Source organism: Tessaracoccus terricola, assembly GCF_054776555.1.
In genome coordinates, this window is the sequence record NZ_BAAHBS010000002.1 from 1 (window position 1) to 56703 (window position 56703).

At 69.6% G+C, this 56703-nt stretch carries 55 protein-coding genes and 2 tRNA genes; 52 read left to right on the top strand and 5 right to left on the bottom strand.

The window, feature by feature from the left end; all coding sequences use genetic code 11:
* The first annotated feature begins 119 nt into the window (after positions 1-119).
* Genes ACYU7G_RS04330 through ACYU7G_RS04365 form a run of 8 tightly spaced genes read left to right on the top strand, consistent with a single transcriptional unit; the run spans position 120 to position 7891 of the window.
* Positions 120-1508, top strand: coding sequence for a hypothetical protein (locus tag ACYU7G_RS04330; RefSeq protein WP_461105163.1), 1389 nt, complete (start codon positions 120-122; stop codon positions 1506-1508).
* On the top strand, positions 1505-2494 hold the full coding sequence (locus tag ACYU7G_RS04335; RefSeq protein ID WP_461105165.1) for an HAD-IIA family hydrolase: 990 nt from the start codon (positions 1505-1507) through the stop codon (positions 2492-2494). Before ACYU7G_RS04330 ends, ACYU7G_RS04335 begins: the two co-directional genes overlap by 4 nt.
* Positions 2495-2511: 17 nt before the next feature.
* Positions 2512-2724 (top strand): hypothetical protein, encoded by a 213-nt coding sequence (locus ACYU7G_RS04340; RefSeq protein WP_461105167.1) that lies wholly within the window; start codon positions 2512-2514, stop codon positions 2722-2724.
* On the top strand, positions 2721-3437 hold the full coding sequence (locus ACYU7G_RS04345) for a TlyA family RNA methyltransferase (RefSeq protein ID WP_461105169.1): 717 nt from the start codon (positions 2721-2723) through the stop codon (positions 3435-3437). The genes ACYU7G_RS04340 and ACYU7G_RS04345 overlap by 4 nt, the downstream gene beginning before the upstream one ends.
* Before the next feature lie 9 nt (positions 3438-3446).
* Positions 3447-4346, top strand: coding sequence for an NAD kinase (locus tag ACYU7G_RS04350; protein WP_461105171.1), 900 nt, complete (start codon positions 3447-3449; stop codon positions 4344-4346).
* Positions 4346-6022 carry a DNA repair protein RecN gene (gene recN / locus ACYU7G_RS04355; protein WP_461105173.1) on the top strand — a complete coding sequence of 559 codons (1677 nt, stop codon included), beginning with the start codon at positions 4346-4348 and terminating at the stop codon, positions 6020-6022. Before ACYU7G_RS04350 ends, recN begins: the two co-directional genes overlap by 1 nt.
* 46 nt (positions 6023-6068) lie before the next feature.
* Positions 6069-6635 carry an isochorismatase family protein gene (locus ACYU7G_RS04360; protein WP_461105175.1) on the top strand — a complete coding sequence of 189 codons (567 nt, stop codon included), beginning with the start codon at positions 6069-6071 and terminating at the stop codon, positions 6633-6635.
* A complete protein-coding gene (locus ACYU7G_RS04365) occupies positions 6635-7891 on the top strand; it encodes a D-arabinono-1,4-lactone oxidase (protein WP_461105177.1) in 1257 nt (418 codons plus the stop codon). Before ACYU7G_RS04360 ends, ACYU7G_RS04365 begins: the two co-directional genes overlap by 1 nt.
* Positions 7892-7898: 7 nt before the next feature.
* Here ACYU7G_RS04365 and ACYU7G_RS04370 read toward each other — a convergent pair whose 3' ends face one another.
* Positions 7899-8927: an ATP-dependent DNA ligase gene (locus ACYU7G_RS04370; protein ID WP_461105179.1), complete on the bottom strand. Its 1029-nt coding sequence runs from the start codon at positions 8925-8927 to the stop codon at positions 7899-7901.
* A 93-nt stretch (positions 8928-9020) separates the two neighbouring features.
* On the opposite strand from ACYU7G_RS04370, the gene ACYU7G_RS04375 reads away from it, so the two are divergent.
* From ACYU7G_RS04375 to ACYU7G_RS04425, 11 genes are all read left to right on the top strand, one after another.
* On the top strand, positions 9021-10661 hold the full coding sequence (locus ACYU7G_RS04375; protein WP_461105181.1) for a CTP synthase: 1641 nt from the start codon (positions 9021-9023) through the stop codon (positions 10659-10661).
* On the top strand, positions 10658-11287 hold the full coding sequence (locus ACYU7G_RS04380; RefSeq protein ID WP_461105183.1) for an NUDIX domain-containing protein: 630 nt from the start codon (positions 10658-10660) through the stop codon (positions 11285-11287). Before ACYU7G_RS04375 ends, ACYU7G_RS04380 begins: the two co-directional genes overlap by 4 nt.
* Positions 11284-12033 carry an alpha/beta hydrolase gene (locus ACYU7G_RS04385; RefSeq protein ID WP_461105185.1) on the top strand — a complete coding sequence of 250 codons (750 nt, stop codon included), beginning with the start codon at positions 11284-11286 and terminating at the stop codon, positions 12031-12033. Before ACYU7G_RS04380 ends, ACYU7G_RS04385 begins: the two co-directional genes overlap by 4 nt.
* A gap of 23 nt (positions 12034-12056) precedes the next feature.
* Positions 12057-12971 (top strand): site-specific tyrosine recombinase XerD, encoded by a 915-nt coding sequence (gene xerD / locus ACYU7G_RS04390; protein ID WP_461105187.1) that lies wholly within the window; start codon positions 12057-12059, stop codon positions 12969-12971.
* Between the two features lie 231 nt (positions 12972-13202).
* The gene (locus tag ACYU7G_RS04395; RefSeq protein ID WP_461105189.1) at positions 13203-14120 is read left to right on the top strand and encodes a hypothetical protein; all 918 of its coding nucleotides are present in this window, start codon (positions 13203-13205) and stop codon (positions 14118-14120) included.
* Between the two features lie 211 nt (positions 14121-14331).
* The gene (locus ACYU7G_RS04400) at positions 14332-15249 is read left to right on the top strand and encodes a ParA family protein (protein ID WP_461105296.1); all 918 of its coding nucleotides are present in this window, start codon (positions 14332-14334) and stop codon (positions 15247-15249) included.
* Positions 15234-15641, top strand: coding sequence for a hypothetical protein (locus tag ACYU7G_RS04405; RefSeq protein WP_461105191.1), 408 nt, complete (start codon positions 15234-15236; stop codon positions 15639-15641). Before ACYU7G_RS04400 ends, ACYU7G_RS04405 begins: the two co-directional genes overlap by 16 nt.
* Positions 15641-16480 carry a segregation and condensation protein A gene (locus tag ACYU7G_RS04410; RefSeq protein WP_461105193.1) on the top strand — a complete coding sequence of 280 codons (840 nt, stop codon included), beginning with the start codon at positions 15641-15643 and terminating at the stop codon, positions 16478-16480. The genes ACYU7G_RS04405 and ACYU7G_RS04410 overlap by 1 nt, the downstream gene beginning before the upstream one ends.
* Complete coding sequence (gene scpB, locus ACYU7G_RS04415; protein ID WP_461105195.1) at positions 16477-17061, top strand: SMC-Scp complex subunit ScpB; 585 nt, start codon at positions 16477-16479, stop codon at positions 17059-17061. Before ACYU7G_RS04410 ends, scpB begins: the two co-directional genes overlap by 4 nt.
* Positions 17058-17798 carry a pseudouridine synthase gene (locus ACYU7G_RS04420; RefSeq protein WP_461105197.1) on the top strand — a complete coding sequence of 247 codons (741 nt, stop codon included), beginning with the start codon at positions 17058-17060 and terminating at the stop codon, positions 17796-17798. Before scpB ends, ACYU7G_RS04420 begins: the two co-directional genes overlap by 4 nt.
* 56 nt (positions 17799-17854) lie before the next feature.
* A complete protein-coding gene (locus ACYU7G_RS04425) occupies positions 17855-18877 on the top strand; it encodes an FKBP-type peptidyl-prolyl cis-trans isomerase (RefSeq protein ID WP_461105199.1) in 1023 nt (340 codons plus the stop codon).
* A 12-nt stretch (positions 18878-18889) separates the two neighbouring features.
* Here ACYU7G_RS04425 and gluQRS read toward each other — a convergent pair whose 3' ends face one another.
* Entirely contained in the window at positions 18890-19831 is a 942-nt protein-coding gene (gluQRS, locus tag ACYU7G_RS04430; protein ID WP_461105201.1) for a tRNA glutamyl-Q(34) synthetase GluQRS, read from the bottom strand.
* A 56-nt stretch (positions 19832-19887) separates the two neighbouring features.
* Here gluQRS and ACYU7G_RS04435 point away from each other — a divergent pair, with 56 nt between their 5' ends.
* The 17 genes from ACYU7G_RS04435 (at position 19888) to ACYU7G_RS04515 (ending at position 37207) form a co-directional block, all read left to right on the top strand.
* On the top strand, positions 19888-20835 hold the full coding sequence (locus ACYU7G_RS04435) for a helix-turn-helix transcriptional regulator (RefSeq protein ID WP_461105203.1): 948 nt from the start codon (positions 19888-19890) through the stop codon (positions 20833-20835).
* Positions 20835-21803 (top strand): helix-turn-helix transcriptional regulator, encoded by a 969-nt coding sequence (locus ACYU7G_RS04440; RefSeq protein ID WP_461105205.1) that lies wholly within the window; start codon positions 20835-20837, stop codon positions 21801-21803. Before ACYU7G_RS04435 ends, ACYU7G_RS04440 begins: the two co-directional genes overlap by 1 nt.
* Positions 21804-21813: 10 nt before the next feature.
* Positions 21814-22008, top strand: coding sequence for a hypothetical protein (locus ACYU7G_RS04445; RefSeq protein WP_461105207.1), 195 nt, complete (start codon positions 21814-21816; stop codon positions 22006-22008).
* A 45-nt stretch (positions 22009-22053) separates the two neighbouring features.
* Positions 22054-22368: a twin-arginine translocase TatA/TatE family subunit gene (gene tatA / locus ACYU7G_RS04450; RefSeq protein WP_461105209.1), complete on the top strand. Its 315-nt coding sequence runs from the start codon at positions 22054-22056 to the stop codon at positions 22366-22368.
* Positions 22369-22370: 2 nt separating this feature from the next.
* Positions 22371-23243 (top strand): twin-arginine translocase subunit TatC, encoded by an 873-nt coding sequence (gene tatC / locus ACYU7G_RS04455; RefSeq protein ID WP_461105211.1) that lies wholly within the window; start codon positions 22371-22373, stop codon positions 23241-23243.
* Positions 23240-24157, top strand: coding sequence for a diacylglycerol/lipid kinase family protein (locus tag ACYU7G_RS04460; protein ID WP_461105213.1), 918 nt, complete (start codon positions 23240-23242; stop codon positions 24155-24157). Before tatC ends, ACYU7G_RS04460 begins: the two co-directional genes overlap by 4 nt.
* A 43-nt stretch (positions 24158-24200) precedes the next feature.
* A complete protein-coding gene (locus ACYU7G_RS04465; RefSeq protein ID WP_461105298.1) occupies positions 24201-26936 on the top strand; it encodes a DEAD/DEAH box helicase in 2736 nt (911 codons plus the stop codon).
* 22 nt (positions 26937-26958) lie between these two features.
* Positions 26959-27735, top strand: a complete 777-nt coding sequence (hisF, locus tag ACYU7G_RS04470; RefSeq protein WP_461105215.1) for an imidazole glycerol phosphate synthase subunit HisF — start codon at positions 26959-26961, stop codon at positions 27733-27735.
* On the top strand, positions 27732-28142 hold the full coding sequence (locus ACYU7G_RS04475; RefSeq protein WP_461105217.1) for an HIT family protein: 411 nt from the start codon (positions 27732-27734) through the stop codon (positions 28140-28142). The genes hisF and ACYU7G_RS04475 overlap by 4 nt, the downstream gene beginning before the upstream one ends.
* Before the next feature lie 102 nt (positions 28143-28244).
* Positions 28245-28760: an aromatic ring-opening dioxygenase LigA gene (locus ACYU7G_RS04480; RefSeq protein ID WP_461105219.1), complete on the top strand. Its 516-nt coding sequence runs from the start codon at positions 28245-28247 to the stop codon at positions 28758-28760.
* Positions 28761-29013: 253 nt separating this feature from the next.
* On the top strand, positions 29014-30756 hold the full coding sequence (locus ACYU7G_RS04485) for an acetolactate synthase large subunit (RefSeq protein WP_461105221.1): 1743 nt from the start codon (positions 29014-29016) through the stop codon (positions 30754-30756).
* Positions 30753-31259, top strand: a complete 507-nt coding sequence (gene ilvN, locus ACYU7G_RS04490; protein WP_461105223.1) for an acetolactate synthase small subunit — start codon at positions 30753-30755, stop codon at positions 31257-31259. Before ACYU7G_RS04485 ends, ilvN begins: the two co-directional genes overlap by 4 nt.
* A gap of 42 nt (positions 31260-31301) precedes the next feature.
* Positions 31302-32333, top strand: a complete 1032-nt coding sequence (gene ilvC / locus ACYU7G_RS04495) for a ketol-acid reductoisomerase (protein WP_461105225.1) — start codon at positions 31302-31304, stop codon at positions 32331-32333.
* Positions 32334-32457: 124 nt separating this feature from the next.
* Positions 32458-32976, top strand: coding sequence for a hypothetical protein (locus tag ACYU7G_RS04500; protein ID WP_461105227.1), 519 nt, complete (start codon positions 32458-32460; stop codon positions 32974-32976).
* A gap of 43 nt (positions 32977-33019) precedes the next feature.
* Entirely contained in the window at positions 33020-34537 is a 1518-nt protein-coding gene (locus tag ACYU7G_RS04505; protein ID WP_461105229.1) for a flotillin family protein, read from the top strand.
* 113 nt (positions 34538-34650) lie between these two features.
* Entirely contained in the window at positions 34651-35298 is a 648-nt protein-coding gene (locus tag ACYU7G_RS04510) for a hypothetical protein (protein ID WP_461105231.1), read from the top strand.
* 1 nt (position 35299) lies between these two features.
* Positions 35300-37207: a hypothetical protein gene (locus tag ACYU7G_RS04515; RefSeq protein WP_461105233.1), complete on the top strand. Its 1908-nt coding sequence runs from the start codon at positions 35300-35302 to the stop codon at positions 37205-37207.
* A 99-nt stretch (positions 37208-37306) separates the two neighbouring features.
* Here ACYU7G_RS04515 and ACYU7G_RS04520 read toward each other — a convergent pair whose 3' ends face one another.
* Positions 37307-38365 (bottom strand): 3-isopropylmalate dehydrogenase, encoded by a 1059-nt coding sequence (locus ACYU7G_RS04520; RefSeq protein WP_461105234.1) that lies wholly within the window; start codon positions 38363-38365, stop codon positions 37307-37309.
* A gap of 123 nt (positions 38366-38488) precedes the next feature.
* Between ACYU7G_RS04520 and cimA the strand changes: the two genes are divergently transcribed.
* From cimA to ACYU7G_RS04545, 5 genes are all read left to right on the top strand, one after another.
* Positions 38489-40093: a citramalate synthase gene (gene cimA / locus ACYU7G_RS04525; RefSeq protein ID WP_461105236.1), complete on the top strand. Its 1605-nt coding sequence runs from the start codon at positions 38489-38491 to the stop codon at positions 40091-40093.
* A gap of 57 nt (positions 40094-40150) precedes the next feature.
* Entirely contained in the window at positions 40151-40957 is an 807-nt protein-coding gene (locus ACYU7G_RS04530; RefSeq protein ID WP_461105238.1) for a fumarylacetoacetate hydrolase family protein, read from the top strand.
* Positions 40954-41871, top strand: coding sequence for a lysostaphin resistance A-like protein (locus ACYU7G_RS04535; protein WP_461105240.1), 918 nt, complete (start codon positions 40954-40956; stop codon positions 41869-41871). The genes ACYU7G_RS04530 and ACYU7G_RS04535 overlap by 4 nt, the downstream gene beginning before the upstream one ends.
* A gap of 81 nt (positions 41872-41952) precedes the next feature.
* A tRNA-Gln gene (locus ACYU7G_RS04540) sits at positions 41953-42024 on the top strand.
* Between the two features lie 46 nt (positions 42025-42070).
* Positions 42071-42146: transfer RNA gene (locus ACYU7G_RS04545), tRNA-Glu, on the top strand.
* A gap of 69 nt (positions 42147-42215) precedes the next feature.
* On the opposite strand, the gene ACYU7G_RS04550 is transcribed toward ACYU7G_RS04545, so the two are convergent.
* Positions 42216-42941, bottom strand: a complete 726-nt coding sequence (locus tag ACYU7G_RS04550) for an IclR family transcriptional regulator (RefSeq protein ID WP_461105242.1) — start codon at positions 42939-42941, stop codon at positions 42216-42218.
* Between the two features lie 111 nt (positions 42942-43052).
* Here ACYU7G_RS04550 and leuC point away from each other — a divergent pair, with 111 nt between their 5' ends.
* The 11 genes from leuC to ACYU7G_RS04605 all read left to right on the top strand — a co-directional run bounded on the left by leuC (position 43053) and on the right by ACYU7G_RS04605 (position 55810).
* Positions 43053-44459 carry a 3-isopropylmalate dehydratase large subunit gene (gene leuC, locus ACYU7G_RS04555; RefSeq protein WP_461105244.1) on the top strand — a complete coding sequence of 469 codons (1407 nt, stop codon included), beginning with the start codon at positions 43053-43055 and terminating at the stop codon, positions 44457-44459.
* Between the two features lie 2 nt (positions 44460-44461).
* Positions 44462-45076: a 3-isopropylmalate dehydratase small subunit gene (gene leuD / locus ACYU7G_RS04560; RefSeq protein WP_461105246.1), complete on the top strand. Its 615-nt coding sequence runs from the start codon at positions 44462-44464 to the stop codon at positions 45074-45076.
* A gap of 230 nt (positions 45077-45306) precedes the next feature.
* A complete protein-coding gene (locus ACYU7G_RS04565; RefSeq protein ID WP_461105248.1) occupies positions 45307-47349 on the top strand; it encodes a prolyl oligopeptidase family serine peptidase in 2043 nt (680 codons plus the stop codon).
* Between the two features lie 56 nt (positions 47350-47405).
* On the top strand, positions 47406-48188 hold the full coding sequence (locus tag ACYU7G_RS04570) for a lysophospholipid acyltransferase family protein (protein WP_461105250.1): 783 nt from the start codon (positions 47406-47408) through the stop codon (positions 48186-48188).
* A 47-nt stretch (positions 48189-48235) separates the two neighbouring features.
* Positions 48236-49351, top strand: coding sequence for a D-alanine--D-alanine ligase family protein (locus ACYU7G_RS04575; protein ID WP_461105252.1), 1116 nt, complete (start codon positions 48236-48238; stop codon positions 49349-49351).
* Positions 49351-50277: a thiamine-phosphate kinase gene (locus ACYU7G_RS04580; RefSeq protein ID WP_461105254.1), complete on the top strand. Its 927-nt coding sequence runs from the start codon at positions 49351-49353 to the stop codon at positions 50275-50277. The genes ACYU7G_RS04575 and ACYU7G_RS04580 overlap by 1 nt, the downstream gene beginning before the upstream one ends.
* 60 nt (positions 50278-50337) lie before the next feature.
* Entirely contained in the window at positions 50338-52839 is a 2502-nt protein-coding gene (locus ACYU7G_RS04585) for an FtsK/SpoIIIE family DNA translocase (protein ID WP_461105256.1), read from the top strand.
* 33 nt (positions 52840-52872) lie between these two features.
* Entirely contained in the window at positions 52873-54303 is a 1431-nt protein-coding gene (gene rimO / locus ACYU7G_RS04590; protein WP_461105258.1) for a 30S ribosomal protein S12 methylthiotransferase RimO, read from the top strand.
* Positions 54300-54908, top strand: coding sequence for a CDP-diacylglycerol--glycerol-3-phosphate 3-phosphatidyltransferase (gene pgsA / locus ACYU7G_RS04595; RefSeq protein WP_461105260.1), 609 nt, complete (start codon positions 54300-54302; stop codon positions 54906-54908). The genes rimO and pgsA overlap by 4 nt, the downstream gene beginning before the upstream one ends.
* 51 nt (positions 54909-54959) lie before the next feature.
* On the top strand, positions 54960-55445 hold the full coding sequence (locus tag ACYU7G_RS04600) for a CinA family protein (RefSeq protein ID WP_461105262.1): 486 nt from the start codon (positions 54960-54962) through the stop codon (positions 55443-55445).
* An 89-nt stretch (positions 55446-55534) separates the two neighbouring features.
* Positions 55535-55810, top strand: a complete 276-nt coding sequence (locus ACYU7G_RS04605) for a helix-turn-helix domain-containing protein (RefSeq protein WP_461105264.1) — start codon at positions 55535-55537, stop codon at positions 55808-55810.
* Between the two features lie 24 nt (positions 55811-55834).
* Here the strand turns inward: ACYU7G_RS04605 and ACYU7G_RS04610 are convergent, their stop codons facing one another.
* Entirely contained in the window at positions 55835-56605 is a 771-nt protein-coding gene (locus ACYU7G_RS04610; RefSeq protein WP_461105300.1) for a DeoR/GlpR family DNA-binding transcription regulator, read from the bottom strand.
* Positions 56606-56703 lie beyond the last annotated feature (98 nt).

Consider the following 56703-nt stretch of genomic DNA (forward strand, 5'->3'; position numbering starts at 1 on the left):
AATCACCCCCTGGTTCACGCCAGGGGGTGATTTTTTGTTGGTGGAGATTTCCATGTTGGACCAGCCGTCGGGTAACGTCGGCACGCTCGATGTCAGCAGCCCTGTGGGAGAATGAACGCATGTCTGAGAACTCAACACCGGAACCCGAGGACCGCCCACGCGGCGGACGCCCGGACCGTCGCTCCGACGGCCCCCGCAGTGGTGGCCGCCCGCAGTCCGGAGGACGCGCCCCCGGCTCGCGTCCCAGCCGGGATGGGTCGGGCCCGCGCGGTGGGTCCAGGGACGGCGGACCCCATAGGCCGCGCCGCGATGGTGACTCGCGCTCCGGTGACTCGCGCGGTCCGCGCCGCGATGGCGGCTCCCGCTCCGGCAGTTCCCGGGGTCCGCGCCGCGACGGTGACTCGCGTTCCGGTGGTTTCGGGGGTCCGCGCCGTGATGACGAGTCGCGCGGTGGTTCGCGGGGACCGCGACGCGAGGGTGACTCCCGCCCCAGTGGTTTCCGGGGCCCGCGCCGTGACGAAGATTCGCGTGGTGCCTCGCGGGGACCGCGCCGCGACGGCGATTCTCGCTCCGGTGGCTTCCGCGGCCCACGCCGCGACGACGACTTCCGCGCCGACTCACGGGGACCGCGCCGGGACGAAGGCTTCAGGGACAGGGACGACCGCCGCCCACCCAGGGAGGAGGAGTACGTCCCACGTCCCGGTACCGCCCGGGCCGCTGACGAGCCGGACACCCCCACGGACTTCGACTCGTCGTTGCTGCCGGCCGGCGTCCGTGCGGAGCTGAAGGGACTTCCGAAGGAACTCGCGGACATCGTCGGTGCCCACATCCTGGCAGCCGGGGAGCTGGTGGACAGTGACCCGGAACTCGCGTTCAAGCACGCCGAGGCCGCCCGTCGCCGCGCCGGGCGAATCCCGATCGTTCGTGAGGCGGCAGCGGAGACCGCATATGCAGCTGGCCATTACGACGTGGCCCTGCGCGAGTACCGGGCCATCCGCCGGATGAACGGCGGGGACGAGTTCCTGCCGGTCATGGCGGACTGCGAGCGTGCGCTCGGTCGCCCCCGGGACGCGCTGGAACTACTCGCGAGCCTCGATCCTCGGACCAAGAACATCGGCCTGCAGATCGAGTGCCTGCTCGTGGAAGCGGGCGTGCGCGACGACCTCGGGCAGCGCGGGGAGGCCATGCGCCTGCTCAAGACGGCGATCTCCCACAAGGTGGGCCCGAGGCTGGCCCAAGCGCGCCTGCGCTACGCCTACGCCGAGTTCCTCCTCGAGGAGGGGCACTCGCAGGAGGCGCGGCGTTGGTTCGAGGCCGCCGAGAAGCTGGACGGGGAGGGCGCGCTCGACGTGACGGACCGGGTCGCTGGCATCGACGGCATCGTGCTCCCCGACGACTTCGAGATCGAGCAGGACGAGCACGAGCAGCCGCAGCCACCGGCGGACGCGGTACCGGAGCCCGTGAAGCCGGACGCGGACCAGCCCGTCGACGAGGAGCCCCAGAAGTGACGGCACTCATCAAGGCCTACGACGCGGCCCTGTTCGACCTCGACGGGGTCATCTACCTGGGGCCGCACGCGATCGACGGCGTCCCCGAGGCCCTGCAGGAACTGAGGGAGTCGGGCGCACACATCGGGTTCGTCACGAACAACGCGGCCCGCACGCCGGCGGCAGTGGCCGAACACCTGGTGGAGTTGGGGATCGAGGCCGTCGAGTCTGACGTGGTCAACAGCACACAGGCGACGCTGAGGATGCTCGCCGCAGACCTGCCGGAAGGTGCCCGGATCCTGGTGGTGGGCACCGAGGCCCTGGCCTCGCAGCTCGCGGGTGCGGGATTCACCCCGGTGCACACCCTGGCCGACGAGCCCGTGGCCGTCGTCCAGGGCTACCACCCCGAGGTCGACTGGAAACTGCTGGAACTGGGGGCGATCGCCATCCAGGGCGGCGCCGCCTGGTACGCCACCAACCCCGACATGACACGGCCCACCGAACGCGGCATCCTGCCGGGCTGCGGAGCCCAGGTGGCCGTGGTCCGCGCCTGCGTCGACGTCGATCCAAAGGTGGCCGGCAAGCCGTTCCGGCCGTTGCTGGACGAGACAGTCTTGCGGCTGCGTGCGCAGCACCCGGTGTTCGTCGGCGATCGGCTGGACACCGACATTCTCGGCGCCAACACCGTGGGGATGGAGTCCCTGTTCGTGTTCACCGGTGCCCACGGCAAGACGGACCTCGCGGCCGCCGCGCCCGAGTACCGCCCCACCCACATCTCCTGGGACGTCTCCGGCCTGCTGGCCCCGGCCCGCACCGTCGAGCTGACGGAATCCGGCGCCCGGTGCGGTGACCAGCAGCTGGAGCTCGCCGACGGCAGTGCCCGCCTGGCCACGCCCGTCGGCGACCGCGAGGAACAACTCGACGCACTCTGGGCGGCACTCCAGCTCCGCTGGCAGCAGGGAACCGACATCGCCGCCGTGCTGTCCGTCCTGGACCAGCTGCGCTGAGGATAGGCTCGGGTGCCATGACTTCACCGACGCCGAGGGACGCCACACCCGCGCTCGAGCAGCGCAAGCAACTGGTTGCGGACGCGATGGACTCGCTGGACGGGGTGGCTGAGTTGACGACGCCCGAACAGCTCGCGCGCCTCGACGAGGTCCAGGGCATCCTCGCCGCGGTGCTGAACAACCAGGACGTCAACCAGTTGGGCATCCCGGGCGTCCACGGGCAGCCGTGAGGCTCGACGTCGCGCTGGTCGCCCGCGGTCTGGTGCGCTCACGCACCCAGGCCGCCCGACTGATCGGGGACGGGCAGGTGGTGGTGGACGGCCGGGTGGCGTCGAAGCCGTCCCAGCCCGTCACGGACGGGAGCGCGATCAGCGCGGAGATCGACCCCTGGGTCTCCAGGGCTGCCCACAAGCTGCTGGGGGCGCTCGAGGACTCCGGCACTCAGGTGCACGGACGGGTGATCGACGCCGGCGCCAGCACCGGAGGCTTCACCCAGGTCTCCCTCGAGCGGGGCGCCGAGCTGGTCTACGCGTTCGACGTCGGCCACGACCAACTAGCGCCCGAGCTGGGCCAAGACCCCAGGATCGTGCGACGCGACGGCTTCAACCTGCGCGATCTCACCCTCGCAGACGTCGCGGACGAACCCGTGGACCTGGTTGTGGGGGACGTGTCGTTCATCTCACTCACCCTGCTCCTCGAACCCCTGTTCGCCGTGCTCGCGCCCCACGGGAAGGCGCTGCTGCTCGTGAAGCCGCAGTTCGAGGTGGGCCGGGCAAGGCTGGGCAGCGGCGGCGTGGTCCGCGACGAGCGGCTCCGGCAGCGGGCGGTCAGCGACGTCGTGGCCGCGGCGGAGGCCCTCGGCCTACGCTGTGACTGGCGGGGGACCAGTCGACTGCCCGGCGCGGACGGCAACGTTGAGTACTTCGTCAGGTTCACTCGATAGGCTGGGGGCGTGGAGACCCGAACCGTTGCCGTACTGCAGCACCCCGAGAGGGCGGAAGCCATCTCGGCTGCCGTCGAGTTCATCGGGCAGATGCACGACGCCGGCTTCGAGGTGCTCGTGTTCCCCGAGGAGCTGGAACGGATGCGGGAACTCGTGCCCGCGGCCAGTCTCGCCCCGCTGGGTGAGGAGCCCGCGGAGCTCGCAGTCGTCTTCGGCGGCGACGGGACGATCCTGCGTGCCGCCGAGTGGGCCCATCCCCTGCGGGTCCCGCTGCTCGGGGTCAACCTCGGACACGTGGGCTTCCTCGCGGAACTGGAGACCTCAGACATCCACGTCCTGCACGAAGCGGTGATCAACCGCGACTACGAGGTGGAGGACCGCCTCGTGCTCGAGGTCACGGTCGAGAACTCCGCCGGTGAGCGGGTCTGGGACACGTTCGCCATCAATGAGGTCTCCCTGGAGAAGCGGGCCCGCGAGAAGATGCTCAACGTCATGGTCAGCATCGACGAGCGGCCGCTCTCGCGCTGGGGATGCGACGGAGTTCTCGTGTCCACGCCCACCGGTTCCACCGCGTACGGATTCTCCGCAGGGGGGCCGGTGGTGTGGCCGGACGTGCGGGCGCTGCTCGTCATCCCGATCTCCGCGCACGCCCTGTTCAACAGCCCCATGGTGCTCAGCCCGTCGTCGAAGGTCCGGATGGACCTGCCCGCAACCGACACCCCGGGCGTCCTGTGGTGCGACGGCCGCCGCAGCGCCGACGTCGAGAGTGGCGACGTCATCCAGGTCTGGGCCGACGACACGCCACTGCACCTCGCTCGGCTCGCCCAGCAACCCTTCACCACCCGACTCGTCAAGAAGTTTGCGCTGCCCGTCAACGGTTGGCGCCGCCCCCACGAGCCAGAGGCCTGATGCTCACAGAACTGCACCTGAACGGACTCGGGGTGGTCGAGGACGCCACCGTCCCGCTCGGCCCCGGACTGACTGCCCTGACCGGTGAAACCGGTGCCGGCAAGACCATGATCGTGGCCGGCCTGGGCCTGCTGCTCGGGGCCAAGGCCGACTCCGGGGTCGTGCGCCACGGCAACGAGCGCGCCGTCGTCGAGGGCCGCTGGATCGTCGGTCCCGAACTGGCCGAACAGGTGGCCGAGCTCGGCGGGGACGTCGACGACGGGGAGGAACTGGTCTGCCGTCGACAGGTCGGCGCCAACGGTCGCTCCCGGGCCGTCGTCGGTGGGGCACAGGTGCCGGTCTCGACCCTCGCGGGCACGCTCACCGAACTCGCCACCATCCACGGGCAGTCCGAACAGATCAGGCTCTCCAGCAGCGAGCGCCAACGCGAGATTCTCGATGAGTACGCCAAGCCCGTCGGGCTGGTCCAGTACCGCGCGGACCTGGCCGAGCGCAAGCAAGTGGCTGCCGAGCTGGCCCGTCTGGTGGAGGAGGAGAGCACCCGCACCCGCGAGATCGAGCTGCTGCGTTTCGGGCTGGAGGAGATCAACGCGGTGGAGCCCGTCGACGGCGAGGACCACGCCCTGGCCACCGAGGCGTTGCGCCTGCAGGACGCGGACCACCTCAAGGAACTGGCGGCCACGGCCCAGCGCGCGCTCAGCGGCGACGAGGACGATTTCGACGCGCCCAGCGCCGTGGGCCTCCTCGACGAGGCCCGCAAGTCCGCGGAGCAACTCGCGGAACGCGACGAGACCGCAGCCGAGCTCGCCGACCGGATCCGTGAGGCCAGCTACACCCTGCACGACATCGCCTCCGAGGTGGCCAGCTATGCCACCGACCTCGTCACCGATCCCATCCGGCTCGAGGCGGTGGCCGAGCGCAGGGCCCAATTGGTGGCGCTCACCCGCAAGTACGGGCCCGAGCTCAGCGACGTCATCGACTGGGCGCGGAAGGCCGTCGAGCGGCTCGGAGAGCTGGAGGGAGCGGACGAGAGCATCGGCCGGCTCACCGAACGCGTGGCCGAACTCGACGAGCGGCTCGCCCGGGCGGCGGCGGGCATCTCGGAGGACCGGCAGCGTGCCGCCGACCAACTCAGTGAGGCAGTCAGGGCCGAACTCGCAGCGCTCGCGATGCCGCACGCCCGCCTCGAGTTCCAGCTCACCCGCACAGACCTCGGGCCGCACGGCTGGGACAAGGTGGAACTGATGTTCACCGCCAACCCCGGCTCGGCACCGGCCCCCCTGGGCAAGGTCGCCTCCGGCGGTGAGCTCTCCCGGGTCCGGCTCGCGCTCGAGGTGATCCTCGCCTCGCAGACGGGCAGCCACACCTACGTGTTCGACGAGGTCGACGCCGGTGTCGGCGGGGCCGTCGGCCTCGAGATCGGCAAGCGCCTCAAGCGGCTCGCAGCGAAGTCCCAGGTGATCGTGGTCACGCACTTGGCGCAGGTGGCCGCCTACGCCGACGCCCACTTCGTGATCGCCAAGTCCAGCGACGGCCAGGTCACCACCTCAGACATCCGTCGACTGGACGACGACGAGCGCGGCGCGGAACTGGCCCGCATGATGGGCGGCTCCGGCGAGTCCGAGGTCGGCGTCGAGCACGCCACCGAACTCCTGGGCCGCGCCCGGGGCGAGTGAACCCGGGGCGATAGGGTGGGCCCATCGCCAACACAGGGGAGCTGCAATGACGAGAGCACTCATCGTCGTCGACGTCCAGAACGACTTCTGCGAGGGCGGTTCCCTTGCCGTCGCCGGGGGAGCGGACGTGGCCGCGCGGATCAGCACGCTGCTCGCGGGGGACCACGGCTACGAGGTGGTGGTGGCAACCCGGGACCACCACATCGATCCCGGGCGCCACTTCAGCGACGAACCCGACTTCATCGATTCCTGGCCGCCGCACTGCGTCGTCGGCACCCCCGGCGTCGAGTTCCACGAGAACCTCACCTTCCGCGACTTCGACGGCGTCTTCGACAAGGGTGAGTACTCCGCCGCCTACTCCGGTTTCGAGGGCGTGGACCATTCCGCCGCGGACGTCGGCCTGGCGGAGTTCCTCCGGTCCAAGGAGGTCACCGACGTCGACATCGTCGGCATCGCCACGGACCACTGCGTGCGCGCCACCGCGGAGGACGCGCTCAGCGAGGGGTTCGACACCTCCGTCCTGCTGGACCTGACCGCAGCGGTCACCCCGGACAACGTGCCCGCCCTCGTGGATTACTGGGAAGAGGCCGGCATCTGGGTGGGAGGCCGCTGATGCCGGCAGTGGGCACCAACTGGGCCGGCAACGTCGCCTACGGTGCGAAGGAACTCCTCCTGCCCACCCACCTGGGCGAGCTGCCCGGGCTGATCACCACGGCGGACCGGCTGCGCGTGCTCGGGTCCCGGCACTCCTTCAACGACCTCGCGGACTCGCCCCACGGCCTCATTAGTTTGCAGGGAATCCCCGTGGACCTCGAGCGCGACGTGGAACTGGACGCCTCGGCACGCACCGTCCGGGTCCCCGGCTGGCTGCGCTACGGCGACATCGCGGCGCTGCTCGCAGACCGGGGCTGGGCCCTGCCCAACCTGGCATCGCTGCCGCACATCTCCATCGCCGGGGCCGTGGCCACCGGCACCCACGGCTCCGGCAACCGGATCGGTTCCCTCGCCACGCAGGTGGTGGCGCTGGATCTGGTCGACGGCACCGGGACCCACCGCCACATCGCACGCGGCGACGAGCGCTTCGAGGGTGCCGTCGTGTCCTTGGGTGCGCTGGGCGTGGTGACGCACGTCACCCTCGCCGTCGAGCCGGACTACCAGGTGGCCCAGACCGTCTATGAAGGAGCGGACTGGGACGCCGTCCTGGAGAACTTCGACGAGATCACCGGCGCCGGGGACAGCGTCAGCCTGTTCACCACCTGGCGCAGCGCGGACCTGGTGGACCAGCTCTGGGTGAAGTCCCGCTCCGGCACCGCCCCGTGGGAACCACTTTCCGGACTCGTCGCCGCCACCGGGGCCCGGCACCCGATCCCCGGCATCGACCCGCAACCCGCCACCGAGCAGCTGGGGCTCGCGGGGGCATGGTTCGACAGGCTCCCGCACTTCCGGCTGGAGTTCACGCCGTCGGCGGGGGAGGAGATCCAGAGCGAGTACCTGGTGCCCCGTGCCGAGTTCCCGGCCGCCATCGACGCCGTCCGTGCCCTGTCACCGCGGCTGTCGCCGCTGGTTCAGGTCTGCGAGGTCCGCACCGTCGCAGGGGACGACCTCTGGTTGAGCGAGGCCCACGGCGGCGACGTCGTCGGCATCCACTTCACGTGGGTGCGCGACACCGGGGCGGTCGCGGCGGTGCTGCCGGCCGTCGAGGAGGCCCTCCCGCAGACGGCCCGTCCGCACTGGGGCAAGGTGTTCGCCCGCCACGAGCGGCTCGCCGCCCTCTACCCGCGCTGGGAGGACTTCCGGGCGCTGCGAAGAAGCCTCGACCCGGAGGACCGCTTCGTCAACGCCTTCATCGAGCGGGTCGGACTGGTCTGAGGTCGGCTCAGGTGGCCAGCACCTCGGCCAGGTCGTAGGCGATCGCCCGGTCCACCTGGTCGATCCGGCAGGACTCCGGGTCCCGGTCCGGCCGGAACCTCAGGAACGTGGCCGCGTGCCGGAACCGGTTGCCCTCGAGCTGGTCGAACGCCACCTCCACCACGATCTCCGGCGACAGCGGCACCCAGGACTGGTCGCGCCCGGCGGAGAACCGGGAGGCCGGCGCCTCGAGCCCGGGGTCGGCCTCCTCCAGCACCAGCGGCTGCAACTCCTCCAGCAGCTCGCGCCGCATCTTCATGGGGAAGCCGACGATGCCGCCCATGCGGTGGAGTTCGCCGTCGTCGCCGTACATCGCCAGCAGCAGCGAGCCGACCCCCTCGCCGCTCTTGTGCACCCGGTAGCCCACCACCACAGCCTCGGCGGTCCGCTTGTGCTTGATCTTCAGCATCGAACGCTTGCCCTGCTCGTAGGTGCCGTCCAGGCGCTTGGCCACCACGCCGTCGAGCCCGGCGCCCTCGAACCGCGCGAACCAGTCCTTCGCTACGGCGGGGTCACGGGTGACGGCGCTCAGGTGGAGGCTGGGGTGGAGTTCGGCTTCGAACAACTCCTCGAGCCTCGCCCGTCGCTCGGTCCAGGGGCGGCCGGTCCAGTCGTCGTCGCCGAGGGCGAGCAGGTCGAAGCAGACCAGCTCGGCCGGGAACTGCTCGGACAGCATCCGCACCCGGCTCTCGGCGGGGTGGATGCGTTGGCTCAGGACGTCCCATGAGAGGCGCTCGGCCCCCGGATCCCCGACCCGTTCGATCACCTCCGCGTCCAGGATGCAACGCTCGGGCAGCGAGGCGACGGCGGGCAGGAGTTCGGGGAAGTACCTCGTCAGCGGCTTCTTGCCGCGGCTCCCCAACTCAAGGGTGTCACCGTCGCGGATGATGATGCAGCGGTAACCGTCCCACTTCGGCTCGTAGGCGAAGTCCCCGACGGGCACCTCGTCGACGCCCTTGGCGAGCATCGGGTCGATGGGCAACTCCAGTGGCAGCATCCCCCCATCCTGTCACCCCGGGACGTAACGATGGTGTTAAAAGGTTCCCCTCGATGATGGCGATCGCGGGGCCGAGCCGTAGGCTGGAGGTCCGTGGAGCACACCAAGAACACCAAGCACGTATTCGTCACCGGGGGCGTCGTCTCGTCGCTCGGCAAGGGGCTCACGGCCTCCAGCCTCGGCAACCTGCTCGTGGCGCGCGGCCTGCGCGTGACCATGCAGAAGCTCGATCCCTACCTCAACGTGGACCCGGGGACCATGAACCCGTTCCAGCACGGGGAGGTCTTCGTCACCGAGGACGGGGCCGAGACTGACCTGGACATCGGGCACTACGAACGCTTCCTGGACGTGAACCTGTCCGCCGAGGCCAACATCACCACCGGCAAGGTCTACTCGTCGGTGATCGCCAAGGAACGCCGCGGCGACTACCTGGGCGACACCGTCCAGGTCATCCCGCACGTCACCAACGAGATCCGGGACTCGATGCTGGCGATGGCCGGCCCCGACATCGACGTCGTGATCCACGAGATCGGCGGTACCGTCGGCGACATCGAGTCCCAGCCGTTCCTCGAGGCCGCCCGCCAGGTGCGCCACGTCGTCGGCAGGGACCACGTGTTCTTCCTCCACGTCTCGCTGGTTCCCTACATCAAGCCCTCCGGCGAGATGAAGACCAAGCCCACCCAGCACTCCGTCGCGGCGCTGCGGCAGGTGGGCATCCAGCCCGACGCCATCGTGTGCCGCTCCGCCTACGAGGTGGAGGCCGGCCTCAAGCGCAAGATCGCCCTGATGTGCGACGTCGAGGAGGAGGCCGTGATCTCCTGCGCCGACGCGCCGTCGATCTACGCCATCCCCAAGGTGCTGCACGCCGAGGGGCTCGACGCCTACCTGGTGCGCCGCCTCAACCTCAGCTTCCGGGACGTGGACTGGGACACCTGGGGCAACCTGCTGGAGCGGGTCGAGTCGCCCCGCGCCGAGGTCACCGTCGCGTTGGTCGGCAAGTACGTGGACCTGCCCGACGCGTACCTCTCGGTCACCGAGGCCCTGCGGGCCGGTGGCTTCGCCAACTGGGCGAAGGTCAACATCAGGTGGGTGGCCTCCGACGACTGCGACACCCCCGAGGGGGCGGCGGCCCAGCTCGGCGACGTCGACGCGATCTGCGTCCCCGGAGGTTTCGGGATCCGCGGCGTCGAGGGGAAGCTCGGAGCCCTCACCCACGCACGCGAGCACGGCATCCCCACCCTCGGTCTGTGCCTGGGCCTGCAGTGCATGGTGATCGAGGCCGCGCGCAACCTGGCCGACATCGACGGTGCCGCGTCGTCCGAGTTCGAGCCCGAGGCCGCCCACCCCGTGATCGCCACCATGGCGGAGCAGGTGGCCATCGTCGACGGCGGGGGAGACCTGGGCGGTTCGATGCGGCTCGGCTCCTATCCGGCGCAGCTGGCGGAGGGGTCGCTCGTGCGCTCCCTCTACGGCAGCGCCGAGGTCACCGAACGCCACCGCCACCGCTACGAGGTCAACAATGCCTACCGCGCCCAGCTGGAGGCCGCCGGGCTGGTCGTCTCCGGCGTCTCCCCGGACTCCTCGCTGGTGGAGTTCGTCGAGCTCCCCACCGACGTGCACCCCTTCTACGTCGCCACCCAGGCCCACCCGGAGCTGAAGTCGCGGCCCAACCGTGCCCACCCCCTGTTCGCGGGGCTGGTGAGGGCGGCGCTGGACCGTAAGCTGTCGGCATGATCGCTGACAAGCCCACCGACTGGCAGGTTCGTGACCGCGACGTCCTCGGGAGGGGCTGGGTCTCCAACTTCGTGAACGAGACCGTGATCACCCCCTCCGGCGACGCCGTGCAGCGCCAGTACCTGACCCATCCGGGGGCCGTCGCGGTGGTGGCCTGGGACGAGGACCGCGACGCCGTGGTGGTGCTGCGCCAGTACCGCCACCCCGTCCGCATGGAACTGGTGGAGATCCCGGCCGGGCTGATCGACGCCGACGACGCCCACTGGGTGGACGCCGCCCGTCGCGAACTCGCGGAGGAGGTCGAACTCGGCGCCGACGACTGGCGCGTGCTCGTCGACTTCTGCACCACGCCCGGATCCTCCCAGGAGTCGCTGCGCGTCTACCTGGCCAGGGGGGTCTCCGCCGCCGCGCGCCCGGACGGCTTCGTCCTCGAAGGGGAGGAGGCCCACATGACGTGGGACTGGGTGGACCGGGCGGAGCTCACCAGGGCCGTGTTCGAGGGCCGGTGCCAGAACCCGAGCCTCGTCGCCGGCGTCCTGGCGCTGGAGGCCGCCATCCTCGGCGGCCGGCTGGACTCGCTCCGCCCCGCGGACGCGCCCTGGCCGATTCGCGACCAGCGCCCATGACCGCCCGGCGTCGGGCCGGCCGAATCCTGACCGGGGTCCTTGGCTCGCTCGGGGCGCTGCTGGCGCTGCTCGTGATCGGGATGCTCGTGTGGAGCCAGGTGGGCGTCCTCGCGGCCGAGCCCGAGCCGCTGGCCGCGGTCCAGGGCGACCCCGCCGTGGAGGTCAGCGACGTGGGCGGTGCACTGGTCCTCGCCCTGGCCGGGGAGACTGCCGGCGCCGGTCTGGTGTTCATCCCCGGTGGGAAGGTGGAGGCCGAGGCCTACGTCGCCCGGCTGGCCGGGGTGGTGGCCGAGGAGGGCGTCACCGTCGTCATCACCCGGCCCTGGCTGAACCTGGCCTTCTTCGACCTGCGCGGACTCGACTCGTTCACCCGACTGGCGCCCGACGTCGACACCTGGCTCGTCGGCGGCCACTCCCTGGGCGGGGTCCGGGCCTGCTCACTCGCCGAGGACGCCGAGGCTCTGGTCCTGTTCGCCTCCTACTGCGCCACCGACCTGTCCGCATCCGGCATCCCGGTGCTCAGCATCTCCGGCTCGGAAGACGGCCTGTCCACCCCCGCCAAGATCTCCGACGCCGCCCACCTGCTGCCCGAGGACGCCGAGTTCGTCGAGATCGCGGGGGCGAGCCACGCCTCCTTCGGCGACTACGGGCCGCAGTCCGGCGACGGCACTCCCACGATCGGTGACGACGAGATGTCGGCCGAGGTCACCCGGCTATTGGCCGAGCTGGTGGCGTCGCTGCGCTGAGGGCGCCGATACGATCTGTTGCCATGGCCAACCTGGACGACGTCGTCGCCGACTACCTCGGGCACGTGCGCGTCGAGCGCGGGCTCGCCGCCAACACCGTCGCCGCCTACCGGCGCGACCTCGCCCGGTACGTGCTGTTCCTGCGGGAACGGGGGATCGAGGACCTCTCGGGGGTGACGCTCGTGGAACTGTCGGAGTTCGTGCGGGAACTGTCCCCCCAGGTGGCGCGCGCATCCGTGGCCCGCGTCGTCGTGTCCGTGCGCAACCTCCACGCGTTCGCGCACGAGGAGGGCCTCACCCCGGCCAACCCGGCCCTCGAACTGCACCCGCCCAAGCTGGAGCAGCGGCTGCCGAAGGCACTCACCGTCGCCGAGGTGCAGGACCTGCTCGACGCACCCGACCGCGACGACGTCGTCGGCCTGCGCGACGCCGTCCTGCTGGAGTTGCTGTACGGGACCGGCGCGCGCATCTCCGAGGTCTGCGCCCTCGACGTCGACGACCTCACCGCCGTCCTCGACGACAACGACGCCGGGCTGCGGCTGCTGGGCAAGGGCGGCAAGGAGCGCATCGTGCCTCTGGGCAGCTACGCCCGCGCCGCCGTCGACGCCTACCTGGTGCGCGGCCGCCCCGTCCTGGCCGAGCGTGCCCGTCGCGCCCAGCCCGCCCTGCTGCTGAACCAGCGCGGCGGGCGCCTCTCGCGGCAGTCCGCGTGGGCCGTGATCGGCGCCACCGCCGAGCGCGCCGGCATCAGCACCGAGGTCTCGCCGCACTCCCTGCGCCACTCGTTCGCCACCCACCTCCTCGACGGCGGCGCCGACGTCCGCGTGGTGCAGGAGCTCCTGGGCCACGCCTCCGTCGCCACCACCCAGATCTACACACTGGTGACGATCGACAGCCTGCGTGAGGTCTACCTCGGTGCGCACCCCCGCGCCCGCTGACGTCGGCGCGGCGGACAAGGCGGCCGGGCGCGCGCCCACGCAGCCAGACGCTACCCCTGACGCTAGACGCTACCTGGAGCGTTATCCGCTACCGCCATGGCGGTAGCGTCTGAGTCCTGGGTAGCTTCCACGACCGAGCCGCGCGACGTCGTAGGGCCGCTCACGCTCGAATTTTCCACAGTCTCGCGATCATGGGTTGCGGAGGCCTGCGCGACGGGCTGGAATCGGACGATGAACGAGGACCGGCAGTTCACCCACGCACAGTTGCTGACGAACGGGCTACAGGAAGCCGACATCAGGGCCCGGCTGCGCACCGGCGCGCTAGTCCGGGTCCGACGAGGCGTCTATCGACTCCCCACTGAACTGGATCGGGTGGGTGAGCACCTGCACCTGGTGCGAGCCACAGCCGAGAAGGTGCACGATGGCAACGTCCTGAGCCACTGGTCCGCCGCGTGCGTCCATGGCCTGCCCGTCCCGTGGGCGAGTCTGGGACGCGTGAGCATGACCCGTCGGAGCAAGTCCCACGGCAGGGCCAGTGCCTACCTGCGAACGTTCGCGTTGCCGCTCGAGGACGATGAGGTGACCGTGGTGGACGGGCAGCGGGTTACCACCTGGGCACGCACCGTCGCAGATCTGGCACGGACGCTCCCATACGAGTGGGGCGTTGCAGCATGCGATGCAGGACTGCGGGCCGAAGTCAGCAGGGAGGAGTTGGAAGCCGCGTTGGGGCGTCATGGTCGGCTGCGAGGTCTGCCGGTGGCGCGACGTGCGCTCGCCTTCGCGGACGCCCGCGCCGAGTCGCCGGCTGAATCGTTGAGCCGGGTCCAGTTCGCGCGCTTCGGAGTCCCGATGCCGGACCTGCAGGTGAAGATCCGTGACGCCGCGGGGGAGTTGGTCGCCAGAGCCGACTTCCTGTGGGACGAGCACAAGTTGGTGGGGGAGGTCGACGGCAAGTGGAAGTACGGTCAGTTGCTCAAGCCGGGGGTCACTCCTGAGGACGCGATCATGGCTGAGAAGGAGCGTGAGGAAGCCCTCCGCGGTGAGGGGTACTGGCCCGTGAGATGGGGCTGGACCCTGGCCAACGACGGTCCCGGACTTGCGCGGCGCGTGCGGCGAGCGATGGACTGGCAGGGGCGGATGGCGGCCTGACGGGTGGTGTCGCGCCAGACGCTACCGCCAGCACCAACCGCCCACGCCCATGGCGGTAGCGTCTGCGCCATTGGTAGCGTCCGCGGGACGGGTAGCGTCGGGAGCACCCATCCAACCGCAATCGTTCGTCGACGCCGCGTGCCTAGGTGGGCCGAGGGGCACTAGGGTGGTCCAATAGTCGACAAGGAGGCATCCCGTGACCGAAGAGGGCCTGTTCAGCGATGGCACAGCGAAGTTCGAGGTCCCCGACGCACCGGGGACCTCCACGCTCGTGGACACCGGGGAGATCGGGCCCACCGGACGACCGCTGCCGACGTTCCCGCAGCCGGCGCCGCCGGATCCAGACCGGCGGATGCACGCCCAGGTCATCTCGATGTGCAACCAGAAGGGTGGCGTGGGCAAGACCACCACAACCATCAACTTGGGTGCTGCCATCGCGGAGTTGGGCTACAAGGTGCTGCTCGTGGACTTCGACCCGCAGGGCTCGCTGTCGGTGGGGCTGGGCGTCAACCCGCACACCCTCGACAAGAGCATCTACAACCTGCTGCTGAGCAAGCAGTACACCGCCGACGAGGTGATCCGCGAGTCGACGGTGCCGGACCTCGACATCCTGCCGAGCAACATCGACCTGTCGGCCGCCGAGGTGCAACTGGTCAGTGAGGTGGCCCGCGAGCAGACCCTCACCAGGGTGCTGCGGCACCTGCGCTCGCAGTACGACTTCATCCTCATCGACTGCGCACCCAGCCTCGGCCTGCTCACCATCAACGCGCTCACCGCCAGCGACTACGTCCTGATGCCCCTGGAGTGCGAGTTCTTCGCCCTGCGCGGCATCGCGCTGCTCACCGACACCATCTCCAAGGTCTCGGACCGGCTGAACCCGGACCTGGAGATCCTCGGCATCCTCGGCACCATGTACGACTCGCGCACCCTGCACGCCCGCGAAGTGCTGGAGCGCGTGGTGCAGGCGTTCGGCGACGACGTGTTCCACACCGTCATCCGCCGCACGGTGAAGTTCCCGGAGACGACGGTAGCCGGCGAGCCGATCACCACCTACGCCTCCGCATCCCCCGGCGCCGACGCCTACCGCCAGCTCGCGCGGGAGGTGCTGCAGCGATGCCAGGACCAGTGAGGAAGGGCCGGGCCACGCTGCCCGGGGCCAACGAACTGTTCCGCCCCACCCGGGCACAGAGAGCCGCCGCCGAGCGTGCCAGCACACCCCGGGAGGCCTCCGACAAGCCCGTCGACGGCGAGGAGCGCACGGCGAAGCGCACCAAGCAACCCGCCTCGCCGACCCCGACCCCCGCCGCCACCGGCCGCGTCCGCCACGACCAGAAGATCACCGTCTACTTCTCATCCGAGGAACTCTTCGCCCTCGAGGACGCGACGCTGAACCTGAAGCGGCACCACGGCCTCGCCCTGGACCGGGGCCGGCTGGTGCGCACGGCCGTCGCGCTCGCCCTGGCCGACGTCGCGGAGAACGGTGAGGAATCCGCCGTCGTGGAAGAACTGCGCCGGCAGTGATGAGCAAGCGGGGCAAGGCGCAGGCCCGCCCCGAGCACCAGGACCAGGTGGCCGGTTTCGACGTCCACCTGGACAACTTCGAGGGGCCCTTCGACCTGTTGCTGCAGCTCATCGGGCGTCGTGAACTCGACGTCACCACCGTCGCCCTGAGCCAGGTCACCGACGAGTTCATCGCCTACGTGAAGGCCGGCGGCGAGGTCTGGGACCTGGACAAGACCAGCTCCTTCCTGCTGGTGGCGGCCACCCTCCTGGACCTGAAGGCGGCCCGGCTGCTGCCCGGCGGTGAGGTGACCGAGCCGGAGGACCTGGCAGCGCTCGAGGCCCGCGACCTGCTGTTCGCCCGCCTCCTGCAGTACCGCGCCTTCAAGCAGCTCGCCGACTGGGTGGCCGGCAACATCGACGCCGCCAGCCTCACCCACTGGCGCCCCGGTGGCCTGGAGGAGCAGTTCCGCTCGGTCCTGCCGGAGGTGGAGCTGCCCATCGGGCCCGACGACGTCGCCCGCCTCGCAGCCACCGCCCTGACTCCGAAACCCGAACCCACCGTCGAACTGACCCACCTGCACGGCGCCAACGTCAGCGTCGTGGACCAGGTGGCGCAGGTCTCGCGCCGGCTCCGGGAATCCGGGTCGCTGACGTTCCGGGCCCTGGTCGACGGATGCGACCGGCTCACCACCGTCGTGCGCTTCTTGTCCATCCTCGAGCTGTTCCGCGCCCGCCAGGTGGCCTTCGAACAGGCCGGGGCGCTCACCGAGCTCCACATCCGTTGGGTGGGTGGCGAGGACGCCGAACTGCCCGACGTCGAAGAGTACGACCAACTGCCGCAACCGGAGGACCGATGAGCCTTTCCCGCGCACTCGAGGCCATGCTTCTGATGGCCACTGAACCCGTCACCTCGGCAGAACTCGCGGCCGCGCTCGAGGTTCCCGAGGCGGAGGTGGTCTCGGAACTGGAGGCGATCGCCCGGCACTACGTGGACACCGAGCGCGGCTTCGAGCTGCGACGTGTCGCGGGCGGGTGGCGGCTGGCCACGGCCGAGGACCTTTCCGAGGTGATCGAGGCCTGGGTGGTCTCCGACCAGCGGGCCCGCCTCAGCCAGGCGGCGCTAGAGACCCTGTCCGTGATCGCCTACCTGCAGCCCGTCACCCGGGGCCGGATCGCCGGCATCCGTGGCGTGAACGTCGACGGCGTGGTCAAGACCCTCCTCGTGCGCGGACTGATCGCCGAGGCGGGGGAGGACCCCACCAGCGGCGCCATGACCTTCACCACGACGGCGCTGTTCCTGCAGAAACTCGGGCTCGACTCCCTGCAGGAACTGCCCGACTTGGCCCCACTACTGCCCGACGCCGTAGCCTTGGAGGCTGAGCTCAGCAGGCTCGTAGGAGAACAACCGGTCGAGGACCATCCCCAGGAGGACGAATGAACGCCACCGAGCCCGAGGGCATCCGGCTGCAGAAGGTGCTGGCCGCCGCGGGGATCGCCTCCCGCAGGGCCAGCGAGATCCTTATCGACGAGGGCCGGGTGGAGGTCAACGGGAAGGTCGTCACCGAACAGGGCATGCGGGTGGACCCGGAGCGCGACACCATCCGCGTCGACGGCTCCCGCATCCCGCCGCCGCGCCGTCACCTCTACGTGTTGCTCAACAAGCCGCGCGGTGTCGTGTCCACGCTGGAGGACCCCGAGGGCCGCCCCACCCTCAGCGACTACCTGCCCCGCACCAAGGAGCGGCTGTTCCACGTCGGACGCCTGGACACCGACACCGAGGGCCTGATCATCCTCACCAACGACGGCGACTTCGCCCACAAGCTGGCCCACCCGTCGTACGAGATCCCCAAGACCTACCTCGCCGAGGTGGCCGGCAACGTCGAGAACCGCACCATCAAGCGGCTGGAGAAGGGCATCACCCTCGAGGACGGGCCCGTCCGCCCTGACCGTGTCTCCCTGAAGACCAGGGGCGACGGCCGCAGCCTGCTGACCGTCACCCTGCACGAGGGCCGCAACCGGATCGTGCGCCGCATGATGGACTCCGTCGGCCACCCCGTGGACAGGCTGGCGCGCGTTGCCATCGGCCCGGTGCGCCTCGGCTCCCTCAAGGTGGGCACCACCCGAGAGCTGACCCGCGAGGAGCTGGGCTCGCTGCTGGACCTGATCGACGGCTGACAAGGGGTTTGATCCTGGTTCTGGGGTGCTAGGGAGGTTCGGGTAGGATTCCCGGCGTGAGTTTCACCCGTGATCTGTTCCGTCCTCGCCGCGCGTTCGTGGCAATCGCCGCAATCGCCGGACTCGGGCTCAGCGCCTGTGGCCAGGCCAGCACCGACGGCACCCCCACCCCGGACCCGGAGACCACCAGCACGGCCAGTGCCGGCGAGTCGCCGAGTGCCAGCCCGTCCCCGAGCGTGACCATCACGCCGTCCGCGGACCTGGAGGCCATCACTGTCTCCGAGGGGGACGTGCCCGAGGTCACCGTTCCGGCTCCGTGGGCCATCGACGAGACCCGCACGAAGGTCCTGACACCCGCGGCCGACGGCGCCCAAGTGCTCACGGAGACCAGCACGGTGAGCCTGAACTACGCGGGCTACAACGGCCGCACCGGCGAGATGTTCGACAGCTCCTGGGAGCGCGGGGCCGCCACGTCCTTCTCGCTGCAGGAGGTCGTGCCCGGCTTCGCGAAGGGACTGGCCGGCCAGAGCGTAGGGTCCCGCGTCCTGATCGGGATGCCGTCTGAGGACGGCTACGCCCAGGGCAACCCCAATGCGGGCATTGAGGTGGGCGACTCGCTGGTGTTCGTCGTCGACATCATCAGCGCGAACTTCGAGGAGGCCACCGGCGCCCCGGTGGAGCCCGCCGCCGAACTGCCCGTCGTGGACATGACCAGCGGCACCCCCGAACTGGCCGCGCCGGCCGGGGAGGCACCCGCCGAACTCGTCGTCCAGCCCCTCATCGAGGGCGCCGGCACCGCGACCGTGGGGGAGGGCTCCACCATCCAGGTGAAGTACCGCTCCTGGGTGTGGGCCACCGGTGAACTGCTCGAGGACGCCTGGCGGCCGCAGCAGGGACCACTCGACTCGCTGATCGAGGGCTGGAAGCAGGGGCTCGACGGCCTGCCGACGGGCACCCGCGTCATGCTCGTGGTGCCGCCGGAGCTGGCCTACCCCGACGGTGACGCCCAGACCGGACTCGACGCCGGCCAGACCCTGGTCTACGTCATCGACATCCTGGACGCCACCACCGCGTCCTGAACCGGCGCGGGCTCACTGCCCGCGCAGCCGCCCCTCGGCGTCGTGCCACACGGCACCGCGCCAGAAGGGGCCACCCGCCTCCGGCAGGCCGCGCTCGGGCATTGCGCCCAGCGCGGCCTCCGTCGTCTCGTGCCTGCCCAGACCCAGCGACGACGTGAGCTCGGCCAGCACCCGGCGCGAATCCCAGCCCCGCTCGGCGAGGTCTCCGAGGGTGACGGAACCGTCGCGCTTGGCCAGGCGTGCACCGTCGGTGTTGGTGACCAGTCCGACGTGGGCATAGTCCGGGGGCGTGCCACCCAGCTGGCTGGCCAGCCACGCCTGCCTGGGGGCCGACGTGAGCAGGTCCGCGCCGCGGGTGACGCGCGTGACGCCCTGCGCGAGGTCGTCGACGGTGACGGCCAGGTTGTAGGAGTGGGCGCCGTCGCCGCGGACCAGGACGAAGTCGTCCACCAACCCGGTGACCTCACCGAGCTGGAGGTCGTGGACCGTGAAGGCTGCTCCCTCCGCCCGCACCCGGATGGCGGCGGGCCGCTCCTCGCGGCGCCGGGCAACCTCGGCGGCGCCGAGCCGGGCACACGTTCCCGGGTAGGGCCGGTAGCCGTCGTCGTGGGGTGCGGACGACGCCTCGGCGATCTCTCGCCGGGTGCAGAAGCACTCGTAGGTCCGATCCGCGAGCGAGCTGACGGCCTCGGCGTAGGCGTCGCGGCGCTGTGACTGCCACACCACCTCGCCGTCCCAGCCCAGCCCCAGCGCCGAGAGGTCGTCGAGTTGCTGCTGTGCCACCCCGCCTGCCGCCCGGACGCGGGCCTCGTCCAGGTCCTCCACCCGCATCAGCCACCGGCCACCGGCGCTGCGGGTCAGCAACCACCCGGCCAGGGCGGTGCGCAGGTTCCCGAGGTGCAGCCGGGACGTCGGGCTGGGGGCGTAGCGGTCGATGACTGACACGCCCCCCATTGTGGCCCGGGCCCCGACCACCGTGCGATAACCTTCGCGGCAGGAAGGGGTGTTCGGTGAGGAAGGCCAAGTCAGAGCGGTTGATCAACCTGCTCATCCTGTTGTTGCACTCGCGCAGCTACGTCACCCGCACGCAGATCCGGGAGGCCATCGAGGGCTACTCCGGCCAGAGCGACCAGGCCTTCGAGCGCATGTTCGAGCGCGACAAGGACGAACTGCGTGCCGCCGGGGTCCCGATCGTGACCGGTTCCAACCACGCAGACTCCGAGGAGCAGGACGGCTACCGCGTCCTCCGCTCCGAGTTCGAGCTGCCGCCGGTCTCGTTCACGCCGGAGGAACAGGCGGTGCTCGGGGCCGCGAACTCGGTGTGGCAGGAGAGCATCGCCGCACAGCGCACCACCGAGGCCATCGAGACGCTCCGGGCCGCCGGCGCGGACCCGGACCCGTACCGGCTGGACACGCTGCGCCCGCGGATCCCCGCCGAGCCCGGCTTCGACGAGCTGCTGCGGGCCCTGCACGAGCAGCGCGTCGTCACGTTCGGCTACCGCGGCGAGCAGCGCCGGGTGCAGCCCTGGCGGCTGCAGCAGCGCGGCGGCCGTTGGTTCCTGCTCGGCTTCGACCTGGACCGCGACGCCCCCAGGCACTTCAAGTTGGCCCGGTTCGCCGGTGCCGTGAAGCCCGTCGGGAAGCCGCACGCGTTCCAGCCGCCCGACGTCGAGACGCTGGAGCAGCTGCTGCAGGCCGACGTGCCGGACGAGACCGCCACCGCCATCGTGGCGCTGCGTGAAGGCAGCGGTGGGGACCTGCGACGCAGCGCCGAGCCGGTGGCCTGGGAGGGGCCGCTGCCGGAGGGCTTCCGCGCCTACGGCGTCACCCGGCCGCGCACCGGACTGATCGTCGATGAGGTGTGCGCCCTGGGCGCCGACGCCGTCCTGCTGGAGCCCCGGCAACTGCGCGAGCGTGTCGTCGCGCGGCTCACCGGGATCGTGGAGAGGTGGGGATGATGGCCAACCCCTCCCAGGTGGCACGACTGCTGAACCTGATCCCATACCTGCAGACCCGCGAGCACGCCGAGGTCTCCGAGGTGGCGCGCGACTTCGGTGTCACGGGCAAGCAGATCCTCGCCGACCTCGAGGTGCTGCAGTTCTGCGGCCTGCCCGAGGGCTACTACGACGACCTCTTCCACGTCGACCTCGAGGCTGCCCGCGAGGACGGCTTCATCTCCTTCCGCAACGCCGAGGTGCTGACCCGCCCCCGCCGGTTGCGGGTGGACGAGGCCACCAGCCTGCTGCTGGCCCTCGAGGCCCTCTTGGAGATTTCCGGGGGCGAGGACCCCCACGCCCGCAGCGCCATCGCGAAACTGCGCGGGGTGCTGGGAGACGTCGACACCTCGGTCTCGGTGGACGTGGCAGGAGGGCGCCCGGAACATCGGGAGGCGCTCCGCAGGGCGATCGACGAGCACCAAGTGGTGGAACTCACCTACACCCCCCAGCGCGGCGGCGAGACGTCCATCCTCGTGGAGCCTGTCCTGCTGCGCGTGGTCGACGGCGTCACCTACCTGGAGGGCTGGAGCCGGTTCCGCGACGACTGGCGTTCCTACCGGCTGGACCGGATCGACGACGTGGCCACCACGGGGGAGGAGTTCGAGCCCAGGCCGGACCCGCCGTCGGCCGACTCGCCCTGGTTCGAGGAGGCCGAGCAGCTCACCCTTGAACTGGACCCCCGCGCCGCTTGGGTCCTGGAGTACTTCCCGGTCACCAGCAGTGAGCGTTCCGAGGATCACATCTGGGTAACTTTCCCCGTCGGTTCCCGGGACTGGGCCACGGCGCTCCTGCTGCGTCTGGGAGCCCAGGTCAGGAACGTCTCCGACGGCGACGTGGCTGCCGCGGCGGCCCGGGAGGCGGCCGCGGCGCTCGAACTGTACGCCCCCGGCGGCGGGCCCGATGCGGGGGATCCGGCCTCGTCCGGGTAGCATTCGACGCGTGATCTGGGTCTACGTTTTCCTGGGCATCGGCCTGGCAGGACTGGTAACCGCGATCTCCTATGCCGTGTGGCTCGCCCACAAGGCCTCTGACCTGTACAGCGAGGTACGAATGCTGGGGCGCAGGGCCGAGGAGGCGAGCGAACTGCTGGCACGCATCCAGTTGCCCGCGGAACGCACGACTACACTCGACTGAGCAAGCTAGCCCGGGGGATTACGTCCCGGGGAAAGAAGGAATGAAATGCCTGGTGGATGGGAATGGATCATCATCCTGGCCATCGCGCTGCTGTTGTTCGGCGGTTCGCGTCTGGCCGGTCTCGGCAAGGGCGTCGGACGCTCTATCCGTGAGTTCAAAGAAGAGGTCAAGACCGACGCCGTCGAGGAGAAGAAGGACCCCGAGGTCGTCGACGCCGAGATCGTGCAGCAGCAGCCCGCACCGCGTCAGGACCCCGCGCAGATCGACAGCCGTGCCCAGGACCTCGAGGCCCGTGAGCGTGAGCTCGCAGCCCGCGAGGAGGAACTGCGTCGTCAGCGCGAAGCTGAGACCGGGATCTGACAATGGCCACCACCGCCGCTGAGCCCGACGCGGAGAAGCGTCGGCTCAGTTGGCTGCGCCCTCCCAAGATGGAGGAGGGCGGCACGATGGCGCTCATGGACCACCTGCGGGAGGTCCGCTACCGGGTGACCATCAGCGCGATCGCCATCGTGTTGACCTCGCTCGGTTCGATCTTCTTCTACCGCGAACTGGTCCAGTTCATCATGCAGCCGTACTACACGGCTCAGGCGCAGGTGCTCGAGGCGAATCCGGCGGCGGAGTTGATGATCACCAACGACGGCGTGATCGCCCCCTTCACGCTCGCGGTTATCGCCTGTGTGATGGCTGGTCTGGTGCTTGCGTGCCCGGTCTGGATGTACCAGATCTGGGCGTTCGTCGCGCCGGGGCTCGTGACCCAGGAGAAGAAGTACATCCTCGGGTTCCTGGGGGCAGCCGTGCCCCTGTTCGTGCTCGGGTGCGCAGTCGGGTACTGGGTCTGGCCCAAGGGCATCGCCGTGATGCTGGGATTCACTCCCAAGGACATGGAAATCGTCAACCTCCTCGAGATGACGGCGTTCCTGTCCATGGAGATCAAGATCATCCTCGTGTTCGGCATCTCGTTCCTGCTGCCGGTCATCCTCGTGGCGCTCAACATCGCCGGGATCGTCAAGGGGTACCAGTTGGGCAGGGCCCGCCGGTTCGTGATCTTCGGGACGTTCGTCTTCGCCGCTGTGGCGACGCCGTCCACCGATCCCTTCTCGATGTTGGCCCTGTCGCTGCCGATGACAGTCCTGTACTTCGTGGCCGAGATCGTCTGTCGGATGCTCGACAAGAAGAAGGGCATCACCGAGGAGAGCGCCTCGGAGTTCGCCGTCGACGTCGAGGACGGTAAGTGACGCACCAGCTGGCGAAGCCGCGGCTGTACACGGTCATCGTCAACGAGCGCTCCGGCGGGGGCAGGGCCGGGCGGCAACTCCCGAAGGTGGTGCGCTACCTGCACGACCACCTGCCCACGGCCGAACTGCACATCGTGCGCTCGGAGTCCTTCGAGGACGCGGAGAAGTCCTGCCGGGCCGCGGCCAACGCCTGCCGTGAGGGCGACGCTGTGATCGTCATGGGTGGCGACGGCATGGCCCACCTGGGGTTCAACGCCTGCGCCAACACCGAGGCCACCCTCGGCATAATCCCCGCGGGAACCGGCAATGACTTCGCCCGCGGCGTCGGCCTGCCGAAGTCCGTCGAGCAGTGCGTCGCGGTGATCGCGGCCGGCCGGACCCGCCGCGTCGACCTGTCCCGGGTCGCCAACGACACCTACCCCGAACGCTTCGTCGGCGCCGTGGTCTCCAGCGGCTACGATGCCCGCGTCAACCGGGCCACCAACGACATCCACCTGCGTTTCGGCCCCCTCAGCTACGGCTACATCGCCCTGCGTGAACTGCGGGACTTCTCACCCCTGAACTACCGGCTCAGCATCGACGGTGTGCAGCGGCAGCAGGAGGCCATGCTCGTGGCGGTGTGCAACACCGGCATGTTCGGCGGCGGCATGAAGATCTCGCCCGACGCCGACCCCTGCGACGGCCTCCTGGACGTCACCATCGTGCACCCCGTCAGCCGCACCACCCTGCTGCGGCTGCTGCCCATGATGTACACCGGCGGCTTCACCAAGAACCCCGCGGTCGAGCAGTTGCGGGCGGAGCGGATCGAGATCGCGGGCGAGGACCTGTTCGTGATGGGCGACGGCGAGGAACTCGGCTCCGTCCCGGTCACGGTCAGCGCCGAGGCCGGCGCACTTGCCGTCTTCGTGCCCTGAGCGCTGCTACGTTGACAAGGTGAGTGACGTTCCCTCGGCCGCACTGGACCAACGCGTCGTCGAGTTCGCCGACAGCTACGAGTTCGGCCTCGACGAGTACCAGCTCGACGGCTGCCAGGCCCTCGCCGACGGCGGGGGAGTCCTCGTCGCGGCACCCACCGGCGCCGGCAAGACCGTCATCGGCGAGTTCGCCGTCTTCCTGGCGGTGCAGGAGTCGCGCAAGTGCTTCTACACCACCCCCATCAAGGCACTCTCGAATCAGAAGTACCACGACCTGGTGGACCGATACGGCCCGGACCGGGTGGGCCTCCTCACCGGGGACTCCTCCATCAACCCGGACGCGCAGGTGGTGGTGATGACCACCGAGGTGCTGCGCAACATGATCTACGCCAACTCCCCGACGCTGGGGAACCTCGGCTACGTCGTGATGGACGAGGTGCACTACCTGGCGGACCGGTTCCGCGGCGCCGTCTGGGAGGAGGTCATCCTCGGCCTCGACGACTCCGTGGCCATCGTCGCCCTGTCCGCCACGGTCAGCAACGTGGAGAGCTTCGGCGAGTGGCTGCGCACCGTGCGCGGCGAGTTCTCCGTGGTGGTCTCGGAGCGTCGCCCCGTACCCCTGTTCCAGCACGTGATGGTGGGTGACAAGCTCCTCGACCTGTTCGACGGGGTGGCCCCCACCGCGCAGGAACTACCGTCCGAGCGGATGGCCCGGGTCAACAAGGAACTGCTGCAGGTCAGCAAGTCCGAGGCCTTCCGGGTCCGCGACGACTCCCGTCGCCCCCGCGGCCGCTCCGGCCGCGGCAAGTCGCACCACGGGCGCGGCTCCGGCAGCTACGGCGGCGCCACCCATCCCAGGTTCGCCACGAAACCCATCCGCCGCGCGGACATGGCCCGGGTGCTGGCGCGGGCCAAGCTGCTGCCGGCGATCTGCTTCATCTTCTCCCGGGTCGGCTGCGACGCCGCGGTCGGCCAGGTGATGGGCTCCGGTGTGGTGCTCACCAGCCGCGAGGAGGCCCGGGCGCTGGGCGAGATCGCGGACCGGCACGTGGCCGGGCTCTCCTTCGAGGACCTGGAGGCGCTGCGCTACGAGGACTTCCGGCAGGCGTTCTGCGCCGGCGTCGCCGCCCACCACGCCGGCCAACTGCCCGCCTTCAAGGCCATCGTGGAGGAGGGCTTCGTCACCGGCGCCCTCAAACTGGTCTTCGCCACCGAGACCCTCGCCCTCGGCATCAACATGCCCGCCCGCACCGTCGTGCTCGAGAAGCTGACCAAGTACAACGGCGAGGCCCACGTGGACATCACCCCCGGGGAGTACACGCAGCTCACCGGGCGCGCGGGCAGGCGGGGGATCGACACCCGCGGCCACGCCGTCGTGCTGTGGCAGTCCGGCATGGACCCCCGGGCGGTGGCAGGCCTCGCTTCGCGACGCACCTATCCCCTGAAGTCCAGCTTCGCCCCCACGTACAACATGGCGGTGAACCTCACCTCCATCCTGGGCCGGGAGGACGCCCGCGAGATCCTCAACCAGAGCTTCGCCCAGTTCCAGACCGACAAGTCCGTGGTGGAGGCCACCCGCTCCGGACGCCAGGTCACCGAGGACCTCACCGACGCCCGCCAGGCCATCGAGTGCCACCTGGGTGACTTCATGTCGTACGCAAACATCCGGGAGGAGATCTCGCAGCTGGAGAACAGCTCCGCCAAGCAGCGGCGCGCCCAGTGGAAGAGTGACGTCGAGTCGGCCCTGCGGCGCCTGGTGCCCGGGGACGTCATCCACGTCCCGAAGCAGGACTGGTGCGTCGTGCTGGCCGTCAGCAACAAGGAGGCCGGTGCCCAGGTCATCTCCGCAGACCACACGGTGCTGCGCATCCGGCCGCACGACCTGGTGACCATCCCGCAACCCGTCACCCGGATCCGGGTACCGCGTGGCTTCAAGCTCTCGGACCGCAAGTCACGCCGCAACCTGCTCGGCTCGATGTCCGACAGGCTCGCCTCCGTCGACCCGGACGAGCCGCAGCCGGAGCCCAACCCTTCCGACGAGGAACAGGCCCAGCGGATCTCCGAGCTCCGGCGTGAGCTCCGGTCCCATCCCTGTCACGAGTGCGAGGACCGCGAGACCCACGCCGTCGCAGCCGCGAAGGTGATCAGGCTGGAGCGGGAGGTGGCGCGCCAGCAGGCCAAGCTGGCCGGCCGGACCAACTCGCTGGCATTCCAGTTCGACGCAGTCTGCGGCGTGCTGGCCGAACTCGGCTACCTCGACGGGGACGAACTCACCGACGCCGGGCGGATGCTGCGCCGCATCTACAACGAGCTGGACCTGGTGGCCGCCGAATGCGTCCGCCGCGACGTCTTCCACGGCCTCGACGCCCCCCAACTGGCCGCAGTGCTGTCAACTCTGCTCTACGAGTCCCGGCCCAGCCGCGACGCGCCCACACCCCGCATGCCCGACGCCGCCAGCGAGCGCGCCCAGTCGGAACTGCGGCAGGTGTGGCTCGAGGTGGGCCGCCTCGAGCGGCAGCACCGCCTTGACCGCGGCCGCGAGCCCGACATCGGGTTCTCCGAGGTGGCCTGGCGGTGGGCCAGCGGCCAGGACCTGGCCAAGGTGCTGCGCGAGGGCCAACTCTCCGCCGGTGACTTCGTGCGCTGGGTGCGGCAGGTCATCGACTTCGCCGGCCAGCTGGCCAACGCCGTCGGTCCCGGAGACCTGCGGCGCACCTGCCGCGAGGTGGTGGCCGCCATGCGCCGCGGCGTCGTGGACGCAGACATCGACGAGGACTAGCACGCGCGGGTAGATTTGGCGCATGTCTGTTGCGCTGCGTGTGATCCCCTGCCTCGACGTCCACGACGGACGCGTCGTCAAGGGCGTCAACTTCCAGAACCTCCGCGATGCCGGGGACCCCGTCGAACTGGCGGCCACCTACTCCGCCGCGGGCGCCGACGAACTCACGTTCCTCGACATCTCCGCCTCCTCCGACGGCCGGGCCACCACTCGGGACATGGTGCAGCGCTGCGCGGAGACGGTGTTCATCCCGCTGACGGTGGGCGGGGGAGTGCGCGAGGTGGCCGACGTCGACGCGCTGCTGCGCTGCGGCGCGGACAAGGCCGGCATCAACACCGGAGCCCTCGCCCGGCCCGACGTGATCAACGAGATCGCCGAGCGCTTCGGCAACCAGGTCCTCGTACTGTCCCTCGACGCCCGCCGCGAGGAGGGCATGCCCTCGGGGTTCGGGGTGACCACCCACGGAGGTCGACGCTCCGCCGGCAGGGACGCCATCGAGTGGGCCCGCGAGGCCGTGGACCGCGGCGTCGGCGAGGTCCTCCTCAACTCGATGGACGCCGACGGCACCACCAACGGCTTCGACCTCGAGATGCTGGAGGCTGTGCGCAAGGTCATCGACGTGCCCCTGATCGCGTCCGGTGGCGCCGGCACCGCTCAGCACTTCGTCGACGCGGCCGACGCCGGCGCCGACGCACTCCTGGCAGCCTCGGTGTTCCACTACCAGACACTGACCGTCGCCCAGGTCAAGGAGGCCCTCAAGGCCGGGGGCCACACTGTTCGCGAAGGAGCCCTGGCATGACCGACCCGGACTGCCTGTTCTGCAAGATCGTCGCCGGCGAGATCCCGTCCAAGCAGATCCACTCCGACGACGCCTCCATCACCTTCCTGGACATCTCACCGTGGCAGGAGGGACACGCACTCGTGATCCCACGTCGCCACGTCACCGACGCCCTGGCCGACGACGCCGTGCTGGCCGAGCTCGCGCCTGCCGTGGTGGCGGTCGGGAACCTCCTGAAGGAGACCCTGGGGGCCACCGCCTGCAACATCCTCACCAACGCCGGCGCCGACTCCGGCCAGGAGGTGTTCCACGCCCACGTCCACGTCATCCCGCGCTATGCGGACAACCCCGGGATCGCGAACCTGAAGGGGTCGGTGGCGTCCGACCTGGACGAGATCCACGCGCGGATCACCGGAAATCGGCGTTAACGCGAACCCGGTGTGAGGCTCGAAAACCTGCCTGCGTAGCATTTCAGTTGTCGAGTTCTTCGGGTGGACAGGTCACCGGAAGACACATACTAAGGAGCAGGTATGAAGACCACGAAGATCGTGGGTGTGCTGTCAATCATCGCTGGTTTCGTGATGGCCATCGCAGGCATCGCCACCTACGTGACCGTCAGCCAGCAGCTGGCATCCGAGAACATCACCGTCCCCGGTGACGCCGCCTTCCTGGCCGGCGACAAGGTCGACGGTCCCTTCTCGGCGTTCGCCCAGGCGGACATCATCAACAAGCACGCACTGGCCGCCTCGGAGGGCAAGACCTACGCCGAGCTCGGAGCCCTCGCCACCGAGGCCCGCGAGGCCGGCGACGAGGAACTGGCCCAGCAGTACACCGACCAGCGCGCCACCGTCATGAACGCCTCGTTCCTGCGGGCCTCGCTGTTCACCTCCGTCGTCGCCTTCGGCGTCGCCGCACTGGTCATCGGCCTGGGCGTCCTGTTCGGCCTCATCGGCTGGGCACTGACCTCCGCCGCCGCTCGCCAGGGCGCAGCGATCCCGGTCCGGGCCGAGGCCGAGGCCGAGCGTGAGAAGCTGGCCGTCTCCTGACAACCAGGACTGAGTCGATCCACTGAATCTGGACGGACCGCACCCCAACCGGGTGCGGTCCGTCTCAGTATTCAGAACAACATCGGTGCGATCCTTGACACGGTGGGGCGGGTGCGCAATTGTGGCTGCGTGACCACCAGCCTGATCGTAGCCAGCTAAGCGTTTCGCACACGTCGAAACGCTCCCTCGAGTGCCCTCGTGGCGCCGGGGGTTTTTTGTTGGGCAGGATCGGGCGACAACCGAAGGGAGTGCAATGTCGCATCAGGACGACCGCATGCTGACGGGCGCACAGTCGCTCGTCGAATCACTCGAGCGGGTCGGTGTGGACGTAGCTTTCGGGATCCCCGGTGGCGCCATCCTGCCCGCCTACGACCCGCTGTTCGACTCCTCCATCCGCCACATCCTGGTGCGCCACGAACAGGGCGCCGGGCACGCCGCTGAGGGTTACGCCATGGCCAGCGGCCGGGTCGGGGTCTGCATCGCAACCTCCGGGCCGGGAGCCACCAACCTGGTGACGCCCATCGGCAACGCCTACATGGACTCGACCCCGCTGGTGGCCATCACTGGCCAGGTGAACTCGAACTACATCGGCACCGACGCCTTCCAGGAGGCCGACATCCGCGGCATCGTGATGCCGATCACCAAGCACAGCTTCCTGATCAAGCGGACCGAGGACATCCCGCTGGCCATCCGCGAGGCCTTCCACATCGCGCAGACCGGCCGGCCGGGCCCTGTCCTGGTGGACATCGCGAAGGACGCCCTGACCAACACGGCGCCGTTCGTGTGGCCGGAGGAGCTCGACCTGCCCGGCTACAAGCCCACCACGAAGCCACACATCAAGCAGATCCGGGCGGCGGCGAAGCTGATCTCGGCCTCCACCAAGCCGGTGCTCTACGTCGGTGGTGGCGTGATGAGCGCCCGCGCCTCGCAGGAACTCGCCGAGCTGGTGGAACGCACCCGGATCCCCGTGGTCACGACGCTCATGGCCAGGGGCGTGTTCCCCGACAGCCACGAGCTGAACATGGGCATGCCCGGGATGCACGGCACCGTCGCTGCCGTCGGGGCGCTCCAGAAGGCGGACCTGCTGATCGCCGTCGGGACACGCTTCGACGACAGGGTCACCGGCAAGCTGGACACGTTCGCGCCGCACGCGAAGATCATCCACGCCGACGTCGACCCTGCGGAGATCGGCAAGAACAAGCCCGTCGACGTCCCGATCGTGGGCGACGCCAGGGAGACCCTGCGGCTCCTCACCGACGCGATGGCGGAGCTTCCCGCACCCGAGGCCGACGCGTGGCGCAAACTGCTCGGCGGCATGAAGGACCGCTACCAGCCGCGCTGGGAGGAAGCCCCGGACGGCCGACTCTCGCCGCAGGAGGTCATCCAGCGCATCGGGCAGCTCAGCCCCGACGACTCCATCTACGTCGCGGGTGTGGGTCAGCACCAGATGTGGGCAGCCCACTTCCTCCCGCACGAGCGCCCGTCCAAGTGGCTCAACTCGGGCGGCTCGGGAACCATGGGGTTCTGCGTGCCCGCCGCGATGGGCGCCAAGGTGGCCGAGCCGGACCGCACGGTCTGGGGGATCGACGGCGACGGCTGCTTCCAGATGACCAACCAGGAACTGGTCACCTGCGCGCTGAACAACATCCCCATCAAGATCGCCATCATCAACAACAACTCGCTGGGCATGGTGCGGCAGTGGCAGACGTTGTTCTACAACGAGCGCTACTCAAACACGGACCTGCAGACCGAGTCCATCCCCAACTTCCCGCTGCTCGCAGAGGCCATGGGCTGCGTCGGGCTGCGGGCCACGAACGAGGAGGAGATGGAGGAGGCGATCAACAAGGCCCTCGAGATCAACGACCGCCCCGTCGTGGTGGAGTTCGTCGTCCACAAGGACGCGATGGTCTGGCCGATGGTCGCCGCCGGCACCAGCAACGACGAGATCAAGGTGGCCCGCGACATGGCCCCCGACTGGGAAGAGGAAATCCTGTGACCACGCACACCCTCAGCGTCCTCGTCTCCAACCGGCCGGGCGTCCTGACACGGATCGCGGCCCTGTTCTCGCGCCGCGGCTACAACATCGAGTCCCTGGCCGTCGGACCCACCGAACGGCCCGAGGTGTCCCGGATGACCATCGCCGCGCAGGTGGAGGACGAGGCCGCCCTCGAGCAGATCGTCAAGCAGTTGAACAAGCTCATCGAGGTCCGCAAGGTCCTCGAACTCGGTGCGAACACCGTCAAGCGGGAGATGGTCCTGGTGAAGGTCAGGGCCGACGTCAACTCCCGCAGCCAGATCATCGACGTCGTGTCCCTGTTCCGGGGCAAGGCCGTCGACGTCAGCCCCGAGTCGATCACGATCGAGGCCACCGGCGCGCCCGACAAGCTCGCCGCCCTGCTCGAGATGCTGTCCCCGCACGGCATCCAGGAACTGGTCCAGTCCGGTCAGGTGGCCTTGGGCCGCGGTGCCCGGACGATGGCCGAGACCAAGTCGAAATAAGATTCCCAACGAGACCCCTCAACACTGAAGGAAAGACAAGCAATGGCAGCAAAGATGTTCTACGACACCGACGCCGACCTCTCGATCATCCAGGGTCGCCAGGTCGCCGTCATCGGCTACGGCTCCCAGGGCCACGCCCACGCGCTCAGCCTGCGCGACTCCGGCGTCGACGTCCGCGTCGGCCTGCGTCCCGGCTCCAAGTCCGCCGCCAAGGCCGAGGCCGAGGGCCTGCGCGTCCTCCCCGTGGCGGAGGCTGTCGAGGAGGCCGATCTCATCATGATCCTGGCGCCCGACCAGGTGCAGCGGAAGGTCTACGCCGAGGACATCGAGCCCAACCTCGCCCCCGGCGACGCGCTGTTCTTCGCCCACGGCTTCAACATCCGCTTCGGCTACATCAAGGCCCCCGAGGGCGTCGACGTGTGCATGGTCGCCCCGAAGGGCCCCGGCCACCTGGTGCGCCGCGAGTACGCCGAGGGTCGCGGGGTCCCCGCGATCATCGCCGTCGAGGTGGACGCCACCGGCAACGCCTGGCCGCTGGCCCTCAGCTACGCCAAGGGCATCGGCGCGCTGCGCGCCGGCGGCATCGAGACCACCTTCACCGAGGAGACCGAGACCGACCTGTTCGGTGAGCAGGCCGTCCTCTGCGGTGGCGCCTCCGCCCTCGTCCAGGCCGGGTTCGAGACCCTCGTCGAGGCCGGCTACCAGCCCGAGGTCGCCTACTTCGAGTGCCTCCACGAGCTGAAGCTGATCGTCGACCTCATGTACGAGGGCGGCATCGCCAAGCAGCGCTGGAGCGTCTCCGACACCGCCGAGTTCGGCGACTACGTCTCCGGCCCGCGCGTCATCGACGCCCGGGTGAAGGAGAACATGAAGGCCGTCCTGACCGACGTCCAGAACGGCAACTTCGCCAAGCGCTTCATCGAGGACCAGGACGCCGGCGCGCCCGAGTTCAAGAAGTTCCGCGAGGCTGGCGAGGCCCACCCGATCGAGGCCACCGGCCGCGAGCTGCGCAAGCTCATGAGCTGGGTCAAGGGCTCCGACGACGACTACGTCGAGGGTTCGGCCGCACGCTGATCCCAGCACCGCCCACGAGGGGCCCCGGACGCTTCGGCGCCGGGGCCCCTCGCCGTCGGGCGCCACTGCCCGACGACCCCCTCAGCGGCTAGAATGGGCAGACAACAACAGGGGGTGTGCGCGCGTGGGGCTGTTTCTGACGATCGGGATCATCGGGATCGTTGTGGTCCTTGCCGCACTCCTGCTGGGTGACCTGGTCGAGGGCCTCATCAACGTGGACGCCTTCGGAGGGGACCTGTTCTCCCTGGCCGGTCTCGCCGCCTTCGTCGGCGCCTTCGGATTCGGCGGCTACATCTCGATGTCCTTCGTCGAGGCCACCTGGCTGGCCGTGGTCGTCGGCGTCGTCGCCGGCGGACTCGCGTTCTGGGGTGCCACATCCTTCACGCGCTGGCTGAAGCGCAGCGAGACCACCGCCTCCTTCCACTCCGACAAACTGGTCGGCTCCACCGCGAAGGTGATCACGGACATCCCGGCAGGCGGCTACGGCGAGGTCCGCGTCTACGGACCCGGCGGGTCGCGCAAGCGCACCGCCCGAGCCGTCACCGCCATCCCGTCCGGGACCGAGGTCTGGGTCTCCGGGATCGTCTCGCCGACCGCCGTGGAGGTCACGGCCACACATGAACTTCCGGCCCAGCCGGAGTGAACCCCACACGGTTCAATCGCCCGCACAACGACAGGAATGACACATGCCTGAACTGCCACCTCTAGTCGTCGGGATCGGCGGAGCAGTACTGCTCCTGGTCCTCATCATCTGGCTCATCGCCAGCCGCTACAAGGTCGCCCGCCCCAACGAGGCCTACATCATCACCGGCCAGAAGGGGAAGGCGGTGACCAACCCGGAGACGGGCCTGGTCTCCACCGACCTCAGCGGCCAGAAGGTCGTCATGGGCGGCGGTGTCTTCGTGATCCCGTTCATCCAGCGCCTCCACATCCTCGACCTGTCCTCGCGTCGCATCATGGTCCAGATTCGGGCGGCCGTCTCCGGCCAGGGCATCAAGCTGAACCTGGACGGCGTCGCCATCGTCAAGGTGGGCGGCAACGTGGACTCCATCCGCGCCGCCGCGCAGCGCTTCCTGATGCAGCAGGACGAGATCGAGACCTTCACCCAGGAGACGCTCGCCGGTTCGCTGCGCTCCATCGTCGGTTCGCTGTCCGTCGAGCAGATCATCCGTGACCGCGCGGCCTTCGCCCAGCGCGTCGCCGACGAGTCCGAGGCCTCGCTGACCGGCCAGGGCCTCGTGCTCGACACCTTCCAGATCCAGGACATCACCGACGACGGCACCTACCTCGCCGACCTCGGTCGCCCGGAGTCCGCCAAGCTGGCCCGAACCGCCGCCGTCGCGGAGGCCGAGGCCCGTCGCGAGGCGGAGCAGGCGCGTCTGCTCGCCGAGCAGGAGATCGCCATCGCCGAGCGTGCGCTGGTGCTGAAGGAGGCCGAGATCAAGGCCGAGACCGACGCCGCCCGCGCCAAGGCCGCGGCCGCCGGTCCGCTGTCCCAGGCCGACCAGGACCAGGCGATCCTCACCGAGCAGGAGAAGGTCGCCGTCCGACAGGCCGCGCTGAAGGAGCGCCAGCTGGACACCGAGGTGCGCAAGCCCGCGGACGCCAAGCGGTACGAGATGGAGACCGAGGCGCAGGGTCGTCGCAACTCCGAGATCTTCGAGGCCGAGGCCGCCAAGGCCGCAGCCATCGCCGCCGCCGAGGCCGAGGCCGAGAAGGCACGCCTGACCGGTGTGGGTGAGCAGTCCCGCCGTTCCGCACTCGCCGAGGCCGAGGCCATCGAGGGTGCCAAGCGCGGTGAGGCCGAGAAGGCCCGCCGTATCGCGGAGGCGGAGGCCGTGCGCGCCGAGGGTGAGGCCGAGGCCGCATCCGTCCTGGCCGTCGGAACCGCCGAGGCCGAGGCGATGGACAAGCGTGCCGCAGCGTTCGAGAAGTACAACGACGCCGCAGTGCTGCAGATGCTCATCGAGGTGCTCCCGCAGGTGGCCAAGGAGGTGGCGGCCCCGATGTCCAACATCGACAAGCTCACCGTCGTGTCCACCGACGGTGCGGGCGCCCTGCCCAAGCAGATCAACGACAACGTCCTGCAGACAGTCGAGATGATCAAGAACACCACGGGCATCGACCTGATGAACATCCTCAAGTCCAAGGTGGACTCCGCCGCAGGGGAGACGATCTCCGGCGACGTCGTCGCAACCGACTGACCGTGCCGAAGCCGCGGCCCCATCCGGAACCTGCCGGGTGGGGCCGCGGTGCTGTTCGAACCCGGTGCGGTGGCGCAGCGCCTTGTGACACGCCCTGCACCTAAGCTCCTGCCATGACGATCCGACCCGATGTGCCTGCCGCGGCCCGACTCATGGAGGCCGCCCGCACGCTCCGTCTGGAAGCACAGGCGCTGCGCCGCTCCTTCCCCCCGAAGCGTGCCTCGAGCCAGACCGCCGAGGTGGACGTCGACGCCGACGGCCGCACCCTCGCACTGCGGCTGCTGGATCCTCGGCTCCTGCCCGCGTCCCAGTGGGGCGGCCACCTGCTGGAGCTGTACCGGGCCGCCACCGGAACCCATGCAGAAGGCGTGGCCGTCTCCGACCTGGGCCCGGGCGAGGTCCCGTCGGAAACCACCGGCCTCGGCCCCGGCCGGTTCCAGTTCCCCCCGGGAATCGACGCTGACGCACCCCCTGCCGTGGTGCTGTCCCAGGCCAACGCACGGCTGCGCACCCGATTCGCCGCCGCGGAGGCCGCATCCGGCCGCATCAGCGAACTGGACGGGCACGGCACGGCCGGGGGGGACGACGAGGTGGTGGTTCGCGTCGGCTCGCTCGGCCAGTTGCTGGAGGTGCGCATCAGCAGCCACCTGGGCAGCAGGTCGCAGGACGAGGTCAACGAGTTGCTGGCCGAGGCCCTGCAAGCCGCCCGTGGTGACCTCCGCGCCCAGGTCGACGCACTCCTCACGCAGGAAGGAATCTGAGATGGCCGATCCCACCGGATGGAACTCCGCACAGATCGAGGCGATGGGCGACGCGGTGTCCGCGGAGGCGGAGAACCTCGCCGGACTGGGGCCCGTCAGCCCGCCGCCCACGAGCGCGTTCGGCAAGCTGCTGGAGCCGCCCGCCACGAACGCCTTCCCGTTCACCACCGACGGCATCCAGCGCTACCTGGACAGTTCGGCCACCGCCACGTCCCGGATGGGCGCCGGTCTCGCCTTCTCCGCGCGCAGCTACCAGCATGCCGAGGACCAGGCCACCCAGTTCGCCCAGCAGGTCGCCGGAGGTGGTGGTGGTGGTGGTGGCACCATCACCCCTCCGAACGCCACGGTGCAGGTGACCCCACTGCGGAACTGGAACACCGCCAAGAGCATCCTTGGTGGGGGAGCAGCCACCGGCGGGGACAGTTTCGCCGGTGGCAACCCCCTTTCCGTGCTGGCCCCGACCGCACTGGACTGGCTGAACGCGCCCGTGGCCGTCTACGAACTGGTGGCCAACGGTCTGGGATTCCTCGCCGGAACCCTGGTCAGCTACTTCCCGCCCTTCAACGACGCCATCGAGAAGCTCACCGGGGACCCGGACGGCATCCGGGCGTTCAAGTCCACCCTCGAGTCCCTCGCGCGGGCACTGGACCAGCACGTCTCCGCCATGGAGGGCTCGACGCGGATGGCGCCTGAGTGGTTCGGTGACGCGGCGGACAACTACCAGACCTACGCAACGGTGCAAGGTGCCTGCATGCAGGCCGCCGAGGCGCTGGTCGAGGTCATCGGCCCAAGTGTCGAGGGCGTCGCCGCCAACACCGGCCAGGCCCGCAAGATGGTGGTGGCCATCCTCGTCAACGTCATCGAGGAGATCGTCCGCGCCGCCGTCCCCAACCTGTTCTGGCTGAAGGTGGCCCTCGGGTTCGCCGTCGTGCCGTTCGGGTTCGTCGTCAGCGGGGCCATCATCGCCGGCATCCTCGCCCGCTTCGTCGCCTGGGTGGTGGAGTTCCTGGCCACGGAGATGCAGGTGATCGCGCAGTTGATGCGTGACGTCGCGCAGCAGGGTGCGGGCTACCTCGGCCAGATCCGGCAGTTGGGCCACACCATGCAGCGCGCCGGTGTGACGCTGCAGACCGGGGTGGATCCCGGCCCGGGCTTCGGCGTCGGCGACGGGTCGGTGGCCGACTCCATGATCGGCACCGAACCGGACCCGCGCGACGGCTCCCTGGTGGACCTGATGGCAGGCGACGTCGACGGCTTCACGCCCGTCTCGGACGAGGAGCTCGCGGAACTTGGACTGACGCCGGAGATGCTCGTCGACGACGAGAACGGCTTCGCCGCCCACGTCTACAAGGACGCCGACGGCAACATCGTCGTCCTGTTCGAGGGCACCGACTTCGAGGACTCCCAGCAGCGGGACCTGCTGAAGGAGAACGTTCCCGGCGGCGTCGGGATGGGGCCACAGTCCGAGATGGCGATGGCGATCGCGCAGGCCATCGGGAACAGCCCCAACCAGGACCAGGTGAGCTACGCCGGCCACTCCCTGGGCGGCCGTCTGGCCGCGATCGCCGCCATGACCAGCGGGAACCCGGCGGTCACTGCGAACGCGGCAGGGGTCAGCCCGGCCCAGATCGAATACATCGCCCAGGCCAACGGCATGACGGTGGAACAGGTGCAGCAGAGCCTGGAAAGCGGTCTGGTGCGGGCCTACCGCACCGACGACGACATCCTCACCGGCCTGCAGGAGCGCTACCCGATCATTCCGGGCCTGATGCCCGACGCCGTCGGCGTGACCGTCGACCTGCCCGGCAGCGAGGACCCCATCACCGGCCATGGTTCGGACAACGTGCAGCACAACTACGACGAGGTCTACGGCACCGACCGGCCGGACTCGATGACGCCGGTGCCCTGAGCCCCGGGGGTCCGTTCCGCGCGCACCCGGAACGACTGAGTGGGGTCGTTGTGCGGGTACACCAACACAACGACCCCACTCAGGTCATCGTCGAACGCGTCAGAGGGCGGTGGCGATCCTGTCGCCGATCTCGGTGGTGGAGCCTGCGTCCGCACCACGAGCCGCGATGTCCGCGGACACGGCGGCGTCGATGCGGGCGGCCTCGGCGTCCAGGCCCAGGTGGGCCAGGAGCAGCGCCATCGACGAGATGGCCGCCGTCGGGTCCGCGATGCCCTTGCCCGCGATGTCGGGGGCCGAGCCGTGCACGGGCTCGAACATGGACGGGAACTCTCCCGAGGGGTTGATGTTGGCGCTCGCCGCCAGGCCGATGCCGCCGGTCACTGCCGCCGCGAGGTCGGTGACGATGTCGCCGAACAGGTTGTCGGTGACGATCACGTCGAACTGCGACGGGTTGACCACCATCGCGATCATCGCGGCGTCGATGTGCAGGTAGCGGCGCTCCACGTCGCCGTAGGACTCGCCCACCTCGTTGAAGATGCGGTTCCACAGCGAGCCGGCGTTGACCAGCACGTTGTGCTTGTGGAGCAGCGTGATCTCCTTGCGGCGGGCGCGGGCCCGCTCGAAGGCGTCGCGCACGACACGCTCCACGCCGTAGGCGGTGTTGACCGAGACCTCGGTGGCCAGTTCCTGCGGGGTCCCGGTGCGCACGGCGCCGCCGTTGCCGCAGTAGAGGCCCTCGGTGCCCTCGCGCACGACGACGAAGTCCACCTCGCCCTTGGCCACGACGTCCTGGGACAGCGGGGTGCCCACCCCGGGGTACAGCTTGGAGGGGCGCAGGTTGATGGCGTGGTCGAAGGCGAAGCGGAGCTTCAGCAGCAGCCCGCGCTCCAGCAGGCCGCTGGGGATGGCCTTCGAGCCCGGGGCGGCGCCCACCGCGCCCAGCACGATGGCGTCCACGCCCTTGAGCTCCTCCAGGACCGTGTCGGGGAGCACCTCGCCGGTGCGCTGCCAGCGCTCCGCGCCCAGGTCGTAGTCGACGAACTCGAAGGTGTCCTCGCCCGCGACGGCGCGCAGCGCCTTGAGTGCCTCGGCGGTGACTTCCGGTCCGATCCCGTCGCCGCCGATGACCGCGATCTTCTTGTTCGTCTCAGTTCCCATGCGCTGAACCTTAGCCATGGGTGCCCGCTGAGCGCGCACCGGGCGTGGACGCCGTCCCAACTGGCGAGACGTCCGGGTTAGGCTTTCCGGAACACCCACCCCCGGCGGATGCAGGAAGTAGCCATGACCACCACTCCCACAGTGCCCGAAGAGTTCCACATCTTTGACACCAGCCTGCGCGACGGCGCGCAGCAGGAAGGGCTGCGGCTCAGCGTCGCGGACAAGCTGCGGATCGCGGGCTACCTCGACGAACTGGGCGTCACCTTCATCGAGGGCGGCTGGCCCGGCGCCAACCCGGCGGACACGCAGTTCTTCGTCGAGGCCAAGGCCCTGGAGCTGAAGAACTCCAAGCTCGTGGCCTTCGGTGCCACCCGCAAGGCCGGCGCGACGGCGGCGACGGACCCGCTCACGAAGGCCTTGGTCGACGCGGGCACCGACTACATCTGCATCGTCGCCAAGAGCCACGACGAGCACGTCACCAGGGCGCTGCGCACCACGCTCGAGGAGAACCTCGAGATGGTCACCGACACCGTCACCTACCTGCGGGAGCAGGGCAAGCACGTGTTCGTCGACTGCGAGCACTTCTTCGACGGCTACCGCGCCAACCCGGACTACGCCCTCAGCGTCGTGCGCGCGGCCTCCGAGGCGGGTGCGGAGGTGGTCATCCTGTGCGACACCAACGGCGGCATGCTGCCCAGCTGGATGGGCGACGTCGTCAGCGCGGCCGCGCAAACCGGCGCCAACCTCGGCATCCACTGCCACAACGACACCGGCTGCGCGGTGGCCAACACGCTCGCCGCCGTCGAGGCCGGTGTGATGCACGTCCAGGGCACCTTCAACGGGTATGGGGAGCGCACCGGGAACGCGGACCTCTCGGCAGTCATCCCGAACCTGCAGATCAAGTTCGGCTGGGAGGTGCTCCCGCCGGAGAACCTGGCCGAGATCACCCGGGTCTCCCACGCCATCGCACTGGTGGCGAACCAGCCGCTCCTGGGCCGCCAGCCCTACGTCGGGGCCAGCAGCTTCGCCCACAAGGCGGGCCTGCACGCCAGCGCCATCAAGGTGGACGCGAACCTCTACCAGCACATCGACCCCACCCTCGTGGGCAACGACATGCGCATGCTGATCTCGGACATGGCCGGCCGGGCCAACATCCAGATCAAGGGCGACCAGCTGGGCTTCGACCTGAGCGACCGTGAGCTGGCCGCTCGCGTCACCGAGCGTGTGAAGGCGAAGGAGTCGGAGGGCTACAGCTACGAGTCCAGCGACGCCAGCTTCGAGATGCTGCTGCGTGACGAGCTCGGGATTCTCCCGCAGCCGTTCCAGGTCACCTCGTGGCGCGTGTTCACCGAGGAGCGCCTCGGCGAGACCATCTCCGAGGCCACCGTGAAGATCACCGCCAAGGGCCGCCAGGAGATGGTGGTGGGCGAGGGCAACGGGCCCGTCAACGCGCTGGACCACGCCCTGCGCAAGGCCATCGCCGCGGCCTACCCGGCCGTCGAGGAGTTCGAGCTCACCGACTACTCGGTGCGGCTGCTCGACGAGGGCCACGGCACCGACGCCACCGTGCGGGTGCTCATCGACACCTCGTACGAGGGCAGCACCTGGACGACGGTGGGGGTCGGCACCAACGTGATCGAGGCGTCCTGGGAGGCCCTGTTCGACGCGCTGGTCTACGGCATCTTCACCCACGTCGAGCCGGAGCTGCGCCCCGAGACCGCCGCCTGAGCGGGCGGTCGCGGATCAGCCCGCGCCCGCATCTCGGGAGCAACTACGCTGTAGCCCATGCGTATTGCTCGTTTCGCCGCCGCCGGTCAGGATCCGGCCTACGGCATCATCGAACTGGCCATTGACGGTGGGGAACACCCGGACTCGATCGCGGTCATCACCGGCGACCCGCTGGCCGGCGTCCCGGTCAACTACACGGGGGAGCGCCACGCGCTCGCCGACGTCCGCCTGCTGGCGCCGGTGATCCCGCGCAGCAAGGTGGTGGCCGTCGGCAAGAACTACGCCGACCACGCCGCCGAGATGGGCAGTGAGGTGCCCGCCGGCGCGCCACTGGTGTTCTTCAAGCCCAACACCTCGGTGATCGGGCCCAACGACCCGATCGTGCGGCCCGCCGGAGTGGAGGAACTGCACTACGAGGGCGAACTGGCCATCATCATCAACCGGTTCTGCAAGGAGGTCCCGCCCGAGCGCGTGCCCGAGGTGATCTTCGGGTACACGATCGCCAACGACGTCACTGCCCGGGACTGGCAGAACGTGGACTCGCAGTGGTCGCGCGCCAAGGGCTCGGACACCTTCTGCCCGCTCGGGCCGTGGATCAACACCCACCTGAGCATCCCGGAGGCGGAGGACCTGGGCATCGAGACCCGCCTGAACGACGACGTGCGCCAGCAGGGCAGCACCTCACAGATGGTGCGCGGCATCACGGAACTGGTGAGCTTCATCTCCGGCTTCACCACGCTGCTGCCCGGCGACGTCATCCTCACCGGCACCCCCGCCGGGGTCGGTGCCATGGCCGACGGCGACACCGTGCACGTCTCGATCGACGGCTTCGGCACCCTCAGCAACCCGGTCACCGGGCAGTGAGCCAGCAACTCTTCACGCCCGACGCCGACGAACCGGCGGGCGGCCTCGAGTACCCGCTGGTGCTGGCCGAGCCCGTCCGGAACCCGGTCAAGCCCATCATGGGGGTGTTGCTCGGGGTCCTCGCGTTCATCATCCTCGTGCCCGTCGTCTCGCAGCTCGTGCTGCGGCTCACGTGGCTGTTCCGGGGCCGGCCACCGTTCGAGCAGTACCAGGCCGAGGCGATGGCCTACGAGCTCCCTGAGGGGCTAGTGGCCTCCCACCTCGGCTTGGCCATGCTGATCGTGATCTCCGTCCTGCTGGTGCGGTACCTGCACGCCAGGGGCTGGGCGTGGCTGGTGTCGGTGGAGCCCGGGTTCCGCTGGCGCTACCTGCTGGCCTGCCTGCTCGTCGCGCTGGTGGTGCTGAACGCGGTGCTGTGGCTGTCCTTCGTCGTCATCGAAATGCCACAGTTCCAGTCGGCGCAGGAGAACTGGGCGGTGTTCCTGGCCATCATCCTGGTCACCTCACCGATCCAGGCGGCCGCAGAGGAGGTCTTCTTCCGTGGCTACGTGCTGCAGGCCCTCGGGACGGCCTTCAACCAGGCGTGGGTGGGCGTCGTCGGCTCCGCGCTGCTGTTCGCCCTGTTCCACGGTGTGCAGAACCCGGCACTGTTCGCCAACCGGTTGGCGTTCGGACTGATCGTCGGCCTGCTGGTGTGGCGCACCGGCGGTCTGGAGGCCGCCATCGGGGCCCACATCATCAACAACGTGTTCGCGTTCGGCTACGGCATCTTCACCGGGGGAGTGGCCGCCACCAAGGCCACCAGCGCCATCGGGTGGGACAAGGCATTCTTCGACATCCTCGGTTTCGCGTTGTTCGCGGTGGCCGCCTGGTGGGTGGGCAGACGCATGAACGTGGCCACCGCCACGCCCTGAGGAGGGCCTCGTCGGGCCCGGTTTGTGGCGCGGTCCGAAGTTGGTGTAGAGTTTCCACTCGTGCTCGCCAGTCGAGCACGGTGGGGTATAGGGTAATTGGCAGCCCGACTGATTCTGGTTCAGTTAGTCTAGGTTCGAGTCCTAGTACCCCAGCGGAATGTGACAGCAGCCACTTGGATGCACTAGCATTTCACCGCCTGGCCCCGTTGTGTAGCGGCCTAGCACGCCGCCCTCTCAAGGCGGTAGCGCGGGTTCGAATCCCGTCGGGGCTACCAGTGCGAAACACCCCGCGATCCTCTCCGGATCGCGGGGTGTTCTGGTTCTCCTGGCTTGTCAGCGCCGAATCAGTCGGCGTTTCCGGATCGGCGCAGCACCTCACTGAGCCGCTCGGCGGCCGCCATCACGGCCGGGGCGTGCAGCCGGCCCGGCTGGCGGCTCAGGCGCTCGATCGGGCCGGACACACTGACTGCAGCGATGATGCGCCCCGACGGCGCCAGCACGGGTGCCGAGACCGACGCCACGCCCGCCTCGCGCTCGCCGACGGACTGGGCCCAGCCGCGGCGCCGCACGGTCTGCAGCGAGGCCGAGGTGAAGGCGGCCTGCTCCAGCAGCTTCGGCAGGCGTTCGGCCTCCTCCCACGCGAGCAGCACCTGGGCGGCCGAGCCGGCGGTCATGGACAGCTGGGCCCCGACGGGGATGGTGTCACGCAGGCCCGTCGGCCGCTCGACGGCGGCGGCGCAGATGCGCATGTCGCCCTGGCGGCGGTAGAGCTGTGCCGACTCGCCCGTGATGTCGCGCAGGCGCGTGAGGATGGGGCCGGCGGTCGCGACGAGGGGGTCCTCGGATGCCGAGTCGGCCAGTTCCACGAGCCGCGGCCCGAGGACGAACCTGCCCTGCAGGTCGCGCCCCACGAACCGGTGGTGCTCGAGAGCCACTGCCAGGCGGTGCGCCGTCGGCCGTGCCAGTCCGGTGGCCGTCACGAGGCCTGCGAGGGTCAGGGGATTCTGCTCGAGCGCTGCCAGGACGGCGGCTGCCTTGTCCAGTACGCCCACTCCACTTGTGCTGTCCATATGGCGAGACTAGCGTTTCGAATGGCGGACACGCAAGAGTATGCTCTTCGCAGTTGGCTGACACTTTCAGTCACACATCAGGACAACCAACCAGCACACAAGGGGTGGAACATGGGTAAGACCTTGGCGGAGAAGGTCTGGGACGCACATGTCGTGCGTTCCGTCGACGGCGAGCCGGACCTGCTCTACATCGACCTGCACCTCGTCCACGAGGTCACCAGCCCGCAGGCCTTCGAGGGCCTGCGCATGAACGGGCGCAAGGTCCGTCGTCCCGAGCACACGCTCGCCACCGAGGACCACAACACCCCCACCCTCAACATCAACCGGCCCATCGCGGACCCCGTCTCGCGCACCCAGGTGGACACGCTGCGCAAGAACGCCGAGGAGTTCGGCATCCGCATCCACTCGCTGGGTGACCGGGACCAGGGCGTCGTCCACATCATCGGCCCCCAGTTGGGTGTCACCCAGCCCGGCATGACCATCGTGTGCGGCGACTCCCACACCTCCACCCACGGCGCCTTCGGGGCATTGGCATTCGGCATCGGCACCTCCGAGGTGGAGCACGTGCTGGCCACCCAGACGCTGCCCCAGAAGAAGCCGAAGATGATGGCCGTCAACATCAACGGTGACCTGCCCGACGGCGTCACCGCCAAGGACGTCGTCCTCGCGCTGATCGCAAAGGTGGGCACCGGCGGCGGCCAGGGCTACATCGTCGAGTACCGCGGCACCACCATCGAGCAGCTCTCCATGGAGGGCCGCATGACCATCTGCAACATGTCCATCGAGTGGGGCGCCAAGGCGGGCATGATGGCTCCCGACGAGACCACCTTCGCCTACCTGAAGGGGCGCCCGCACGCGCCCGAGGGTGAGGAGTGGGCTGCCGCCGTCGAGTACTGGAAGACGCTGCGCACCGACGACGACGCCACCTTCGACCTGGAGGTGGACATCGACGCCACCCGGCTCACCCCGTTCGTCACCTGGGGCACCAACCCCGGCCACGGCGTGCCCCTGGGCGCAGCTGTGCCCTCTCCGGAGGACTTCGACTCCGAGGTGGAGCGTGCCACCGCGAAGCGTGCGCTGGAGTACATGGACCTCACCCCCGGCACCCCGATGCGTGACATCACCGTGGACACGGTCTTCCTGGGATCCTGCACCAACGGCCGCATCGAGGACCTGCGCCTGGCTGCCTCGGTGCTGCAGGGCAGGAAGGTCGCCGACGGCGTCCGCATGCTGGTGGTCCCCGGCTCCGCCCGCGTCCGCCTGCAGGCCGAGGAGGAAGGCCTGGACAAGGTCTTCCTGGACTTCGGCGCCGAGTGGCGCGCCGCCGGCTGCTCCATGTGCCTCGGCATGAACCCCGACCAGCTGAAGCCGGGCGAGCGCGCGGCCTCCACCTCCAACCGCAACTTCGAGGGCCGGCAGGGCAAGGGCGGACGCACGCACCTGGTCTCGCCCGCCGTCGCAGCCGCCACCGCCATCACCGGGCACCTGAGCGCGCCCGCAGACCTGATCGGAGCCTGAGCATGGAAGCCTTCAAGACCCACACCGGCATCGGCGTCCCGCTGCGTCGCTCCAACGTCGACACGGACCAGATCATCCCCGCCGTCTACCTGAAGCGCATCACGCGCACCGGGTTCGAGGACGGACTGTTCTCCGCCTGGCGCAACGACCCGGAGTTCGTGCTCAACAAGGAGCCCTACAAGCAGGGCACCATCCTGCTGCCGGGGCCCGACTTCGGCACCGGCTCCTCGCGCGAGCACGCTGTCTGGGCGCTGCAGAACTACGGCTTCAAGGTGGTCATCGGCACCCGCTTCGGTGACATCTTCCGCGGCAACTCCGGCAAGGCCGGCCTGCTGGTCGCGGTGGTGGACGAGCCCACCATCGAGGCGCTGTGGACCGCGGTGGAGACCAACCCGGAGGACCAGCTAACCGTTGACCTCGAGTCCCAGACCGTCACGGTCGGGGAGCAGAGCTACCCCTTCGAGATCGACGCCCACACCAAGCACCGCCTGCTCAACGGCCTGGACGACATCTCCTCCACGCTGCAGCACGAGGCCGACATCGACACCTACGAGGCCTCGCGTCCGAGCTTCAAGCCGAAGACGCTGCCGGCCCGCACGGCTGACACCGTGGCCTGACTCCGAGCGCGCTGTCGGCCGTCGTCCCATGGGGCGGCGGCCGACTGCGTTCTGCGGACCCCGGCCCGAAACGCCCGTCTCGTTCGTTCCCGCCCGTCCTGTCCGTTCCCACCCGTCCTACTGGACAGGCGGGAACGAACAGGACGGGCGGGAACCGTGCAGGCGGCATCGCGACGGACCCTCTGAGCGCGCGGTATATGGTCGACGATGACATCCGACGAGGAGGAACCGTGACCGATCCCCACATCTGGCTCGAGGACGTCGAGGGCGCCGAGGCCCTGGACTGGGTCCGGGCCCGCAACGCGGTGACCGAGACCGAACTGGCAGGGACAGCCGAGTTCGCACGGCTCGAGGACGAGCTGGCCGCCATCTACGACTCGGACGACAGGATCCCGATGCTCGCCAAGCGGGGGGAGTGGTACTACAACTTCTGGCGCGACGCCGAACACCCGCGCGGCCTGTGGCGCCGCACGACCCTCGCGGAGTACCGCACGGGTTCCCCGGCCTGGGAGACGGTCCTTGACCTCGACGAGCTGAACCGCACCGAGGACGAGAACTGGGTGTGGCACGGCGTCGAGTTCCTCCGCCCGGACCAGCCGCGTTGTCTCGTGGCGCTGTCCCGCGGCGGTGCCGACGCCGACGTCACCCGCGAGTTCGACGTCGAGACGAAGGCATTCGTCGAGGGCGGGTTCGAGCGGCCCGAGGCCAAGGGAAGGCTGAGCTGGATCGACCACGACACCGTTTACGTCGTCACCGACACCGGCCCCGGAAGCACCAACCTGGCCGGCTACGCGCGGTTCGTGCGCCGCTGGCGTCGCGGCACCCCCATGGCCGAGGCCGAGGTGGTCTTCGAGGGGCCGGCGGACAACGCCGGCTACGGGATCCACGCGGTGCGGGACCGCACGCCGGGCTTCGAGCGTGATCTCCTGCTGCACTACCTCGACAGCCGTGACTCCGTGCTCCACGTCGCCGACGCCACCGGCCGGTTCGTCGCCCTGGACGTGCCGGACTCGGCCGACAAGCACGTCCACCGGCAGTGGCTGCTGCTGTGGCTGCGCGACGAGTGGAGCGTCGACGGCCGCACCCACCCCGCCGGCGCACTGCTGGCCGCCGACCTCGACCGGTTCGTCGCAGGGGAGCGAGACGTCGAGGTGCTGTTCGAGCCCACCGCCACGACGGCGCTGGAGGACATCACGTGCACCCGCAACCACATCGTGCTCACCGTCCTGGAGGACGTCAGCAGCACCCTGGTGGTGGCCACTCACGGACCCGAAGGCTGGGACCTGCGCCCCTTCGAGGGTGCCCCCGCACTGGGCAGCATCCACTCCGCCGCCGTCGACGACGAGGACGACGACCGGATCTGGCTGGTGGTCACCGACTACCTCACCCCCAGCACGCTGATGCTCGCCGACGTCGCTCCCGGGGCCGCCGCGCCAGAAGTGCTGCGCAGTGAACCCGAGTTCTTCGACGCCTCCGGGCACGTCACCGAGCAACACTTCGCGACTTCTGCCGACGGTACCCGGGTTCCCTACTTCCTGGTGCGGCCGCGCGGTCAGGAATCCGACGGCACCAACCCGACCCTGCTGTACGGCTACGGCGGCTTCGAGATCTCGCTCACCCCGGGCTACGCCCCGGGCGTGGGCAAGGGCTGGCTGGAAGCCGGCGGCACGTTCGTCGTCGCGAACATCCGTGGCGGCGGCGAGTACGGGCCGGGCTGGCACCAGGCGGCCCTGCGCGAGAACCGGCCCCGGGCCTACGAGGACTTCGCCGCAGTCGCGCGGGACCTCGTGGACCGGGGCATCACCGAGCCGGAGCACCTGGGCATCCGCGGTGGCAGCAACGGCGGCCTGCTCACGGGCAACATGCTGACCCAGTACCCCGAACTGTTCGGCGCGGTGGTCATCCAGGTGCCCCTGCTGGACATGCGCCGTTACCACCGACTGCTGGCCGGGGCGTCGTGGATGGGGGAGTACGGGGACCCCGACGAGCCGGGCGAGTGGGAGTTCATCCGGAAGTTCTCGCCCTACCAGCTGCTCGACGGCGCGGGTGAGCTCCCACCCACCCTCCTGCTCACCTCCACCCGCGACGACAGGGTCCACCCGGGCCATGCCCGCAAGTTCATGGCGAAGTTGGAGGCGGGCGGGCACCCGTGCCTTTACTACGAGAACATCGAGGGCGGCCACGGTGGCGCCGCCGACAACCGGCAGCGCGCCCACATGGACGCCCTGTACCTGGCCTTCCTGCAGCGCCACCTCATGCAGGCCTCCCGCTGACCCGTCCCCGAGTGGCGCGCGGCGCGCGCGGGCTGCCTGTCGCTAGGCTGACCCGCATGTCATCGACGACCAAGCCCTGGCGCCTCCCGTTGGCCAGGGTCAACCATGAGCCGGCCCCGCCCGTCTACCGGGGGCTCGCGCAACTGGTGCGTCGCCTGCTGCCGCTGTTCGTGACCCGGACCTGGGCCGGGCGCGAGAAACTGCCGGCCACCGGCGGCGTCCTCGTGGTGGCCAACCACATCTCCAACTTCGACGTGCTCGTGCTGGGGGAGTTCGTCATCATGGCGGGCCGCTGGCCCCGGTTCCTCGGCAAGTCCGAGATCTGGAAGGTGCCGGTCATCGGGTGGCTGGCGCGCGCCTGTGAACAGATCCCCGTCCTGCGCAACACCGCCAACGCGAAGGACTCCCTGGTCCATGCCCGCCGCGCGCTGGAGCAGGGCAGGGCGGTTGCCATGTACCCGGAGGGGACCATCACGGCGGACCCGGACTTCTGGCCCATGACGGGGCGCACCGGCGCCGCCCGGCTCGCCCTCGAGACCGGGGTGCCGGTGGTCCCGATCGGACAGATCGGGGCCGAGAAGGTGCTGGGCGGCAAGCGCCTCGAGTGGCGACGGTTGTTCAGCCTGCGCAGGCGGCCGGTGAGCCTGCTGGTCGGTGACCCCGTGGACCTGGCGCGGTTCCGTGGCGAGGGGGAGCCCTCGAAGGAGACCCTGGAGGCCGCCACCGTCGCCATCATGGACGCGATCACCGCGCTGGTGGAGCAGGTCCGGGACGAGGAGGCGCCCACGGACCGGTGGGACATGCGGGTGGGTGCCCGGGTTCCGCAACTTCGGAGCTGAGGCTCGCAAGCACTACGCTTTGCGGCGGAACCAAATCGGGAGGTCTCGTGGAAAAGCGCATCAGGGTCGCACTCATCTTCGGCGGTCAGTCGCCGGAGCACGGCGTTTCCTGCCTGACGGCGGCCAGCGTGCTCGGCGCGATCGACCAACAGCGCTTTGACGTGTTCGGGGTGGGCATCTCCAAGTCCGGCCGGTGGACCCAGGTCCCGCTCGATGTCATCGCCGCCTACGAGATCGTCGACGGCCGGGTGCCCCAGGTGGCCGAACCCGAGCACGACGCCGTGTGGATGGTGGGGGCCGACGGGTGCGAGGTGGCCACCCGCGACGGTGAGCACCTCGTCGACATCCACGGCGTGGACGTCGCGTTCGCACTGCTGCACGGGCCCTTCGGTGAGGACGGCACCATCCAGGGCCTGTTCGAGATGATGGGGATCCGGTACGTGGGGTCCGGAGTGGCCGCCAGCGCCATCGGCATGGACAAGCACCACATGAAGGTGGCCTTCGAGGCCGCCGGGCTGCCGGTGTGGCCCTACGTGGTGGCCACCGACCAGAGGTGGCGCGACGAGCCCGCAGCCGTGCTCGCGGATGTCGACGCGCTCCAGTTCCCGGTGTTCGTCAAGCCCGCCCGCGGCGGCTCCTCCCTCGGCATCAGCCGCGTCACCGATCCGAGTGGGGTGCAGGCAGCCATCGAGGAGGCGCGCGCCTACGACCCGAAGGTGGTCATCGAGCAGGGCTTCGTCGGGGCCCGGGAACTCGAGTGCGCAGTGATCGCCGACCCCACCTCCGCCGGTGGTTGCGACGCGTCCTCGGTGGGGGAGATCCGCGTCCACGCCAAGGACGGCTTCTACGACTTCGACGCGAAGTACATCGCCGAGGACGAGGCCACGCTGCACATCCCCGCCGACATCGCGCCGGAGGTCTCCGAGCAGATCCGGGAGGTGGCCACCCGCGCGTTCAACGCCGTCGGGGCCGAGGGCCTGGCCCGAGTGGACGTGTTCGCCGACGCCGACGGCGAGGTCTGGGTCAACGAGATCAACACCATGCCGGGGTTCACCGAGATCTCGATGTACCCGAAGCTGTGGGAGCACAGCGGGGTGGGCTACCCCGAACTGGTGGCCCGCCTCATCCAGCTGGCCCTGCTGCGCCCGGTGGGGCTGCGGTGATGGAACTCGGCGAGTTCGAGCTGATCGCGGACGTCACCGCAGACCTCGCGGCCGGCTCCGACGTGGTCCTCGGGGTCGGGGACGACGCCGCGGTGCTGCGACCCGATGGCGACGTGGTGGTCACCACCGACATGCTCGTGGACGGGATCCACTTCAAGCGGAACTGGTCCCCGGCATTCCAGATCGGCCGCAAGGCCGTCGCGGTCAACGTCTCCGACGTCGAGTCGATGGGTGCCGTGCCGAGTTCGATCGTCATGGCCCTCGGGCTACCCGAGGACACCGATCTCGACTGGGTGCGAGACCTCTCGGCCGGTGTGCGCGACGAGGCCGCCCGCGCGGGCGTCAGCCTGGTCGGGGGCGACACCACCCGCTCCGCCCAGGTGGTGGTCACCGTCACCGCACTCGGAAACCTGGGCGGCCGGTCCCCGGTCACCCGCTCCGGCGCCCGGGAAGGCGAAGTGGTGGCGGTGGCCGGCAAGCTCGGCTGGGCCGGTGCGGGACTCACCGTCCTGCAGCGGGGCTTCGGCTCGCCCAAGGAACTCGTCGCGGAACAGCAGTGCCCCAGCGTCCCCTACGGCCAGGGTGCGGTCGCCGCGGCGACGGGCGCGACCTCAATGGTGGACGTCTCCGACGGACTGCTGGCGGACCTCGGGCACGTCTGCGCCGCCTCCGGCGTGGGCATGGACCTGGCCACCAGCAACTTCGCACTCCCGGACTCCATCCAGCGGCTCTCGGCCGCCACCGGCGTCTCGCCGTGGAACTTCATCCTCGGTGGGGGAGAGGACCACGCGCTGGCGGCCACCTTCCCCGTGGGCACGGAACTGCCGGACGGTTGGCGCGAGGTGGGCGTGGTCACCGGCTCGGGCGAGGTCACCGTCGACGGGGAGGCTTGGGAGGGGCCACGAGGCTGGACGCACTTCGGCTGAGGCAGTTCCCCGCGGAGTGGGGTCCAAGAAATCCGGCCGGTTTCCGCTAACGTGCAACCCATGGCGTCCCGCGGAACTTCCTCGTCGCGGAACTCCAGTACCAAGACGCGTTCGACGTCGCGGGCTGCCAGTTCCAGCAAGAGCACCAAGAGCACACCCTCCAAGGCGAAGGGTGGTTCCGGCACACGCAGATCCCCCTCGCGCCCGGCCTCGAAGCAAGCGGGTCCCAACCCGTTCCTCGCGTTCCTGCGGGCGGTGTTCGGCGGTCTGGCGCACGGCGTCGGCGCCATCGCCCGCAGCTTCGGGGGTGCCGCCGAGGACGTGGACCCCAAGCTGCGCCGCGACGGCGTGGGGCTGTTCATGCTCGCACTGGCCATCGTGGTGGCCGCCCGGATGTGGTTCCAGCTCCCGGGCCCGGTGGGATCGGCGATCGAGATCGGCGTCACCACCATCTTCGGCTCCCTGGCGGTGGCCGTCCCGGCGGTCCTGTTCTACGGCTCGTGGCGGGTGCTGCGCCACCCCCGCGATGTGGACGCGGCCCCCCGCACCGGGATGGGGTGGACGCTGATCACCTTCGGTGGGCTCGGGCTCGTCAACATCGCCGCCGGCCTGCCGCGCCCCGACCAGATGCCGGAACTGCGCGACGCCGGAGGCATCCTCGGATTCCTGTCCTCGAGCCTGCTCACGGACCTCATGACCGCCTGGGTCTCGGTGCCGCTGCTGGTGATCCTCACCCTGTTCGGCGTGATCGTCGTGGTGGGCCGACCGTTGCACGAGATCGTCGGCGGGATCGGAGCGGTCCTCAGCACCCTCGTGGAGCGTCCGGAGGGCGACGACGAGGAGCGGCCCAAGAAGGACAAGAAGCTCAAGCTCGGGGTGGACATCCCCTACGACACGCCGCTCATCGAGGACGAGGCCGAGCCGTCCAGTGACGACGTCTACGACTGGGACGCCGCCGAGACCGACGTACTCACCCTCGAGCCGGAACCCGAGCCCGCGCCCGTGGCGAAGGCCCCGCCCGGCAAGCGGCAGGACTCGCTGCCGCCGCCGGAGCACACGCCCTCCCCGGCGAAGGGGGAGCAGCTCCAGCTCAGCGGCGACATCGTCTACCAGTTGCCGCAGGACAACATGCTGGTCCCGGGATCCAAGCCGAAGGCGCGCACCGAGGGGTCGGACCGGGTGGTCCGACAGCTCGCGAGCACCCTGAACGAGTTCGAGATCGACGCCCGCGTCACCGGCTACACCCGTGGCCCGACGGTCACCCGCTACGAGGTGGAGCTCGGCAGCGCCATCAAGGTGAGCAAGGTCACCGGGCTGGCGGACAACATCGCCTACGCCGTCGGCTCCAACGAGATCCGCATCCTGACCCCCATCCCCGGCAAGTCTGCCATCGGCATCGAGATCCCGAACACGGACAAGGAGGTGGTGAGCCTCGGCGACGTGCTGCGCTCCAACAAGGCCCGCAACGACCACCACCCCCTCACCGTCGGTCTGGGCAAGGATGTCGAGGGCGGGTTCGTGGTGGCCAACATGGCCAAGATGCCGCACCTGCTGGTGGCCGGCGCCACCGGATCGGGCAAGTCCAGCTTCATCAACTCGCTGATCACCTCGATCATGATGCGCGCCACCCCGGACGAGGTGCGCATGCTCCTGGTGGACCCCAAGCGCGTCGAACTGAACCAGTACGAGGGCATCCCGCACCTCGTCAGCCCCATCATCACCAACCCCAAGAAGGCGGCGGAGGCGCTCGCCTGGGTGGTGCGCGAGATGGACATGCGCTACGACGACCTCGCGGCCTTCGGGTTCCGCCACGTCGACGACTTCAACAAGGCCGTCCGCGCCGGCCAGGTGAAGGTCCCGGAAGGCTCGGAGCGGGTGCTCGCCCCGTACCCGTACCTGCTCGTCGTGGTCGACGAGCTCGCGGACCTGATGATGGTCGCGCCGCGCGACGTGGAGGAGTCGGTCGTGCGCATCACCCAGCTGGCCCGGGCTGCCGGCATCCACCTCGTCCTGGCCACCCAGCGTCCGTCCACCGACGTCGTGACCGGTCTGATCAAGGCCAACGTCCCCTCCCGGCTGGCGTTCGCCACGTCGTCGATGACCGATTCCCGGGTCATCCTGGACCAGCCGGGCGCCGAGAAGCTCGTGGGCAAGGGTGACGGGCTGTTCCTGCCGATGGGCGCGGGCAAGCCCATCCGGGTCCAGGGCGCTTGGGTCAACGAGTCCGAGATCCGCGACGTCGTGGCCCACATCACCGCGCAACTGCAGCCGAACTACCGCGAGGACGTGACCGCGCCGGCGGCGGAGAAGAAGGTCGTCGACGACATCGGCGACGACCTGGAACTGGTGCTGGACGCGGCCAGGCTCGTGGTCGAGCTGCAGCTGGGCTCCACCTCGATGCTCCAGCGCAAGCTGCGGGTCGGCTTCGCCAAGGCGGGCCGCCTGATGGACATTCTGGAGAGCCGCGGCGTCGTCGGGCCCTCCGAGGGTTCCAAGGCGCGCGACGTCCTGGTCAAGCCCGAGGACCTCGAGGAACTGCTGGCCAACCTCGCAGAAGGCTGAGGTCCGGCCACTTGGTGCGATACTGGCGTGGACATGACTGCCACTGAACAACTCCGCAAGGTCCACATCTCCACGCTGGGATGCGCCCGCAACGACGTCGACTCCGAGGAACTGGCCGCCAGGCTGGAGGCCGGGGGCTTCTCCCTGGTCCCAGACCCCGAGCAGGCCGAGACCGTGGTGGTCAACACCTGCGGCTTCGTCGAGCAGGCCAAGAAGGACTCGATCGACACCCTGCTCGCAGCGGCGGAGCTCAAGGAGGGTGGCGCGACCAAGGCCGTGGTCGCAGTCGGCTGCATGGCCGAGCGTTACGGCGTCCAGCTCGCCGAGGAACTGCCGGAGGCCGACGCCGTCCTCGGCTTCGACGACTACGCCGACATCGCGGACAAGCTCCGCCTCATCCTCGACGGCCACGCGCCCACCTCCCACGTGCCCCGGGACCGTCGCAAGCTGCTGCCGCTGGCGCCGGCGGAGCGGGCCCGCGCCGCGCACGGTGTGGCCGTGCCGGGCCACGCCCCACTGCCCGACGGGCTGGCCCCGGCCTCCGGGCCACGCACGATGCGCCGTCGAGTCTCCGACGGCCCCTCCGCTCCGCTGAAGATCGCCTCCGGCTGTGACCGGCGCTGCTCGTTCTGCGCGATTCCCTCGTTCCGGGGCAGCTACCTCTCGCGGCCCATGGCTGACGTCGTGGAGGAGGCCCGCTGGCTCGTCGAGCAGGGCGTGCACGAGGTCTTCCTGGTCTCGGAGAACACCTCCAGCTACGGCAAGGACCTTGGGGCCGACCACCGTCTCGAGGAACTGCTCGGCCACCTCTCCGACGTCGACGGCCTCGACTGGATCCGCGTGTCCTACCTGCAGCCGGCGGAGATCCGCCCGTCCATGCTCGAGGCAATGCTGCACACCCCGAAGGTGGTGCCCTACTTCGACCTGAGCTTCCAGCACGCCTCACGCGACGTGCTGCGCTCGATGCGCCGCTTCGGGGACCCGGACTCCTTCCTGGACCTGATCGGACGGATCCGATCCGTCGCCCCGCAGGCCGGCATCCGCAGCAACGTGATCGCCGGTTTCCCCGGCGAGACCGAGGCGGACGTGGAGATCCTGCGCCAGTTCATCATCGACTCCCAGCTCGACGTCCTCGGAGTGTTCGGGTACTCGGACGAGGACGGCACGGAGGGTGAACGGCTCCCGGGCCACATGCCGACCTCGGAGGTGGAGGAGCGGCGCGCCCTGCTGGCCGACGTCGCCCTCGACGTCAACGAGGCCCGGGCAGCGGACCGGGTGGGGGAGACGGCCACCGTGCTGGTGGAGGAGGTCGGCGACGAGGTGGTCGGCCGCGCTGCGCACCAGGGTCCCGAGACGGACGGCGTGGTGATCGTGACAGGACACGAGCAGGCGCTTGTGGGAGACTTCGTCGAGGTCGAGTTCACCGCCTCCGAGGGGATCGACCTGATTGGAGCAGCCCGATGAGCACGGACGATGCCGCGCGGACCAAGCCGAGCAACTGGAACGTACCCAACGTCCTGACCGTGATCCGGATCATCCTGGTCCCGGTGTTCCTCGTCGTGCTGTTCCTCCACCCCCACGACCAGGGCTGGCGCCTGGCCGCCACCGCGGTGTTCACGATCGCCATCCTCACCGACCTCGCCGACGGTCACATCGCCCGCAAGTACAACCTGGTGACGGACTTCGGGAAGCTCTGGGACCCCGTCGCGGACAAAGCCCTGACGGGGGCCGCCTTCGTGGCCCTGGGCATCCTGGGCGAGCTGTGGTGGTGGATCATCATCGTCATCCTGCTGCGCGAGTGGGGCATCACCTGGCTGCGCGCCGCCATCGCGAAGTACGGGATCATGCCGGCCAACAAGGGCGGCAAGGCCAAGACCGTCACGCAGTCGCTGGCGCTGATCCTGTTCCTGCTCTGGCTCCCGCCGCTGCCGGAGTGGATCGGCTACGTGGCCTGGGGCCTGATGTGGGTGGCGCTCGCCCTGACGGTGGTCACCGGCATCGACTACGTCCGCCAGGCCATGGGTATCCGACGCGACGCGATCGCCAACTCCACCACCCCCGGCTCCTGACCGCGCGGCTCCGATAGGCTCGGGGCGAAACCGCAGACCGAGGAGGCCCCGATGACAGCTGAGTCCGCCAAGGAACTGATCACGCTCATGGGCAAGCGTTCAATCACGCTGGCGACGTGCGAGTCGATCACAGGGGGAGGCATCGGTGCTGAACTCACCGCGGTCCCGGGGGCCTCGAAGGTGTATCGCGGCTCGCTGGTCACCTACGCCAAGGACCTGAAGGCCGTCCTCGCAGGGGTCGACGAGGAACTGATCGAGACCGAGGGCGTCATCAACGAGCTGACCGCCATCCAGATGGCGCTCGGGGCGCAGAGCCGCTGCGACGCGGACTGGGCGGTGGCGACCACGGGTGTCGCCGGACCGACGGAGGTCGAGGGCAAGAAGGTGGGCACGGTCTGGTTCGCGGTCGTGGGACCGGCCCCGGGCATGTCGCCGCGTCCCCAGTACACAGAGCTGAAGTACTTCGAGGGCGACCGGCAGGCCATCCGGGCGGCTGCCATCGACCACGCACTGGCGATGCTGCTGCGCGTCCTGTGAACTTTTCGCCCACTGCGGAATAGATCTGCCGAGGCCGACGTTCCACCTGGTGATGCGGGCATGGTGTCCGCAAGGTAGGTAGGTCTGAGATGAAGACGATTCTGATCCGCAAGGTCATGGGCGAAACCCTCCGCGAGCTCCGCATGGGCGCCTCGATGACCCTCCGCGAGGTCTCTGTCGCCAGCATGGTCAGCCTGGGATACCTCAGCGAGATCGAGCGCGGCCACAAGGAGGCCTCCTCCGAGGTGCTGTTCTCGATCTCCGCAGCCCTGGGCGTAACGCTTTCCGACCTGCTCGCCATGGTGAGCGACAAGATCGCCGAGATCGAGTCCGAGACGCCGCACCGGGTGGCGCTGGCCGCCTGAGCCGAGGGGCTCCGAGGCCCGGCCTCAGGCCGGGTTGCCCGGATCGGGTGCCGGCACCACGTGCACCTCGATGCCCGCCTCGCGGATCCGTGCAACCTCCGACGGCGACGCCGTGGAGTCGGTCACGAGGACGTCGATCTCGCTCAGGTTCGCCATCTTGGCGAGCGTGACGGTACCGATCTTCGAGGCGTCCCCGACGGCGATCACGCGCTGCGCCCGCTCGATCAACGTGTGGTTGGTGCGTGCCTCAACCTCGTCGTGGGTGGTCAGGCCACCCTCGGCGCTGATCCCGTCGGCCCCCACGATGGCCGTGCCGATGTTCACCAGTCGGAGCGTGGCCTCGGCCAGCGAGCCGACGAGTTCCAGCGAGTTGGAGCGCAGCACCCCACCGGCGATCAGGACACGGGCCTGGTCCTGCTCGGCGGCCTCAAGACCGATGCTCAGCGAGTTCGTGATGATCGTGAGGTCGTCGCGGTGCTGCAGCGCGCGCAGCACCTCGGCGGCGGTGGTGCCGCCTGTCAGGCCGATGGCGTACTTGCCCTGAGGGATCATGTGGGCGGCGGCGATCGCGATCCTGGACTTCGATGCCTGGTTGCGCCCGTCCCTGAGTCGAACCGGCAACTCGTTCATCCCTTGGGTGGGGCGCGCCCCGCCGTGGGTGCGGTCCAGCAACCCCTGCGCCGCCAGGGCCGCGACGTCACGGCGGATGGTGGCCTCCGAGGCCCCCAGGTCCTTCGCGAGTCGGGACAGGGGCAGTTGCCCATGTTCGTTCAGCATGGCCAGGAGCGCCACCATGCGGTCCGAGCGCTTGTGGGACGGTGTGCCGCTGTTGCTCAACTTGGCGTTCCCTTCATTGGTGTGTGCCGCGCGCGCGTACTGGTTGCGCACTTCGG

Coding starts and splice junctions, on each gene's coding strand:
- xerD (WP_461105187.1), top strand. CDS start 12,057: ATGGCCAACCTGGACGACGTCGTCGCCGACTACCTCGGGCACGTGCGC.
- ACYU7G_RS04475 (WP_461105217.1), top strand. CDS start 27,732: ATGACCGACCCGGACTGCCTGTTCTGCAAGATCGTCGCCGGCGAGATC.
- ACYU7G_RS04605 (WP_461105264.1), top strand. CDS start 55,535: ATGAAGACGATTCTGATCCGCAAGGTCATGGGCGAAACCCTCCGCGAG.
- tatA (WP_461105209.1), top strand. CDS start 22,054: ATGCCTGGTGGATGGGAATGGATCATCATCCTGGCCATCGCGCTGCTG.
- cimA (WP_461105236.1), top strand. CDS start 38,489: ATGACCACCACTCCCACAGTGCCCGAAGAGTTCCACATCTTTGACACC.
- scpB (WP_461105195.1), top strand. CDS start 16,477: ATGAGCCTTTCCCGCGCACTCGAGGCCATGCTTCTGATGGCCACTGAA.
- leuC (WP_461105244.1), top strand. CDS start 43,053: ATGGGTAAGACCTTGGCGGAGAAGGTCTGGGACGCACATGTCGTGCGT.
- ACYU7G_RS04360 (WP_461105175.1), top strand. CDS start 6,069: ATGACGAGAGCACTCATCGTCGTCGACGTCCAGAACGACTTCTGCGAG.
- ACYU7G_RS04380 (WP_461105183.1), top strand. CDS start 10,658: ATGATCGCTGACAAGCCCACCGACTGGCAGGTTCGTGACCGCGACGTC.
- ACYU7G_RS04420 (WP_461105197.1), top strand. CDS start 17,058: ATGAACGCCACCGAGCCCGAGGGCATCCGGCTGCAGAAGGTGCTGGCC.
- ACYU7G_RS04330 (WP_461105163.1), top strand. CDS start 120: ATGTCTGAGAACTCAACACCGGAACCCGAGGACCGCCCACGCGGCGGA.
- recN (WP_461105173.1), top strand. CDS start 4,346: ATGCTCACAGAACTGCACCTGAACGGACTCGGGGTGGTCGAGGACGCC.
- ACYU7G_RS04385 (WP_461105185.1), top strand. CDS start 11,284: ATGACCGCCCGGCGTCGGGCCGGCCGAATCCTGACCGGGGTCCTTGGC.
- leuD (WP_461105246.1), top strand. CDS start 44,462: ATGGAAGCCTTCAAGACCCACACCGGCATCGGCGTCCCGCTGCGTCGC.
- ACYU7G_RS04515 (WP_461105233.1), top strand. CDS start 35,300: ATGGCCGATCCCACCGGATGGAACTCCGCACAGATCGAGGCGATGGGC.
- rimO (WP_461105258.1), top strand. CDS start 52,873: ATGACTGCCACTGAACAACTCCGCAAGGTCCACATCTCCACGCTGGGA.
- ACYU7G_RS04510 (WP_461105231.1), top strand. CDS start 34,651: ATGACGATCCGACCCGATGTGCCTGCCGCGGCCCGACTCATGGAGGCC.
- ACYU7G_RS04485 (WP_461105221.1), top strand. CDS start 29,014: ATGTCGCATCAGGACGACCGCATGCTGACGGGCGCACAGTCGCTCGTC.
- ACYU7G_RS04505 (WP_461105229.1), top strand. CDS start 33,020: ATGCCTGAACTGCCACCTCTAGTCGTCGGGATCGGCGGAGCAGTACTG.
- ACYU7G_RS04365 (WP_461105177.1), top strand. CDS start 6,635: ATGCCGGCAGTGGGCACCAACTGGGCCGGCAACGTCGCCTACGGTGCG.
- ACYU7G_RS04340 (WP_461105167.1), top strand. CDS start 2,512: ATGACTTCACCGACGCCGAGGGACGCCACACCCGCGCTCGAGCAGCGC.
- hisF (WP_461105215.1), top strand. CDS start 26,959: ATGTCTGTTGCGCTGCGTGTGATCCCCTGCCTCGACGTCCACGACGGA.
- ACYU7G_RS04570 (WP_461105250.1), top strand. CDS start 47,406: ATGTCATCGACGACCAAGCCCTGGCGCCTCCCGTTGGCCAGGGTCAAC.
- pgsA (WP_461105260.1), top strand. CDS start 54,300: ATGAGCACGGACGATGCCGCGCGGACCAAGCCGAGCAACTGGAACGTA.
- ACYU7G_RS04585 (WP_461105256.1), top strand. CDS start 50,338: ATGGCGTCCCGCGGAACTTCCTCGTCGCGGAACTCCAGTACCAAGACG.
- tatC (WP_461105211.1), top strand. CDS start 22,371: ATGGCCACCACCGCCGCTGAGCCCGACGCGGAGAAGCGTCGGCTCAGT.
- ACYU7G_RS04440 (WP_461105205.1), top strand. CDS start 20,835: ATGGCCAACCCCTCCCAGGTGGCACGACTGCTGAACCTGATCCCATAC.
- ACYU7G_RS04600 (WP_461105262.1), top strand. CDS start 54,960: ATGACAGCTGAGTCCGCCAAGGAACTGATCACGCTCATGGGCAAGCGT.
- ACYU7G_RS04530 (WP_461105238.1), top strand. CDS start 40,151: ATGCGTATTGCTCGTTTCGCCGCCGCCGGTCAGGATCCGGCCTACGGC.
- ACYU7G_RS04550 (WP_461105242.1), bottom strand. CDS start 42,941: ATGGACAGCACAAGTGGAGTGGGCGTACTGGACAAGGCAGCCGCCGTC.
- gluQRS (WP_461105201.1), bottom strand. CDS start 19,831: ATGGGGGGCGTGTCAGTCATCGACCGCTACGCCCCCAGCCCGACGTCC.
- ACYU7G_RS04370 (WP_461105179.1), bottom strand. CDS start 8,927: ATGCTGCCACTGGAGTTGCCCATCGACCCGATGCTCGCCAAGGGCGTC.
- ACYU7G_RS04405 (WP_461105191.1), top strand. CDS start 15,234: ATGCCAGGACCAGTGAGGAAGGGCCGGGCCACGCTGCCCGGGGCCAAC.
- ACYU7G_RS04610 (WP_461105300.1), bottom strand. CDS start 56,605: ATGGTGGCGCTCCTGGCCATGCTGAACGAACATGGGCAACTGCCCCTG.
- ACYU7G_RS04520 (WP_461105234.1), bottom strand. CDS start 38,365: ATGGGAACTGAGACGAACAAGAAGATCGCGGTCATCGGCGGCGACGGG.
- ACYU7G_RS04580 (WP_461105254.1), top strand. CDS start 49,351: ATGGAACTCGGCGAGTTCGAGCTGATCGCGGACGTCACCGCAGACCTC.
- ACYU7G_RS04395 (WP_461105189.1), top strand. CDS start 13,203: ATGAACGAGGACCGGCAGTTCACCCACGCACAGTTGCTGACGAACGGG.
- ilvC (WP_461105225.1), top strand. CDS start 31,302: ATGGCAGCAAAGATGTTCTACGACACCGACGCCGACCTCTCGATCATC.
- ACYU7G_RS04480 (WP_461105219.1), top strand. CDS start 28,245: ATGAAGACCACGAAGATCGTGGGTGTGCTGTCAATCATCGCTGGTTTC.
- ACYU7G_RS04410 (WP_461105193.1), top strand. CDS start 15,641: ATGAGCAAGCGGGGCAAGGCGCAGGCCCGCCCCGAGCACCAGGACCAG.